At 62.2% G+C, this 56335-nt stretch carries 55 protein-coding genes (1 of these 55 cut by a window edge); 29 read left to right on the top strand and 26 right to left on the bottom strand.

Features of this window, described 5'->3' with window-relative positions; translation table 11 throughout:
• The 4 genes from AC1D1B_RS30270 to AC1D1B_RS30255 form a co-directional block, all read left to right on the top strand.
• Nucleotides 1-157 carry the 3' portion of an ABC transporter permease gene (locus AC1D1B_RS30270; protein WP_477337086.1) on the top strand. 896 nt of this gene lie to the left of the window's left edge, so only the last 157 of its 1053 coding nucleotides appear in the window; its start codon lies off the left edge, out of view; it ends in the stop codon at nt 155-157.
• 69 nt (nt 158-226) lie between these two features.
• Nucleotides 227-1210: a substrate-binding domain-containing protein gene (locus AC1D1B_RS30265; RefSeq protein WP_477337084.1), complete on the top strand. Its 984-nt coding sequence runs from the start codon at nt 227-229 to the stop codon at nt 1208-1210.
• Between the two features lie 357 nt (nt 1211-1567).
• Nucleotides 1568-2125, top strand: a complete 558-nt coding sequence (locus AC1D1B_RS30260) for an OsmC family protein (protein ID WP_023679231.1) — start codon at nt 1568-1570, stop codon at nt 2123-2125.
• 59 nt (nt 2126-2184) lie between these two features.
• A complete protein-coding gene (locus AC1D1B_RS30255; protein ID WP_477337082.1) occupies nt 2185-3414 on the top strand; it encodes an NAD(P)-binding domain-containing protein in 1230 nt (409 codons plus the stop codon).
• 99 nt (nt 3415-3513) lie between these two features.
• On the opposite strand, the gene AC1D1B_RS30250 is transcribed toward AC1D1B_RS30255, so the two are convergent.
• From AC1D1B_RS30250 to AC1D1B_RS30195, 12 genes are all read right to left on the bottom strand, one after another.
• Nucleotides 3514-3963: a CoA-binding protein gene (locus AC1D1B_RS30250; RefSeq protein ID WP_477337106.1), complete on the bottom strand. Its 450-nt coding sequence runs from the start codon at nt 3961-3963 to the stop codon at nt 3514-3516.
• A 5-nt stretch (nt 3964-3968) separates the two neighbouring features.
• Nucleotides 3969-4340: a 2Fe-2S iron-sulfur cluster-binding protein gene (locus AC1D1B_RS30245; RefSeq protein ID WP_477337080.1), complete on the bottom strand. Its 372-nt coding sequence runs from the start codon at nt 4338-4340 to the stop codon at nt 3969-3971.
• Nucleotides 4337-5692 carry a selenium-binding family protein gene (locus AC1D1B_RS30240; protein WP_477337078.1) on the bottom strand — a complete coding sequence of 452 codons (1356 nt, stop codon included), beginning with the start codon at nt 5690-5692 and terminating at the stop codon, nt 4337-4339. The genes AC1D1B_RS30245 and AC1D1B_RS30240 overlap by 4 nt, the downstream gene beginning before the upstream one ends.
• A 436-nt stretch (nt 5693-6128) precedes the next feature.
• Nucleotides 6129-6968: a hypothetical protein gene (locus AC1D1B_RS30235; protein ID WP_477337076.1), complete on the bottom strand. Its 840-nt coding sequence runs from the start codon at nt 6966-6968 to the stop codon at nt 6129-6131.
• Nucleotides 6969-7204: 236 nt separating this feature from the next.
• Nucleotides 7205-8017: an SDR family NAD(P)-dependent oxidoreductase gene (locus AC1D1B_RS30230; protein WP_477337074.1), complete on the bottom strand. Its 813-nt coding sequence runs from the start codon at nt 8015-8017 to the stop codon at nt 7205-7207.
• Nucleotides 8017-9033, bottom strand: coding sequence for a sugar phosphate isomerase/epimerase family protein (locus tag AC1D1B_RS30225; RefSeq protein WP_477337073.1), 1017 nt, complete (start codon nt 9031-9033; stop codon nt 8017-8019). The genes AC1D1B_RS30230 and AC1D1B_RS30225 overlap by 1 nt, the downstream gene beginning before the upstream one ends.
• Entirely contained in the window at nt 9030-9797 is a 768-nt protein-coding gene (locus AC1D1B_RS30220; protein WP_477337071.1) for an SDR family NAD(P)-dependent oxidoreductase, read from the bottom strand. Before AC1D1B_RS30220 ends, AC1D1B_RS30225 begins: the two co-directional genes overlap by 4 nt.
• Nucleotides 9798-9809: 12 nt before the next feature.
• Nucleotides 9810-10916: an ABC transporter ATP-binding protein gene (locus AC1D1B_RS30215; protein WP_477337069.1), complete on the bottom strand. Its 1107-nt coding sequence runs from the start codon at nt 10914-10916 to the stop codon at nt 9810-9812.
• 67 nt (nt 10917-10983) lie between these two features.
• Nucleotides 10984-11889 carry a carbohydrate ABC transporter permease gene (locus tag AC1D1B_RS30210; RefSeq protein ID WP_477337067.1) on the bottom strand — a complete coding sequence of 302 codons (906 nt, stop codon included), beginning with the start codon at nt 11887-11889 and terminating at the stop codon, nt 10984-10986.
• Nucleotides 11882-12817, bottom strand: coding sequence for a carbohydrate ABC transporter permease (locus AC1D1B_RS30205; RefSeq protein ID WP_477337065.1), 936 nt, complete (start codon nt 12815-12817; stop codon nt 11882-11884). Before AC1D1B_RS30205 ends, AC1D1B_RS30210 begins: the two co-directional genes overlap by 8 nt.
• A gap of 66 nt (nt 12818-12883) precedes the next feature.
• On the bottom strand, nt 12884-14152 hold the full coding sequence (locus AC1D1B_RS30200) for an ABC transporter substrate-binding protein (RefSeq protein ID WP_477337063.1): 1269 nt from the start codon (nt 14150-14152) through the stop codon (nt 12884-12886).
• A gap of 124 nt (nt 14153-14276) precedes the next feature.
• The gene (locus AC1D1B_RS30195; protein WP_477337108.1) at nt 14277-14510 is read right to left on the bottom strand and encodes a hypothetical protein; all 234 of its coding nucleotides are present in this window, start codon (nt 14508-14510) and stop codon (nt 14277-14279) included.
• Here AC1D1B_RS30195 and AC1D1B_RS30190 point away from each other — a divergent pair.
• A complete protein-coding gene (locus tag AC1D1B_RS30190; RefSeq protein WP_477337104.1) occupies nt 14407-15504 on the top strand; it encodes an ROK family protein in 1098 nt (365 codons plus the stop codon). The genes AC1D1B_RS30195 and AC1D1B_RS30190 overlap by 104 nt on opposite strands.
• Before the next feature lie 34 nt (nt 15505-15538).
• On the opposite strand, the gene AC1D1B_RS30185 is transcribed toward AC1D1B_RS30190, so the two are convergent.
• Nucleotides 15539-16579, bottom strand: a complete 1041-nt coding sequence (locus AC1D1B_RS30185; protein WP_477337102.1) for an aminopeptidase — start codon at nt 16577-16579, stop codon at nt 15539-15541.
• Between the two features lie 243 nt (nt 16580-16822).
• Here AC1D1B_RS30185 and AC1D1B_RS30180 point away from each other — a divergent pair, with 243 nt between their 5' ends.
• The 7 genes from AC1D1B_RS30180 to AC1D1B_RS30150 all read left to right on the top strand — a co-directional run bounded on the left by AC1D1B_RS30180 (nt 16823) and on the right by AC1D1B_RS30150 (nt 23533).
• Nucleotides 16823-17053 carry a hypothetical protein gene (locus tag AC1D1B_RS30180; RefSeq protein ID WP_477337061.1) on the top strand — a complete coding sequence of 77 codons (231 nt, stop codon included), beginning with the start codon at nt 16823-16825 and terminating at the stop codon, nt 17051-17053.
• A 306-nt stretch (nt 17054-17359) separates the two neighbouring features.
• Nucleotides 17360-18025 (top strand): hypothetical protein, encoded by a 666-nt coding sequence (locus AC1D1B_RS30175; RefSeq protein ID WP_477337059.1) that lies wholly within the window; start codon nt 17360-17362, stop codon nt 18023-18025.
• Nucleotides 18026-18032: 7 nt separating this feature from the next.
• On the top strand, nt 18033-20711 hold the full coding sequence (locus AC1D1B_RS30170; protein WP_477337057.1) for an OmpA family protein: 2679 nt from the start codon (nt 18033-18035) through the stop codon (nt 20709-20711).
• A gap of 11 nt (nt 20712-20722) precedes the next feature.
• Complete coding sequence (locus AC1D1B_RS30165) at nt 20723-21217, top strand: Rab family GTPase (protein ID WP_477337055.1); 495 nt, start codon at nt 20723-20725, stop codon at nt 21215-21217.
• A 3-nt stretch (nt 21218-21220) separates the two neighbouring features.
• Nucleotides 21221-22291: an adenylate/guanylate cyclase domain-containing protein gene (locus AC1D1B_RS30160; RefSeq protein WP_477337053.1), complete on the top strand. Its 1071-nt coding sequence runs from the start codon at nt 21221-21223 to the stop codon at nt 22289-22291.
• Between the two features lie 135 nt (nt 22292-22426).
• The gene (locus AC1D1B_RS30155; RefSeq protein WP_477337051.1) at nt 22427-23017 is read left to right on the top strand and encodes an ankyrin repeat domain-containing protein; all 591 of its coding nucleotides are present in this window, start codon (nt 22427-22429) and stop codon (nt 23015-23017) included.
• Nucleotides 23018-23029: 12 nt separating this feature from the next.
• Nucleotides 23030-23533: a YHS domain-containing (seleno)protein gene (locus AC1D1B_RS30150; protein ID WP_477337049.1), complete on the top strand. Its 504-nt coding sequence runs from the start codon at nt 23030-23032 to the stop codon at nt 23531-23533.
• Nucleotides 23534-23544: 11 nt separating this feature from the next.
• Here the strand turns inward: AC1D1B_RS30150 and AC1D1B_RS30145 are convergent, their stop codons facing one another.
• Both AC1D1B_RS30145 and AC1D1B_RS30140 read right to left on the bottom strand, forming a co-directional pair.
• Nucleotides 23545-25725, bottom strand: coding sequence for an adenylate/guanylate cyclase domain-containing protein (locus AC1D1B_RS30145; protein WP_477337047.1), 2181 nt, complete (start codon nt 25723-25725; stop codon nt 23545-23547).
• Between the two features lie 92 nt (nt 25726-25817).
• Nucleotides 25818-27995 carry a tetratricopeptide repeat protein gene (locus tag AC1D1B_RS30140; RefSeq protein WP_477337045.1) on the bottom strand — a complete coding sequence of 726 codons (2178 nt, stop codon included), beginning with the start codon at nt 27993-27995 and terminating at the stop codon, nt 25818-25820.
• Between the two features lie 180 nt (nt 27996-28175).
• Between AC1D1B_RS30140 and AC1D1B_RS30135 the strand changes: the two genes are divergently transcribed.
• Nucleotides 28176-28823, top strand: a complete 648-nt coding sequence (locus tag AC1D1B_RS30135; RefSeq protein WP_477337043.1) for a class I SAM-dependent methyltransferase — start codon at nt 28176-28178, stop codon at nt 28821-28823.
• Nucleotides 28824-28855: 32 nt separating this feature from the next.
• On the opposite strand, the gene AC1D1B_RS30130 is transcribed toward AC1D1B_RS30135, so the two are convergent.
• Entirely contained in the window at nt 28856-29830 is a 975-nt protein-coding gene (locus AC1D1B_RS30130; protein WP_477337041.1) for a nucleoside hydrolase, read from the bottom strand.
• 330 nt (nt 29831-30160) lie between these two features.
• On the opposite strand from AC1D1B_RS30130, the gene AC1D1B_RS30125 reads away from it, so the two are divergent.
• The 3 genes from AC1D1B_RS30125 (at nt 30161) to AC1D1B_RS30115 (ending at nt 32063) form a co-directional block, all read left to right on the top strand.
• Nucleotides 30161-30316 carry a DUF1127 domain-containing protein gene (locus tag AC1D1B_RS30125; RefSeq protein ID WP_181060164.1) on the top strand — a complete coding sequence of 52 codons (156 nt, stop codon included), beginning with the start codon at nt 30161-30163 and terminating at the stop codon, nt 30314-30316.
• Nucleotides 30317-30888: 572 nt separating this feature from the next.
• A complete protein-coding gene (locus tag AC1D1B_RS30120) occupies nt 30889-31593 on the top strand; it encodes a Crp/Fnr family transcriptional regulator (protein WP_477337039.1) in 705 nt (234 codons plus the stop codon).
• A gap of 281 nt (nt 31594-31874) precedes the next feature.
• Entirely contained in the window at nt 31875-32063 is a 189-nt protein-coding gene (locus tag AC1D1B_RS30115; protein WP_477337037.1) for a hypothetical protein, read from the top strand.
• Nucleotides 32064-32087: 24 nt separating this feature from the next.
• Here the strand turns inward: AC1D1B_RS30115 and AC1D1B_RS30110 are convergent, their stop codons facing one another.
• A complete protein-coding gene (locus AC1D1B_RS30110; protein WP_477337035.1) occupies nt 32088-32828 on the bottom strand; it encodes a sulfotransferase family protein in 741 nt (246 codons plus the stop codon).
• A 250-nt stretch (nt 32829-33078) separates the two neighbouring features.
• Between AC1D1B_RS30110 and AC1D1B_RS30105 the strand changes: the two genes are divergently transcribed.
• Nucleotides 33079-34275 (top strand): aminotransferase-like domain-containing protein, encoded by a 1197-nt coding sequence (locus AC1D1B_RS30105; protein ID WP_477337100.1) that lies wholly within the window; start codon nt 33079-33081, stop codon nt 34273-34275.
• Nucleotides 34276-34444: 169 nt separating this feature from the next.
• Here the strand turns inward: AC1D1B_RS30105 and yghU are convergent, their stop codons facing one another.
• Nucleotides 34445-35314, bottom strand: coding sequence for a glutathione-dependent disulfide-bond oxidoreductase (gene yghU, locus AC1D1B_RS30100; RefSeq protein ID WP_477337033.1), 870 nt, complete (start codon nt 35312-35314; stop codon nt 34445-34447).
• A 401-nt stretch (nt 35315-35715) separates the two neighbouring features.
• Here yghU and AC1D1B_RS30095 point away from each other — a divergent pair, with 401 nt between their 5' ends.
• Nucleotides 35716-36627 carry a S1C family serine protease gene (locus AC1D1B_RS30095; RefSeq protein ID WP_477337031.1) on the top strand — a complete coding sequence of 304 codons (912 nt, stop codon included), beginning with the start codon at nt 35716-35718 and terminating at the stop codon, nt 36625-36627.
• Nucleotides 36628-36694: 67 nt separating this feature from the next.
• On the opposite strand, the gene AC1D1B_RS30090 is transcribed toward AC1D1B_RS30095, so the two are convergent.
• Both AC1D1B_RS30090 and AC1D1B_RS30085 read right to left on the bottom strand, forming a co-directional pair.
• Nucleotides 36695-37666, bottom strand: coding sequence for an IS110 family RNA-guided transposase (locus tag AC1D1B_RS30090; protein WP_477337029.1), 972 nt, complete (start codon nt 37664-37666; stop codon nt 36695-36697).
• A 284-nt stretch (nt 37667-37950) separates the two neighbouring features.
• Nucleotides 37951-38562 carry a hypothetical protein gene (locus AC1D1B_RS30085; RefSeq protein ID WP_477337027.1) on the bottom strand — a complete coding sequence of 204 codons (612 nt, stop codon included), beginning with the start codon at nt 38560-38562 and terminating at the stop codon, nt 37951-37953.
• 168 nt (nt 38563-38730) lie between these two features.
• Here AC1D1B_RS30085 and AC1D1B_RS30080 point away from each other — a divergent pair, with 168 nt between their 5' ends.
• From AC1D1B_RS30080 to AC1D1B_RS30045, 8 genes are all read left to right on the top strand, one after another.
• Nucleotides 38731-39327 (top strand): YdeI/OmpD-associated family protein, encoded by a 597-nt coding sequence (locus AC1D1B_RS30080; RefSeq protein ID WP_477337025.1) that lies wholly within the window; start codon nt 38731-38733, stop codon nt 39325-39327.
• 302 nt (nt 39328-39629) lie between these two features.
• Entirely contained in the window at nt 39630-40334 is a 705-nt protein-coding gene (locus tag AC1D1B_RS30075; protein WP_477337023.1) for an SDR family NAD(P)-dependent oxidoreductase, read from the top strand.
• Nucleotides 40335-40521: 187 nt separating this feature from the next.
• Nucleotides 40522-41580 carry a GSU2403 family nucleotidyltransferase fold protein gene (locus AC1D1B_RS30070; protein ID WP_477337021.1) on the top strand — a complete coding sequence of 353 codons (1059 nt, stop codon included), beginning with the start codon at nt 40522-40524 and terminating at the stop codon, nt 41578-41580.
• A 259-nt stretch (nt 41581-41839) separates the two neighbouring features.
• A complete protein-coding gene (locus tag AC1D1B_RS30065) occupies nt 41840-43000 on the top strand; it encodes an ABC transporter substrate-binding protein (protein ID WP_477337098.1) in 1161 nt (386 codons plus the stop codon).
• Nucleotides 42997-43797, top strand: a complete 801-nt coding sequence (locus AC1D1B_RS30060) for an ABC transporter ATP-binding protein (protein ID WP_477337019.1) — start codon at nt 42997-42999, stop codon at nt 43795-43797. Before AC1D1B_RS30065 ends, AC1D1B_RS30060 begins: the two co-directional genes overlap by 4 nt.
• A complete protein-coding gene (locus AC1D1B_RS30055; RefSeq protein ID WP_477337018.1) occupies nt 43790-44494 on the top strand; it encodes an ABC transporter ATP-binding protein in 705 nt (234 codons plus the stop codon). Before AC1D1B_RS30060 ends, AC1D1B_RS30055 begins: the two co-directional genes overlap by 8 nt.
• 4 nt (nt 44495-44498) lie before the next feature.
• The gene (locus AC1D1B_RS30050; protein WP_477337016.1) at nt 44499-45386 is read left to right on the top strand and encodes a branched-chain amino acid ABC transporter permease; all 888 of its coding nucleotides are present in this window, start codon (nt 44499-44501) and stop codon (nt 45384-45386) included.
• A 1-nt stretch (nt 45387) separates the two neighbouring features.
• Complete coding sequence (locus AC1D1B_RS30045) at nt 45388-46368, top strand: branched-chain amino acid ABC transporter permease (protein ID WP_477337014.1); 981 nt, start codon at nt 45388-45390, stop codon at nt 46366-46368.
• Here the strand turns inward: AC1D1B_RS30045 and AC1D1B_RS30040 are convergent.
• From AC1D1B_RS30040 to AC1D1B_RS30025, 4 genes are read right to left on the bottom strand one after another with little or no spacing between them, the layout of a single operon-like run.
• Nucleotides 46362-47306 carry a Csu type fimbrial protein gene (locus AC1D1B_RS30040; RefSeq protein ID WP_477337096.1) on the bottom strand — a complete coding sequence of 315 codons (945 nt, stop codon included), beginning with the start codon at nt 47304-47306 and terminating at the stop codon, nt 46362-46364. The two genes, AC1D1B_RS30045 and AC1D1B_RS30040, sit on opposite strands and share 7 nt — an antisense overlap.
• A 14-nt stretch (nt 47307-47320) precedes the next feature.
• Nucleotides 47321-49738, bottom strand: coding sequence for a fimbria/pilus outer membrane usher protein (locus AC1D1B_RS30035; protein ID WP_477337012.1), 2418 nt, complete (start codon nt 49736-49738; stop codon nt 47321-47323).
• Entirely contained in the window at nt 49710-50432 is a 723-nt protein-coding gene (locus AC1D1B_RS30030) for a fimbrial biogenesis chaperone (protein ID WP_477337010.1), read from the bottom strand. Before AC1D1B_RS30030 ends, AC1D1B_RS30035 begins: the two co-directional genes overlap by 29 nt.
• 25 nt (nt 50433-50457) lie before the next feature.
• Nucleotides 50458-50949: a Csu type fimbrial protein gene (locus tag AC1D1B_RS30025; protein ID WP_477337008.1), complete on the bottom strand. Its 492-nt coding sequence runs from the start codon at nt 50947-50949 to the stop codon at nt 50458-50460.
• An 847-nt stretch (nt 50950-51796) separates the two neighbouring features.
• On the opposite strand from AC1D1B_RS30025, the gene AC1D1B_RS30020 reads away from it, so the two are divergent.
• From AC1D1B_RS30020 to AC1D1B_RS30010, 3 genes are all read left to right on the top strand, one after another.
• Complete coding sequence (locus AC1D1B_RS30020; RefSeq protein ID WP_477337006.1) at nt 51797-52186, top strand: DUF427 domain-containing protein; 390 nt, start codon at nt 51797-51799, stop codon at nt 52184-52186.
• A gap of 153 nt (nt 52187-52339) precedes the next feature.
• Nucleotides 52340-52897 (top strand): RNA polymerase sigma factor, encoded by a 558-nt coding sequence (locus AC1D1B_RS30015; RefSeq protein ID WP_477337004.1) that lies wholly within the window; start codon nt 52340-52342, stop codon nt 52895-52897.
• A gap of 142 nt (nt 52898-53039) precedes the next feature.
• Nucleotides 53040-55136, top strand: coding sequence for an EAL domain-containing protein (locus tag AC1D1B_RS30010; protein ID WP_477337002.1), 2097 nt, complete (start codon nt 53040-53042; stop codon nt 55134-55136).
• Between the two features lie 32 nt (nt 55137-55168).
• Here the strand turns inward: AC1D1B_RS30010 and AC1D1B_RS30005 are convergent, their stop codons facing one another.
• Nucleotides 55169-55669: a hypothetical protein gene (locus tag AC1D1B_RS30005; RefSeq protein WP_477337000.1), complete on the bottom strand. Its 501-nt coding sequence runs from the start codon at nt 55667-55669 to the stop codon at nt 55169-55171.
• Between the two features lie 191 nt (nt 55670-55860).
• Nucleotides 55861-56172 carry a DUF982 domain-containing protein gene (locus AC1D1B_RS30000; protein ID WP_477336998.1) on the bottom strand — a complete coding sequence of 104 codons (312 nt, stop codon included), beginning with the start codon at nt 56170-56172 and terminating at the stop codon, nt 55861-55863.
• Between the last annotated feature and the right edge of the window lie 163 nt (nt 56173-56335).

Here is a 56335-nt window from a genome sequence, read left to right as displayed (position 1 = left end):
CACCGTCGCCGGCACCATCATGCTGGGCGCACTCGCCAACATCCTGCAGCTCAACAACATCACCCCCGCCATGCAGCTGCTCGCGACCGCCGCGATCATCGTTCTGGCGGCTGTGCTTCAATCCCTCGTTCGCCGCCGCGAGGGTTTGGGTCGTTAGGAGGAAGACGGCAAAACAGGAACGTCAAACCAAGGTCTGGCCCCCCGGCCCGACGAGGAGGAGAGAGTAATGACAACGACTACAAGAGCATCGACCCTCAAGGCCGTGCTTCTGGCCGGCGCCGGCCTGTGCATTGCAGGCTCTGCCTATGCCGCCGACCCGATGGTGAAAGCCTGCGCCAAGGACGGCCAGTTCATCATCGGCTTTTCGCAGGCCAACAATGCCGAGCCCTACCGCCAGCACGTCAATGACGAACTGGAGGCGGCGGCCAAGGAAGTGCCTGGCTTCACGCTGCAGATCGCCGACGGCGCCGGCAACGTCAACACGCAGACCTCGCAGGTCGACAATTTCATCACCCAGAAGGTCGACATCCTTTTGATCTCGCCCTTCGAGGCGGCGCCGCTGACGCCGGCGGTGAAGCGCGCCATGGATGCCGGCATTCCGGTCATCGAGCTTGACCGCAAGACGGTCGGCGACCCCGGCAAGGACTACACCGCCTTCATCGGCGGCGACAATTTCAAGATCGCCGAGGAAGCCGGCAAATACACCGCCAAGACCCTGCTGCCCGATGGCGGCGAGGCAGCGGTGCTGGAAGGCCTGCCGAGCTCGACGCCGGCCGTGGAGCGGCTGAACGGCTTCAAGGAAGGCGTGAAGGGAAATTCGAAGATCCAGATCGTGGCCGAGCAGGCCGCCGACTGGGTGCCGGACAAAGCGCAAGTCGCCTTCGCCGCCATGCTGCAGGCGCACCCCGACATCAAGGTGCTGTACGCCTCCAACGACATGATGGCCGCCGGCGCGCTGCTCGCCGCCAAGGGGGCGGGCAAGGACGTCAAGATCATCGGCACCGACGGCCTGCCAGGCCCGGCCGGCGGTATCGAAGCGGTCGCCAAGGGCGACTGGGCCGCGACTTTCACCTATCCGACGGGTGCCAAGGAAGCGATCGAGATGTCGAAGAAGATCCTGCTCGACTGCGCCACTTCGGTGGAGCCGACGGTGACGGTGGAAACGACCGCGATCACGGCCGAGAATGCCAAGCAGATGATGGGGAAGTGAGGGGCGGAGAGCCCGCCACTGAGGTTGATGCGCAAGGCCCCGGAAGGGGCCTTGTTTGCTTTGGGGGCAACGCTGGCCATGCCGAAAAACGGCAGCTTTGCGCCTCATGTCGGCCATAGAGGCGAACTTTGCCTCCGCCCGGAAGCAGACACTGCAATTGACCAGGCTGAAGGTCGTGGTCGCGCCAGAGCCTGCAAAGGCGCAACTCGGTACACGAGGGCGAACATTCCGCTGCGGAAACAACTTGAAGAAACGCTTCGCGACCCATAGCATGCCGCGCCATGGTGAAATCTGATCGGGAGGTCAGTGAGATCGGTCGGGTTTTTGAGCCAGTGCAAGGTAGGGAGGACAATAATTATGGCTTCCGAAGTACAGGCAAACAACGGCGTTAACGTAGAGGCGCTGCTCGGCGCACGTGAAGCGCTTACCAACGCCCCGGAGGCGGCGCAGTTCAAGTGGCGCGCGGCCTGCGAATGGAAGGATGGCACCCACAGCCACTCGTCGGTCGAGAGCTTCTACGGTCTCGGCGAGGATCAGCATCGCAAGACCACCTTCACATTCGACGCAGACCATCCGGAGGTCTTCGCTTCCCAGGACAAGGGCGCCACGCCCGTCGAATACGTGCTGGTCGGACTAGCGAGTTGCCTGACCGCCGGCATCGCCGCGGTTGCCCAGAACCGGAACATCCAGTTGAAGTCGGTGAAGGCGACCATCGAAGGCGACATGGATCTCGCCGGGATACTCGGCATCGACAGCGACGTGCGCAACGGCTTCAGCGGCATCACGGTGAAATACAACATCGACGCCGACGCCAAGCGCGAGGACATCGAGGCTATCGTCGCTCAGTCGCAGAAGCGGTCGGCGGTCTATGACATTGTCACCAATCCGACGAACGTCACGGTCGTGGTGAATTGAAAGGCACTTCGGGCCGTAGACTCTCCTGATGAGAGGGTGCGATTAGTTCCGTCACCACAGTGATCGTCGGCGCCGGGCACGCGGGGCTCGCGATGAGCCGCTGCCTGGCGGAGCGCTCTATCGACCATGTGCTGCTGGAGCGCGGCGAGATCGCCAATACCTGGCGCACCGAGCGATGGGATTCACTGCGGCTGCTCACCCCGAACTGGCAGAGCCGGCTGCCGGGCTTCCGCTATGAAGGCGACGACCCCGACGGCTACCGGACGATGCCCGAGGTGATCGACTTCCTCGGCACCTATGCCAAGGTGATCTCGGCTCCGGTCAGAACCCACACGACCGTTACCTCGGTTCGCAGCGACGGGGCGGGATATCTTGTGCGCACGGACCGCGGCGAGTGGCGGTGTCGGACCGTCGTGCTGGCGTCGGGCGCGTGCAATGTCGCGCGCCTGCCCGATTTCGCCGTCCGCGTGCCGCCGTCGGTCGCCATGCTGACGGCGCAGTCCTACCGCAATCCGGGTCAGGTCGCCGACGGTGGCGTGCTGGTGGCGGGCGCGTCGGCCAGCGGCACTCAGATCGCACTGGAGCTGCAGCGTTCGGGGCGTCAAGTGACCCTGTCGGTGGGCGAGCACATAAGGGCGCCCCGCGTCTATCGCGGCAAGGACCTGGAATGGTGGATGGACGCTGCCGGCGTGCTCGACGAGCGCTACGACGAGGTAGACGACATCAGGCGGGCGCGACGGGTTCCCTCGCTGCAGCTTGCCGGCACGCCCGGCCGCACCACCCTCGACCTCAATGCGCTGGTCGACCTCGGCGTCAGGCTCGTCGGTCGTCTTGCCGGCATCACCGAAGACGGCAAGGCCCAGTTTGCGGGGTCGTTGCGCAACATGTGCGCGCTTTCCGATCTCAAGATGGCCCGGCTGCTCGACCTCATCGACGAATGGGCGCGCGCCAACGGCCTGGACGCTACGGTCGGGCCGCCGGATCGCCCGCCGCCGACCCGTGTCGAGGACAACCCGCCGCTCGGCCTCGATCTTGCCGGAGGCTCTATCAGGACGATCATCTGGGCCACCGGCTACCGGCCGGACTACTCCTGGCTGGAACTGCCGGTCCTCGACCGCAAGGGCCACGTCCGTCACGACGGCGGTGTAGTGGAACATCCGGGCCTATACCTGATGGGGACGCAGTTTCTGCGCCGCCGCAAGTCTGCTCTGATCGACGGCGCTGGCGACGACGCGCGTGATCTCAGCGATCATCTGGCATCGTACCTCAGGCAAAGTTCAACCGGCTAAAGCAATTCCAGGAAAAGTGTGAACCGGTTTTCCGTCCGGAATTGCGTCAAAGGAAACAGGTTGGTTGCCGTGACAACCCCGAATTCTGCGCCCCTGCAGTCATATTCCCAAATGCAGCTTTGGCTTCCAGAAGGGGCGGAACAGCTCAATCTTGGGACAGCGGTTCATCACCACTTTCAAGCCCGCTTCCTCCGCCAACTGGGCGGCAGCGTCATCGCGCACCCCAATCTGAGCCCACAGAACCTTGGCATTGATTGCGATGGCCTCCTGTGCAACTTCCAGCAAATCCTCGGAGCGGCGAAAAACCTCAACCATATCGACAGGCCGGTCGATGGCCGCCAGTGACGGATACACCTTAAGCCCTCGAATTTCATCCAGACCGGAACTGGGGTTGACCGGGATCATGTCATAGCCGGTTTCGTGCAGCACCCTGAGAACACCATAGGAAAACTTGGTCTTGTCGGGGCTCGCTCCCACCATCGCTATGGTTTTGACCGATTTCAGAATGTGTTGCAGATAAGCCTCCGAATAGGGCTCGTCATGATTCATATGGGTCATTTCTTTGCTTCCAACGGGGTCGCAATGTCGGCTTTCAACTCATGCGGAGCCAGGGGGTCGAGGAAGGGGTTGCGATAGAGCTTGTCGTGGCTTTCAACGCCGACCTCCAGCGTGCAGTCGCTCATCGGGCGGGCGACGCAGAGGATTATGTAGCCATTGTTGATCTGGCGGTTGTTCAGCGCCCGCTGCGCCTTTTGATCGACCTTGCCGCTGATTATTTTGGCTGCACAGGTTATGCAGCCGCCATACTTGCACCCATACGGCAGATCCACTCCCTGCTCGCGCAAGCTTTGCAACAGGGGCTTGCGGTGATCGACGTCAAAGGCCGCACCGCCTTGATTGGCGAGAGTGATGGTGAAGCTGGTCATACCCAGATGTCACTCGTGCAGTCACCGCCGGGATAACGGGTTTCGTGGCAGCGGCTTGGTCCATTTGGTTCCTTACCAAAATCAACAACGAATAGCGGATCGATTTCCATGCCGCCGTTTTCCGTATCGCAATTGACCATCAGCATGCATCCGCCATTGGTGCGGATTTCCGGATAGAACTGATTGTCCCAGGTCGAGAAGAGCGAGGTCGTCACATAGAGGCGCTTGCCGTCGAGGCTGAGTTGTATCATCTGCGGCCCGCCAGTCACTTTCACGCCGTTGACCTCGGGCGCACGGCCGAGAAGTCCGCCCATCCACACTTGTCCGGTAAGCTTGGCGTTGTGAGGGTCCGAGATGTCGTATTGACGAATGTCGCCATGCAACCAGTTGCACAGATAGAGGTATCTATCGTCCATGCTGAGCAGAATGACCGAGATCACGCCCGGTATTGGTATCGGCCATTCGGGATGTGGCTCATTGCCGACATCGACAATTTTTTCCCATTGCCAGTCACCCGCCGCGTCCTTCCACCAATGGATGATATTTGCAGAAAGGGCCGCGCCAACAAAGCCGTGACTGCTGTCGGGGTTATGATGGAATCGCACTTCCAGTGGGATCAAGCCATCTTCACCGAGATAGAATGTTTGCTTTGGCTCCTTCTTTTCAAAATCCCAGAAATGGATCTCTCGGCCATATTTCAGATGACCAACCTCTTCCAGGTCAAAGCCAGGCATGAAGGTATTGGGCGCGGCCCATTCCGAGCTGACCATTACGTTGTGTCGCGGCTGGTACCAGAAATCATAACCAAACTTGATACTGCCCATGGAGTTTTCCCAGCGGCCGACGACCTCGAACTCCTTGCTGAGTTGCAAATAGCCGCCGGGGGCATTGCCCTGGGCGTCACCAAGCATGGAAACGATGATGTCCGAGCCGAGGCAATGCACCGTGTGTGGCGCCGACAGGTTGGTCCTGGCTTTGATTTCAGCGCCGTCTATCACCTTGAACAGTATCGGGCTGCGCGGGTCGGTACCGCAATCGACAATATGCAGATTTGACGAGCGCACACCCGGCACGATCAGATATTTCCGCTCCATGCTCGCATCGCCATGGCACGACGAACAGGCATTCCAGCCCGAGTGATGAAGCTCATCGCCAATGCCCGGCATTTGCAAACGCGAAATCACCTGGCTGTAGGTCGAACTCTCCGGGTCGACATCGATGGTGCACAGATAGTCCGGCTTCTGAATGCCCGTGCCGGTGTAGATGGCAATCGTATAGAGCAGCTTTTCGCGAGGTGCCGTCATCGCCTCGGCTGGAGAAGCATAGCCCGGTCCACAGCAATGATTGGTCATGGGTACTTCCCTTTGAACAGATCACTGGCCAGCCCCAACGGGGTCGAGCTGGAATGTTAGTGCATGCTTGGCATTGGCGCCATGGCCGGGGTGGCTTGTGAAGTGCGCACGTGACGTACAACTTGGCGACAGAGCCCCCGTGGGACACCACGTATTGACCGCCCGAGGGTTATTGAGAACCCTTGCAGCGGCCCAATCATCATCGGAGCGTATGGCAGCGAACCGTAACCAGGTCAGCACGGCGCTTAAAGGTCCGCTTCTGGCCTTCCGAGCCTCGAAGCCGCCATTCCGCTTTCGGCCAAAATGCGACTTCAGCCCTCGGTTCCGACACGTCCGCTCATAGCGCGCTGGCGTCCTGTAGGCACGTGCTTGTTCTCTCGCCCGCCTTCAGGCACGCCACTTGTCTGTCCATCAGCCCCCCAGAACACAGGCTCATTCACGGCGTGGTCGTGAACCCGCACTGCTTCTGTTCCATCTCGATCTGCTTGGTGATGCGGATGGCGTTCTGGGCGTAGGCTTCCGTCACCGAGCCGCTGTTGACGGTCTTGTCCTTCAGCGGGCTGACGGCGGCGCAGAGGTGGAAGACATGCTCCGTGTCGGACTTCGCGGCGCCGTTTTCCGGCGCGATCCAGTACACGACATCCTGGCCGGCGGGGTGTGCCGCGTCCTTGGTCGCATCAGCCACCGTGGTGGAGTCGGTGGCGATCGCCTGCGCCTGGGCGGCGACCTCGGGTGAACAGGCCGTGGTCGGCTGCCCCGCCTTGATCTGGGTCGCGCACGCGTTCATGTCCTGCGTGTACTGCTCGACCGACGGGGGCTGGTAGCTGACCCCGATCAGCGTCGCAACCACGGCGAGCACCGCGCCGATGCCGCCGGCAACTTTCTTGCTCTTCGGGTCCATGTTCTTGTCGTTGAGGATCAAGAGAACCAGCGGCAGGAAGGCAATCAGCGTGATGATCGCGCCGAGCTGGTTCTGGACGAAGAACCTGAATGTCTCGGATGCGCGGGCCGGATCCTTCCTGTTGGCCGCCTTCCAAAGCAGGCTGCCGGCGATGGCGAAAATCGCGATCCCGACCAGAATGCCGATCAGCAGCGGCAGGTTTCCGTGGTCGAACTTGTGCTTGTAGAGCAAGACAATCCCAGCGATCTCGCCGCCAATGGCAATGATCCACGAGAGCGCTGCGAAAAGGCGCAGCCGCGAGGCGCCGGCCTTCTGGCCCTGCGATGCTTGCCAATCCTTGGTAACGTCTGCGGCCGGCTTGTTGTCGTCAGTCATGACCAGGTCCCCCGATGTCGACACTTTTGCAGGGCGGCGTCAAAGGCGCCCGGCGCAGCGTCATTGAACGAACGTCGCCTGCCTCAGCGCGAAAGCGCCACGGCAGACCGTACCCCCATCCATATTGCGCATGATTGGATTCGTCCATACCCACGGGGAGGGCCGATGCGGTGGTGGTTGCGTTCCATGCGCTCGATGGGGGTAAGTTCACTCGCCGGCGGTGGCACCGCCGCCCTTCATCCCGGAAAGATCGTAAAGCCGCCATCGACGCGGAGGACCTGGCCGTTGATGAAGCGCGCGCGCGGGCCGGCGAGGAAGGCCACCGCCTCGGCGATCTCTTCCGGCTCCGCATAGCGGTTCAGCGATTTCCTGCTCGAATCCATGCGCTCCGGATCGACCACGCGGGTCGCCTGGAAGCGTGCCGTCTTGGTGGCGCCGGGGCTGACCGCGTTGATGCGCACGCCGTCCTCCATCAGTTCCTTGGCGAGGCAGCGCGTGTAATGCACGACCGCGGCCTTCAAGGTGGAATAGACGACCTCGGGCGAGCAGCCGATATGTGCCGCCGCCGACGCGATGTTGATGACGGAGCCGCCGCCGCGCTGCTTCATCGGCGGCACGAAGGCCTGGCAGACCAGCATCGTGCCGATCAGATTGTTCTCGGTGAGCACGCGGATGTCGTCGAGTTCGATGTCGAGGGCGTTGTTCGGGTTCGGCTTGCCGCCCTTGGCGCCGATGTCGCCGCCGGCACAATTGACCAGCACATGCACGTCGCCGAGATCGGCCTCGATCTTGCGCTTCATCTCGGCCACCGCCTTCTGGTCGCCTATGTTGCCGGTCACCGACGTCACCTTCGTGCCATGCCGCTTCAGGCGCTCAACCACTTCGCCGAGATTGGCGAACTCGCCGTATTTGGCCGGCGCTGTTTCGTCCATGTCGTGGATCGCGACATTGGCGCCGAGTTCCGCCAGGCGCTCGGCCATCACGCGGCCGAGGCCACGGCCGGAGCCGGTGACGAAGGCGGTCAATCCATCGAGTTCACGTGTCGTCATCAGATCTTCTCCGCTAAACCAAGGTTGCGCATGTTGGCGGCGCTGCGCCGGATCATGTCGAGCTCATAGGAAACCAGGGACCCATCGTCTTCGCGCTCCCAGGGGGTACGGTAGTCGGCATCGTCGGGTAGCCGATTGCGCTGGGCTGCCGCCAGGCAGGCGGCAAATTCGCGCGCCGTCTTCTCGGGATAGCCGCGCCACCAGTCGTCGCTGAGGAAGCGGACATGCCGCGCCTCCAGGGCGCCCGGTTCGAGAACGGCGGTCATGCGATCGTGGTGCTGGCCAAGAATTGCAAACAGCTCGGCAAACGGCACAGCGCCATCGCCGATGGCACAACGGATCAGCCGGTAGCCCTCGCTCGTGAACTGCACGCGGTAGTCCTTGAGGTGGACATGGCGGACATGAGGTGCGATCCGCCGCGTAAAATCGAGCGGCGCTTCGCCGACCGGGAATGTGTTGCCGGTGTCGAAGGTGACGCCGACGCCTTGACCGCCAAGCGCGCAGAAATCGACGAGTTCCTGGCTGGTGAAATCCTGGTGGTTTTCGATCGCGAGGACATAGCCTTCGGCAGACGCACGGGCACCCCACTCCACCAATCGCTCCCGAATGATGCCGCCGAATTCGCTCCATTGGTCGCCGGCGGCGTTGCGGTCGCCACACAGAACCGGCGTCAGCGCCGTCCGAATGATCTTGGCCTTCAACAGGCGTGCGGCCCGAAATGCATCGTCAAGCGGTTCGCCCACCAGAAGGCCGCCGCTGACGATCGGCGTGATGCCAAGGCCGGCGAGCCGTTCGCGCAGCGCGATCACCGCGTCGTCGGAAAGCTCCGTCAGCCAAGGCACCCAGATTTCCAGCACAAGCGCGCCGAGTTCGGTCGCCAGCGCGATGAAACCTTCGAGCCCCGCAGGTTGGGGATTGGCGCGTGGCGTGCCGCGGCCCTGCAGGCCGAGATGATAGGTCAGGCCATAGGGGTTCAGGCCGACCTCAAGCATGAAGCGATCCTTTGGTTCTGTCATCGCAGGCCGGCATCCACGGTGATCGACTGCTTGGTGATCATCCGGCTGTCGTCGGCGGCGAGAAACAGCACCGTGCGCGCGATCTCATCGCCGAGCAGAACCCTAGGGATCATCTGGCGCTGCACGACCCGGTCGACCGCACCTTGAGTCTTGAACCAAAGCTGCCGTTGCCGGTCGGTGATGACGGCGCCCGGCTCGATGGCGTTGACACGGATGTTGTCGGGGCCGAACGCCTGCGCCAGCGCGAAGGTCAAGCCGATCACCGCGGCCTTGGCCGTCGCATAGGGTGCCATCTCCGCCGCGCCGAAACGCCAGGCGATCGAGGAAAAGTTGACGATCGAACCAAAGCCCAATTCCTTCATGTGCGGATGCACGGCCTGGGCGGCAAAGAAGTGGTGCCTGAGGTTCACGTCCTGGGCGTGGTCCCAGTGCGCCTGCGTGATGTCGGCGACCCGCTGGCGATTGTCGTCGGCGGCGTTGTTGACCAGCACCGCGACCGGTCCGAGGCGCTCGCGCACCGTGCCGATCGCAGCCTGGAGGGCAGGGATATCGGTCACGTCGCAGCGCAGGAACAGCGGCGCGTGCGGCGCTGTGGCGGCGAGCTCCCGGGCGAGCGCCTCGCCCGCCTCCTGCTGCAGATCGAGAAACGCCACGCGCGCGCCATTGGCGGCGAAGGCGCGGACCGTGTCGGCGCCGATGCCCGATGCGCCGCCGGTGATCAGCACGACACGCTCAGTCAGGCTCGGATAGGTGGCGAAGGACAATGCGGATCTCTCTCAGATCAGGCGTTGGGTCGTCGGGTCGAACAGGCACGCACGCGCCATGTCGATGCCGAGCGTCACCGTCTCACCCATCCGTGGCGTGCCGTCGGGGTCGAAGCGGCCGGTGATCTCCTTGCCGCCCAGGCGCAGAACGGCCATGGTCTCCGCACCTGTCGGCTCGACCAGTTCGACCACGGCATCGATTTGCGCAATGCCTGGCTTGCGACGCGCAAGATCGGGATCGAACCGGTAGATGTGCTCCGGCCGGATGCCGAGAATGAGCTGTCGCGGCGTATCGGATGGGAGCGCCTGGACGATCGGCAGGCTGGCCGTCTTGCCGTCGGCGGTCTGCAAGGCAACAGCGGGGTGGCCGCCTTGCTGGCTCAGTTCGGCCGGCAGAAAATTCATCGCCGGCGAACCCATAAAGCCGGCGACGAACATGTTGGCCGGACGGTTGTAGATCGTCGCCGGCTCATCGAATTGCTGAACCTCGCCCTGATGCATCACGGCGATGCGCGATGCCAGCGTCATCGCCTCGACCTGATCGTGGGTGACGTAAACCGTCGTCTTGCCGACGCGGTGATGCAGCTTCTTGATTTCGGTGCGCATGTCGACGCGCAGCTTGGCGTCGAGATTGGAGAGCGGCTCGTCGAACAGGAACAGTTTCGGATCGCGCACCAGCGCCCGGCCCATGGCGACGCGCTGGCGCTGGCCGCCTGAGAGCTGTCCGGGCTTGCGCCCAAGCAGCGGCTCGATCTGCAGGAAAGCGGCAACCCGCTTGACGGCCTCGTCCTGCTGCGGCTTCGGTACGCGGCGGCTTTCCATACCGAAGGTGATGTTCTCGCGCACCGTCATCGTCGGGTAAAGCGCGTAGGACTGGAACACCATGGCGATGTCGCGGTCCTTCGGCGCAACCGAATTGACCAGCCTTCCGTCGATGCGGATCTCGCCGGAGGTTACCGTTTCCAGCCCGGCGATCATCGCCAGCAGTGTGGACTTGCCGCAGCCGGACGGTCCGACCAGCGCGATGAACTCGCCGTTCTGCGCCTCGAGATCGATGCCCTTAAGCACCTCGACCGCGCCGAAGTTCTTGCGCAGGGCACGGATGGTCAATGTCGACATGCGATGCCCTTCTTCCGAGACGGGACGATCGGCGACATCAGACAGGCTCTGCTCATTTGATCGCGCCTCATTTGATCGCACCTTGGGTCAGGCCGCGGACGAAATACTTGCCGCCGAAGAGATAGATCAGCAGCGGCGGCAGCGCGCCGATCAGCACGGCGGCGCTCATGACATCGTAGGCGCGGACATTCGTGCCGCTTGCCGTCAGCGCGACCAGCGCGGCCGTGATCGGCTGCTGCTGCCCGGAGGTGAAGACGACACCGAACAGATATTCGTTCCAGATGCCGGTGAACTGCCAGATCACCGTGACGATCAGGATCGGCGAGGAGAGCGGCAGAATGATCTTGCGGAAGATGCGCCAGAAGCCCGCGCCGTCGATGCGCGCCGCCTTGATCAGATCGTCGGGGATGCTGACATAGTAGTTGCGGCAGAACAGGGTGGTGAACGAAATGCCCTGGATGACGTGGATGAGGACGAGCCCGTAGACCGAATTGCTGAGACCCAGATTGCCGAGGATGAACGCCCACGGCATCAACGAAATCTGGCCCGGAATGAAGACGCCGAGCAGCATGCAGGTGAACAGCGCTTCCGAACCCTTGAAGCGCCATTTCGACAGGATGTAGCCGTTCATTGCGCCGACCGCCGTCGAGATGATCGTCGCCGGGATCGTCATTTTCAGCGAGTTGTAGAAGTTGCGCTGCATGCCCTCGCAGGTACCGCCGATGCAATAGCTGCTCCAGGCTTGGCCCCAGGCTTCGAGGCGGAAGCTGCGTGGCAGCGAGATCAACCCGTTGCGCGCGATCTCTTGCTGGTCGCGGAATGAATTCAGCACCACGACCAGCAACGGGATCAGATAGATCGCCGCAAAGATAACCAGAAGCCCGTAGATGACCAAGCGGGTGAGGAAATGCCGGCGCGCCGCAACAGTGGCAGCGCGATGATCGAGCGACTGATCCAGTAAGACGTCAGCCATGGCCGGCTTCCTTGCGCCGGCGCCAGACAACCCAGAAGGAATAGGGCACCAGCACCACGGCAAGAGCGGCAAGCATCATGATGGCGGCGGCCGCACCTTCGCCGATCTGGCCGCGTTGGAACATCAGGTCATAGACGTAGATGGCGGGGAAGGTGGTCGAGATCCCCGGGCCGCCTTTGGTGAGGGCCGCCACAAGGTCGAAGGTCTTGATGGCGAACTGGATCTGGATGACAGCGACCGCCAGGAAGATCGGCGCAATCGTTGGCAGAAGCACTTTGCGATAGATGCGGAAGGTCGATGCGCCGTCGATCTGCGCGGCCTTGACGAGGTCCTGATCCACCGAGCGCAGACCGGCCAGGAAGAGCGCCATGGCAAAGCCCGAGGACTGCCAAACGCCGGTGATGATTACCGCGTAGATCGCATAGTGTCGGTCGCTGGCGAGTGCGAAGCTGAAGCTCGTCCAGCCGAAGCCGCGCACCAGCGCCTGGATGCCGTCGACCGGGTTGTAGAGCCAGCTCCAGACCGTGCCGGTGACGATGAAGGAGACCGCCAGCGGATAGAGGAAGATGGTGCGCCAGGCGGCTTCGCCGCGCACGCGCTGGTCGATCAGGATCGCCAGCAGCAGTCCCACGGCCATCGAGCCGACGATGTAGAAACCGCTGAAGAAGAAGAGGTTGGTGTAGGCGATGTTCCAGCGTCGGTTCGCCCACAGCGACGCGTAGTTGTCCAGGCCGACGAAGCCGTAGGTCGGCAGCAGCGAGGAGTTCGACAGCGAGATGTAGAGCGTCCAGCCGGTGAACACGAAGACGTAGATGAAGCTCGCCACCAGGGAAGGGCCGAGCACCAGCAAGGGCACCGCGGAGCCCAGCCGCTCCCGCCAAGGGCGGGCGGGCGCCGGGACCGACAGGATCAGGTCGTGATTTGACATTCAGAGCACAGGACTGGGATGGAGGATGGCCGGGTGCGGATAGAAATTGCGCCCGGCCGTTCCCGTCTACTTCTGTGCTTCTGCCGCGTCGGCCATCGCATTGGCGCCATCCTCGGCTGACATATCGGGCGTCGCCACGAACTCGGTGATGGAGTCCATGATCGCGCCGCGCATCTTCTGCGGGATGGTCATGTTGTGCGCCATCGAGCGCACCAGCGTGCCTTCCTTGATCGAAGCCTGCAAATCCTTCTGCGAGATCTGCTGGCACGGATTGAAGCCCTTCGACAGATCGATATCCAGGCGTGCGGGGATCGAGCCCTTGGCCTGGTTGAAGACCGTCTGGAAGTCGGCCGACAGGATCAGGCTGGCAAGCAGCTTCTGGCCGTCAATGTAATCCTGGTCCTTCTGCTTGAAGAACACGACCGAGTCAGAGTTGAGGATGAAGCCGGGTTTGCCCCAATCGGTCGGCGCCTGGGCGCAGACATAGTCGGTGCCTTCCTTGAAGCCGGCGGCGGTCAAAAGGCCGATCGTCCAGTCGCCCATGATGTGGAACGCCGCGTCGCCCTTGCCGACGAGCGCCGACATCGAATCCCAGTCGCGGCCGACCATGCCCGGATCCATGTACTTGCTCGTCATCAGGCGCATCTGCTCGAAGGCCTTGACCATCCCCGGGCTGCGCATGGATTCGACGTCGCCCTGGACGAAGGCCTTGCGATAGAGATCGATGTCCTGGCCATAGAGCACGACCTCGAACACCGTCGAATCCGTCCAGTCGGCGGTCGAATGCGAGATGCAGATCTTGCCTGAGGCGACGATCTTGTCGCAGGCCGCATTGAACTCGGCCCAGGTCTTGGGCATTTCCGCCACGCCGGCGGCCTGCATGACCTTCGGCGAGGCCCAGAGCCAGTTGATGCGGTGGATGTTCATGGGCGCGGCGACCCATTTGCCGGTCGGTTTCATCACCGGAAGCAATTCCGGCGCGACCACTTTCTCCCATCCCTCCGAGGCCGCCAGTTCGTCGAGATCGGCGGTCATGCCGGTCTCGTTCCACTCGGCGATTTCGGGGCCTTTAAGCTGCACGGCAGGCGGGGCATTGCCGGCGATCACGTCGGCACGCAGCTTGGCCAGCGTATTGGCTGTGTGACCGGCGATCGAGGTCTGTTCCCATTTGCCGCCCTTGGCGGTGAACATCTCGCCGAGCTTGGCGATCGCCTGGGCGTCCGATCCGGTCGACCATTGGTGCAAAAGGTTCGTCTTGGGCTCGGCGAAGGCTGCTCCGGCGACAAGAGTGCACGCAGCAGCAGCGACCGCGAAGGCGGTCATGGCGGATTTCATGGTTTCACTCCCACATATGGTTGCACGGTTCGTCTCGACCGCTTATGGCCGCGGGTTTGAAGCCGCCGCCGGCGAGATGCGTTAATCTCGAGTTCTTTCCAAGATGACATATTGGAACTATCAGTCAACGATGTTTATGTTGGTTCATGACAAAACCTTCGCTTAGAACCTGGCTGATCGACAGACCGTCCGCGTCGCCGGAGAGCATGATCGTGCGCTGCCTGAGCGAGCGCGGCGTGCTCTCCGCCTCGCAGATCGCACGTGTCACCGGTCTGGCGCGCTCGACGGTCTCAACCGCGCTCAACGGCTTGAGAAAATCGGGGATGGTGATCGAAGCCCCGGCCAGCAGCGATGGCATCAGAGGTATCGGCAGGCCAGCCGCGGCCGTTACGCTCAATCCGACAGCGGGCACTTGCGTCGGAATTCATTTGGCTCTTCAGCAGATACGGCTCATCGTCGCCGATGTCTCGCATTCCGTCATTGCCGAACAAACTATATCAATGGCTCTGGACTACCAGCCGCAACAGGCGGCCCAGATGGTCAAATCGGCAATTGCCCAATCTTACAAGGAAAACGGTCTGCCGATGGCGGGGCTCCTGGGGGTTGGGGTTTCCGTCTCCGGCCCTGTCAGCCGCGATGGAGTGGTGCTGCGCGCGAGCATGGTTCCAACATGGGCCGGCGTCAACATACGAGATGTGTTCGGACCCGTCCTGGAACAGCCGATCTTCGCCGACAACGAGAGCAACTGCTCGGCCATTGCGGAGCTGATGTGGGGCGCGGCCGTCGGCCAGGACGATTTTGTGCTGTTCAAGATCGATCTGGGTGTCGGCGGGGCCATTGTCCAGCAAGGCCGGCTGGTGACGGGCATCGCCGGCGGCGCTGGTGAATTCGGGCACATCAGCATCGATCCCGGCGGCGATCTTTGCCGCTGCGGCAATCGCGGATGCCTGGAGCTCTATGCGAGTTTTACCCGGCCGCTGGAACAGATTTCGCGTGTCGTGCGGCGGCAAGTCACCATGGACGATGTCATCACCATGGCCGAGCAGGGCGACGTCAGGGCGTTGCGGATGATCGAGGATACCGCCGAGATCGCCGGCCGGGGTCTCGGCCTGATCGGCTCGGTGCTCAATCCGCCGCTTATCATCATCGGCGGCCACATGGCTCTGGCAGGCGACATTCTGTTGACGCCGCTGATCGCGTCCTATGAACGCCACACGCTCATCAAGTCCCGCGATATCGCTCCGGCCCTGCGCACGCGCATCATCGTTGGCAAGCATACCGAGAACGACGCCTTGCTGGGCGCGGTCGGCCTGGTGCTGAGACACCAGACGAAGGAACTGTCGCTCGGCTGATCGTCAGGCAGGCCGGGTCCCGTGCTTGTTCAAGTCAATTGCACGTATCGGCAGCCCTAAGCGCTTCGGCGCGGGACGATTTGGGCAAATCCGCGATCCGTTGAACAGAAGCGTAAAACCTTGGATAATTGCCCGAACACAAGTCGAACAAGCGAAGAAAGGCCGGAACCTGTTCACCGTAGACAGAAGTCGCGGCGAGCTTTGCGTTGTTGATCGGGGAATTAAACCAGGCGTCATACCCCCGGTATCCGGCCCAGCGCCGGTCGCGCATCTGCCGGTAGCGCATCCGCAGCCTGTCGATCGTGGCGGCTTTCGCGGCCGCCATCTGCTCCGGGGGACGGGGACTTTCATAGACCTGCCTTAACTCGTCGCGCGTTTTCGACACCAGTCCGAGAAAATCGGCGCTGCGCTTGCGATCGGCTTCGTAGCGGCGCAATCCGGCCCGATCGCCGGCGGCGCGGAGCCATTTCCTGACGCCAGAGGTTTCGACGGCAACGGCGAACGCCTCGTTGAATGCGGAGTCGCCATTCACATACAGGCGCTGGTGCGCCAGTTCGTGAAAAACAAGGCTTGCCAGATAGGTGTCGTCCTGACGCAGCATGGTGCTCAGCAGCGGGTCACTGGACCAGCCCAGTGTGGAATAGGCGGTGACGCCCGAGACATAGACGTCGAGCCCCTGTTTATGAAGCTCGACAGCGTTCTCAGCCGCAGATTTCCTGGAGAAGTAACCCCGGTACGGGACGCAGCCAAAAACCGGAAAGCACCATGTTGCGGGCGCGAGCGAGAATTGCGGCGCGGCAAAAACCGCCCAGGTCACGGCGTCGCGATGGATGTCGACATAGCTGCGGTAGCTGCTGTTGTCGGGTAGCGCCAGTTCATCTGTCGCAAACCGTCTTATGGCGCTCGCCGATGTCAGCTTGGCGCGCAAGGCCTCGGGCGTCGAAGGATCATGGATGAGTTTCCCGACATTCCTGCGCGCGGCCATGATCTGCACATGGCCCTCCAGCGACTGCGCGTAGTAGGAAATGCTTGTGCAGCCGGCCACCCCGGACGCCACGATCACCGCGGCAAGCATCCGAAGAACGCGCTTCACGGTTTGCCCACCCTTGCCCATCTCCCCATGAATCGATGTCTCGATCCTCCGCTCTCAAACAGGCGCACGGATTTTCGTCAAGCTCTACAGGGGCAACGGGTCGGACTTTCGACTTGGCAGGGTTGGCAATGCGGCCATTCGCCTTCGATGGTCGGAAGTCCACCGGTATCGGCGGAGCCGCGAATCTGTGTTAAGCCGCCGCCAATCAACCAAAGGACGACAGCTGTGAGCGAACCGACCGTGGCCCAGGCGACCGAGAGCATTTATGCCTCGCTTCGGGCCGACAATGCCGACATCGACGCACATATCGCGACGCTCAAGGCGGCGCTGGCTCGAGAAGGGACAAAACAGGCGGTGTTCGATCCGACCAAGTTGGCGCAGAACAACCGCCAGGGCCGCAAGTTGATGCAGGCTTATTTTCGGCAACGCGGCGTGGGCGTGAGCTTTTCGAACTAGCAGAGCCGCGCGCGTCGACTAGCTCCTGGAAAAAGCCCAGACCGGAAACGCCCGCAGTGTTGCCGTATAATTGGTGACGCGCTTCTTGCCGAGCAATATTGAGCGCAATATTGCAGTTGCCGCCGCCGCCATTTGAAATGGCCTCGCCCAAACGTCCGTTGCTGACTCGGCGACGCTGCAGTCGGCTGCCTCACGAATCGGCTCAAGTCAAGAGATACCCGCTTGCGAGCCGGGTATTTTGCTGACATGCTCTGTTTTATATGGGGTTTTTCACCGTGGCAGGTGTTCAAATGGAAGGGCAAAAGCATGGCAAAGGAATCTACGAATACCGTTCCTTCAGAAAAGAAGGCGGACACAAATCTGATAGCTAACGCAGAAGGAAACGGGCTGAACTTCTTGGGGGTTCAGGCTCGCGAGAACGGGGCCCCCGGCGACGCTGTAGGTGTCGACAAGATACGTGACCTGCTGTTCGGCAACCAGATGCAGGACTATGACCGCCGCTTTTCCAAGCTCGAAGAACGCGTCTTGCAGCGCTTCAAGGATGTCGAATCCGAAGCCAAGCGCAATCTTGAGATGTACGAGTCAAACGCCAAGAAGCAGGTCGATTCGCTTGCGGGGCAATTGCGGAACGAAAAAGATTCGCGAGCCGACGCCGATAAGGAGATTGACCGGAATCTTCGCGAGCAAAACCAGGCGCTTGAAAAGCAGGTGCGCGCGTTGTCGGATCAATTGAGCGCGTTTGAGCGCGACGTCGCGGACCGGATAAATCGAAACGATCATTCGCTGCGTGAGGAAATCAAGCAGAAGAATGAAGGCGTTCAGATGCTGATCGAGAAGATGTTTGCCGATCTCAGCAACGTCAAGACCGACCGAAATCTTTTGGCTGGCCTGTTTGTCGAGGTAGCAAAATGTCTGAATCAGGATCCCGTCGGCAGCAAGAGCAATTCGGACCGTAGCTGGAAAGCGAGTTGATGGGACCTTGACGTCAACCGTCGACCCACTCAACCTACCGCAAAGAACAGCCTCGAACGATACAGAGATTGATCGCGAGGCTCTGGCTCGTCTTTTGATCGAAATTGCCCGGAACGTTGATCCGGACTACCGTGCGCGTTTCGACGGAGTTCCAACCGCCGATCCTCGCATGGAAACGCTTCGCCAGTTGCTGGTCAGCCGCGAAATCTCGGAGCTTTCACGAGTTACGCATCTGCTGGACGAACCGGAGCAGCTTGCGACAGCAGTGGGCGACGTTCTTCCCAGTGCGGCCGCACGAGCGTCTCATGCGCAACTCGGCGAGGCGCTTGCGCCAGCTGTCGAAAGGGCTGTGCAACGGTCGATCCAGAAGAGCCCGCGTACGCTTACGGATATATTATACCCGGTGTTTCTGCCGGCAATTCGCAAGTCGATCGGGGAAAAGATCGACCAGACCTTTCAGTCGCTGAATGAAACTTTAAGGCATATATTTACCTGGCATGGTCTCAAGTGGCGATTTGAGGCCTGGAGAACGGGTGCAAGCTTCTCAGAAGTTGTTCTGAAGCACTCTCTTGTCTATCGAATAGAACATGCCTTTCTCATTCATCGCAATTCCGGTCTTTTGATAGCGCATGTAACGGCCGATAATGCGACGAGCGAAGATCCTCAGCTTATTTCTTCGATGCTTAGTGCAATTCAAGATTTTGTGAAGGATTCATTTAACGAGAAAGAGCAGAGCGGCCTGGACACAATCCGTTTTGGCGAGCTTCGTCTCTGGTCAGAAGTTGGACCGTTTGCGACCCTGGTTTCGGTGATCCGGGGAAATCCGCCAGAGGGATTGCATGAAATACTTCGCGATGTATTGCTTCGCATCCATGAGGAATCCTCACAGGCTTTAGAGCAGTTTGACGGCGACGGTTCGCAGTTGGCCAGCGTAGAGGCGCAGTTGCAGACCTGCGTCGAGCTCAAGCAGGAGGAATCAAACGAGGGATTTCCGTGGCTGGTGGCGGCCGTTGCCCTGGTGCTTTTGAGTCTGGCAGGCGGTTGGTACTTTCTTTCTTGGCAATCCGCGCAGCGCTGGCAAGCTTATGTGTCGCGCTGGCAGGCTTACGTGTCGCGACTGGAGGCCCAGCCGGGCATCATCGTTGCCGAACAACAGGTACGCGATGGCCAATTCTATATTGCCGGCCTGAGAGACCCGCTTGCCGCCGACCCGCAGTCGCTGTTGTCTGGAACGGAGGTCGATCCCGCCCAGGTTCATTCGCGGTGGCAATTCTATCAGAGCCTTCAGCCGGAGTTCGTGCTGAAGCGGCTGACGGCATCGCTGGCTCCGCCGGATACAGTACGACTGTCGATCGCCAATGATCGCATCGTTGCCGAGGGTGAGGCTCCCGACACGTGGATAGATCGGGCGCGCGCAGCGGCCCAGCAGCTTTCGGCAGGCGGGCCGGTCTTCGATATCTCCGGGGTCCGTGATGTAAGCCCCGAAGTACGCGCGGCGGAGCGCTGGCAGGCTTACGTGTCGCGACTGGACGCCCAGCCGGGCATCATCGTTGCAGACCAAAAGATAAGCGGCGGCCAATTCTATATTGCCGGCCTGAGGGACCCGCTTGGCGCCGACCCGCAGTCGCTGTTGTCTGGAACTGAGGTCGATCCCGCCCGGGTTCATTCGCAGTGGCAATTCTATCAGAGCCTTGAGCCGGAGTTCGTGTTGAAGCGGCTGACGGCGTCGCTGTATCCGCCGGACACAGTGCGACTTTCGATCGTTAATGGTCGCCTCATTGCCGAGGGTGAGGCTCCCGACACCTGGATAGATCGGGCGCGCGCAGCGGCCCGACAGCTTTCGGCAGGCGGACCGGAATTCGATATCTCCAAGGTTCGTGATGTGAGCCCCGACGCACGCGCGGCGGAGCACTGGCAGTATTATGTGTCGCGACTTGAGGCCCAACCGGGAATCATTGTCGCCCAACAAACAGCGAGGGGCGGCCAATTCTACATTTCCGGCCTGAGAGACCCGCTTGCCGCCGACCCGCAAGCTCTGCTGTCCGGAACGGAGGTTGATCCTGCCCGCGTTCATGCACAGTGGCAATTCTATCAGAGCCTTGATCCGAAGTTCGTGGTCAAGCGGCTGACGGCGTCGCTGAACCCGCCGAAGTCGGTTCAGCTTTCGATCGTCCAGGGTCGCATCGTTGCCGTGGGTGAGGCTCCTGCCGGCTGGATCAACCGGGCGCAGGCGGCCGCCGAACAGCTTTCGGCGGACGGAGTGATTCTGGATGTCTCGCAGCTGAGTGAGCTGAACCTTGCAGAACTTAATTATTTGAGAGAAGCCATCCAGACGACCGATATCTTCTTCCCTTCCGGCAAAGTTGTGCCGGGACCAGAGCAGACGCCGGTTCTCGACAGGTTGGCGGATCAAATAAAGGAATTCGCCGAAAAAGCCCGCAAGTCAGGCGTATCAGCGCGGTTCATGTTGACCGGCCATTCGGACACCACGGGCCGTGAGACGGCCAACGCATCGATCAGCGCCGCCCGCGCCGAGACAGTTCGTGCGCTTCTCAACAAGCGTGGCGTCGCTCCGGAACTGCTACTGGTTCGGGGCGCGGGCACTTTTGAGCCACTGGTGCCTGAAAATAGTCAAACCGGGAACTCCACCAATCGCCGGGTTTCGATTACTGTAAACCTGGACTAGTGGGGCCTGAAATGTTGCAAAAAAAGATCTGCATGCTCGGCGGGTTCGCTGTCGGAAAGACGAGTCTGGTTCGCAGGTTTGTGCAAAGCATCTTCTCAGAAACCTACTTGACCACGGTGGGAGTGAAAATCGACAAGAAGAGCGTCGAACTGCCGGACAAGACCGTGGATCTGATTTTGTGGGATTTGGCCGGCGAAGACGATATCGGCTCATTCCGCGTCAGCTATGTTCGAGGGGCAACCGGGCTCGTGCTTGTCGTCGATGGAACCCGCGCCGCCACCCTTGCCGTGGCGCTCACGCTGCGCGAACGGGTCGAGGCAGAATTCGGCGCTATGCCGTTTATATTGCTGATCAACAAATCCGATCTGGCCGATCGGTGGGCAATATCGGATAGCGAGATTAACGAGCTGAGGCAGCGTGGATGGCAAATCTATCTGACAAGTGCGCTCACGGGTGAGCATGTTGATGATGCGTTTCATCAACTTGCTTTAATGGTCACAAAATAGACCATGCATGGATTGCCAAAAGAAGTCGGAAATTGGATTTTCAATTTCTTCTATGAAGGGCGCTCTGTCGCATATCTGAAAATCGACGCCCAGTTTTGCGTAGCTGCGAAGGGCGGTAATGTTGAACATCACGGACTCTCATCGCTTCGCATTGGCAAGCCTGTTGCCGAGCAGCTTGAGTTCATGGAAGGTTTTCTGCCTTGCCCGGAGCTTCCGTTTCATATCCCCATGGTCGAACTGCCCAGCGGGCGTGTCGCGGACCTTCATTTTTTTGCTGACAATGACTTCGTGTGGCTGCTCTTTCTCGACGCCGCCGCCGAACGCGACAACAGGCAGCGGCTTCAGCAGAAGGCTTATGAAATGACCCTCCTGCAAGAGAGGGAACGTCAACTCAACGAGAAATTACAATCGGCGAACGAGGCGTTGAGGAAGAGCCAGGAGGGATTGGCGCGTGAATACCAGCGCGCCGAAGCCCTGCTCCTCAACATTCTTCCGGCGTCGATCGCGGAGCGGTTAAAAGCGCACAAGAAAATTGCTGACAACCACGCAGAGGTGAGTGTGCTTTTTGCCGACATCGTCGGTTTTACGGAAAGAGCGCGCAGCGTCGGAGCCGTGACGACGCTTGCTATTCTAAATTACTTCTTCAAGGCGGCGGATCGGCTCTCGGAACGCTACGGCTGCGAAAAGATCAAGACAATCGGGGATTGTGTCATGGTGGTCGCTGGCCTGCCCACCGCGCGATCCGATCATGCAGGAGCCCTCGCGCGCTATGCAATTGAGCTGCGCAAGGCGGTTAAGCGCGAACGCTTCGCAGGAGAACCGATAAGACTGAGAATCGGAATTCATTCAGGACCAATCGTGGCGGGCGTCATAGGCAAGAGGCGGTTCGCCTATGACCTGTGGGGCGAGACCGTTAATCTCGCATCACGTATTCAAACGTCCGCGGAGCCCGATGAAATCCGTATTTCGGACGCAACGCACCAACTGCTTGGACCAAAGTTTGCTTTCTACCCACTCGGGGAAACGGAATTGCGTGGTACGGGTCGTGTGCGAATGTGGCGGCTCCCGCCCTGATTTGCCGCTTGGCGGTGACGACCCTGGAGCACACTGCGTCTCAAGCTAGCCCGACCGCGCCGTCCGCCAGCATCTGCCCCGATAGGCCCAACGCAGCTTGTATGATTCCAGGCTAATATATGCTACCCCTGCGTTATGCGCGGACTGCTGGCACTTGGAATGCTGGTATTGGCGGCTACAACTGCAGCCGCAGGTGAGCCGTTATTCGACTCCATCGCCGCCGGCGACAAGGGTGCAGTGGAGCAAGCCCTGGCAGGCGGTGCCGACGTCGACAGCCGGGCACGCGACCAGGCAACCCTCCTCATCGCTGCAGCGCTCGACAACCAGCCCGAAATCGCCGAATTCCTGCTGGGCAAGGGCGCCGACGTCATGGCGCGCAACTCGGGCGGCTTCACCCCGCTTCATGCGGCGGCCTTCTCGGGCAGCCTGCCGATCGCCAAGCTGCTATTGGAAAAAGGCGCGGTGCTCGACGATGCCGCCAACAAGGCGGGTGCAACGCCGTTGCTGGTGGCCGGCGAGGAAAACCACGTTGAACTGGCCGAATTCCTTATCGCGAAAGGTGCCGATGTGAACCATCCCGAGGGTCATGGCTACATGCCGACAACGCGCGCATTCTGGAAGGGCAACACGGATATCTTACGACTGTTCAAACGCCATGGCGCTACCTGCCAAGCCAAAATCCTTGGCGAGGCGAACGCGGCGAAGTGCGCCGAGATCCACGATTAACGGAGGATGCAGATGAGCACGATGATCAAGTCACGACTGGTTCGGAATTTGGGAGCGGCTGCCCTGGTCGCGGTAGCTGCGGTCGCCGGCGCGGGATCGGCCTGGGCCGACGATTCGGTAAACACCGGCTATTTCGGCGGTGTGGCGATCATGGGCTACGACACGGTCGCTTACTTCACTGACGGCAAGGCCGTGAAGGGCTCCGAAGAATTCACTTATGAATGGCTGGGGACACCTTGGCATTTCGCCAGCAAGAAACACCAGGAAATGTTCATGAGCGAACCGGTCAAGTACGCTCCTCAATATGGCGGCTACTGTGCCGGTGAAGTCGTGGGCGGAGGGGTCACGGTCAATGTCGATCCCGAGGCATTCAAGATTATCGACGGCAAGCTCTACCTGATCTACGACGTCGGCAATGCGGACAGTTTCGCCGCGCATGCAGCTGAAGAAATACCGAAAGCCGATGCCAACTGGCCGAAGGTCGCGGCCAATTTGGAGCTCGACAAGTATCACTGACGCGCGTGCGTCTATTGAACCACCGTGAAGTGAAACACCTTGCTTGTATTGGCATAGGAGTAGCCTTTGCCGGCTGCGTCGTTGCGTCTGTAGACGGGACCGCAGTCGGGGCGCCCGAACAGGTTCTCGCTCTGCTCGCACAAGAGATCGCCATCGACGTAGACGGTCTCGGTGACCAGCCGCGTCGTCGAGCGGAAAGCCGCCTTGCCGTCGCTCCCGATCTGAAGGAAGGCTGGTTGGAGACCGGGTTCGATCTGGCCTTGCAGTGTATGGCCAATGACGAGGGACGCGATCTCAGCGCCCTTCAACCGGTCGCGTTCGTCCGGGGTAAAGCCGAAGCGCCATTGGGGTAGGCCTGCCTGGCGCAGCGCATTGACGAGGATCGCCAGATCCTGCGGGTTCCGGAAATGTGCATGAGTCATCTCCCACCCAGCCAAGGAGTCCACGTAGCTGGACCCTGCTACGAGGCGGAGCCCATCGGCGATTGCGGCTTTCGCATCCGGTAGACGGCCGCCGCGGACATACGCCGCAGCGAGCGTAAACCGAAAGTTGCCAACCGTGGACGCATCGTCGCGTGTGTGCTCGAGAGTCTCGATCGCTTTCTCGACATTCCCCTGGAGAAGAAAAACCAGCCCAGCAGTTTCCCGATTGATGGCGGAGAGGTCGGGGTCGAGCCTGAGCGCCGTCTCGACCGCGGTGGCTGCGTCTGCATGATTGCCGGCGTATAACTGAACATATCCAAGGGCTGCTTGCGCCTCTGCATCGCCCGGACCGATTGAAACAGCCTTCTTGGCAGAGGCAATCGCATCTTCGTAGCGGCGATTCACGACCTGCATGATACCGAGAATTGCATAGGGCGATGAAAGGTCCGGGTCGAGTTCCAAAGCTCGGCTCGCCTTCTCATAGGCTCTCTTTCGTGCTGGCGCGCTCTGGATGATGTCGTTGAAGGCCTCGCGCCAGATATAGACTGTCGTGCGCGCGTCGGCCGCAAAGGCTTCTGCGAAAGTGGAGTCGAGCCCCTCTGCCTTGTCGTAGAGCGTGAGCGCCTCCCGCAGCCCGGCCTGCAGGACGCTGCGTGACGCCGTCTCGGCTTGTAGATAGTAATCGTAGGCCTCGAGATTATTCGTCGGCGGGCGTGCCATGCGTTCGCTCTCCGCTGCGGAAGCCTGGATGCCGAGCGCTTTGGCGATCTCCCCGCTCATCTCTTCCTGGACGGCAAACACGCCGGCCATGCCACGGTCGAACCGGTTGGCCCACAGATTGTCACCCGTTGCCGTATCGATGAGCTGGACGTTGAGGCGGATCTGCTCGCCGGTGCGGCGGACGCTCCCCTCGACGACGAAGCGGACGCCAAGGTCGCGGGCGACGTCCGCCAGCGCCGCAGGCTTGTTCTTGTAGGCGAACACCGAGTTGCGCGCGATGACGTCCAGACCGGAAAGCTTGGTGAGGTCGGTGATCAGATCCTCGGTGATGCCGTCAGCGAAATAGTCCTGGCCTGGATCGTCGCCGAGGTTTGCAAACGGCAGCACGGCAACTGATGGCCGCGATGGCATCGAGAACTTCTGCCATGCGAAAAAGCCGGCAATCGCGGCAATCGCCAGGGCGGCGGCGCCTGCCAGGATCATAACGCGCAGGCCCGGCCGGTGTGGCGCGGCCACGACCTTGCCCGAGGCTGCGGGATCCAGCAGCAGCCGATACGCGCGAACCGGATCGGCGATGTTCTTGAGGCGCTGCTCGCCAAGGCTGGCAAAGCCGACATCAACCTTGTGGACGGCATGATCGAATGCGGTTCCGGAGATGCAGACTCCGCCTGGCTCGGCCATAGCCTCGAGGCGCGCAGCGATGTTGACGCCATCGCCGTAGATGTCATTTTCCTCGACGATGACATCGCCAAGATTGACGCCGATGCGAAACCTGATGTGGCGGGGGTCGGAGGTGCCCTGGTCTCGGACAGCCATCCGGCGCTGAATCGCGGCAGCGCACTGGACGGCATCGACGACGCTGGCGAACTCGACGAGCGCGCCGTCGCCCATGAGCTTGATAATGCGACCGTGGAATTCCTTGATCGCAGGGTCGACCAGTTCTCGACGGCAACCCTTGAGTCGATCGAGCGTGCCGACTTCGTCTTCGCCCATCAGGCGGCTGTAGCCGACCACGTCGGCGGACAGGATTGCGGTGAGCCGTCGCTCCATACGTGCCTGCGCCTTTCCCGATCGAAGCGGCTTCGCAGGCAAGGTAGTCTAGTCCTGTCCGTGACGCGAGCGCGCGATAGACGCGGGCCTCTCTACTGAACGACCGCGAAGTGGAACACCTTGCTTGAGTTGACGAAGGTATAGCCGTTGCCGGCATCGTCGCTGCGTTTGTAGACGGGTCCGCAGTCGGGGCGCCCGAACATGTTCTCGCTCTGCTCGCACAATAGGTCGCCATCGACATGGATGGTCTCGGTGACCAGCCGCGTCGTGGAGCGGAAAGCCGCCTTGCCGTCACTCCCGATCTGAAGGAAGGCTGGTTGGAGACCGGGTTCCAGCTGGCCCTGCAGCGTATGACCCAGCACCAGCGACGCGATCTCCTCGCCCTTCAAGCGGTTGTGCTCGTCGCCGGTGAAGCCGAATGGCCATTCGGGCAAGCCCGCCTGCTGCAGCGCGTCGATGATGAGAGCCAAATCGCGCGGGTTACGATATTGGGCACCGTTGAGCCGATATGCTGACAATGAATCGGACCCAGCTGTCGACGTGGAACGTAGTCCCTCGGCGACCGCCACTCTTGCGTCGGGCAAACGGCCGGCGCGGGCGTAGGCTGCAGCGAGGTCAATCCTGAAATCTCCAACTGACGGCGCCTCGTCGCGGGCGCGTTCGAGCGCCTCAATCGCCTTGTCGGTGTTGCCTTGAATGAGAAACACCAGACCGGCAATTTGCCGGTTGATGGGGGAAAGGTTGGGATCGAGCCTGAGCGCCGTCTCGACGGCAACGGCTGCCTCGGCATGATTGCCGGCGAACAATTGCACGTATCCCAGAGCTATTTGCGTCTCAGCATCTCCGGGGCCGAGCGCGACGGCTCGCTTGGCCGAAGCGATGGCTTCCTCGTAGCGGCGATCCACGACCTGCATGATACCAAGAATTGCATAGGGCGACGAAAGGTCGGGGTCGAGTTGCAAAGCACGGCTTGCCTTCTCATAAGCGCGCTTGCGTGCAGGCGCGCTCTGTACAATGTCATTGAAGGACTCGCGCCAGATATAGGCGGTCATGGCGGCGTCGGCCGCGAAGGCTTCAGCGAAAGCGGGGTCGAGCTCCTCCGCCTTGTCGTAGAGTGCAAGCGACTCCCGCAGTTCCTCGCGCCCGCCGGTGCGCGCCGCCTGCTCGGCTCTGAGATAGAAGTCGTAGGCCTCGAGGTTTTCGGTCGGGGGGCGCGCCATACGCTCGCTTTCCACCGTCGAGGGCTGTAGGCCGAGCGCCTTGGCGATCTCCCTGCTCATCTCGTCCTGGACGCCAAACACGCCTGCGATGCCGCGGTCGAACCGGTCGGCCCACAGATTGTCGCCAGTTGTCACATCGATGAGCTGGGCATTGAGGCGTATCTGCTCGCCGGTGCGGCGCACGCTCCCCTCGACGACGAAGCGGACGCCAAGGTCGCGCGCGACATCGGCCAGCGCCGCAGGCTTGTTCTTGTAGGCAAACACCGAGTTGCGCGCGATGACGTCGAGACCGGAAAGCTTGGTGAGGTCGGTGATCAGATCTTCGGTGATGCCGTCGGCGAAATAGTCCTGGCCTGGATCACCGCCGAGGTTTGCAAACGGCAGCACGGCAACCGATGGCCGCGATGGCACCGAGAACGTCTGCCAGGCAAAAATGCCGGCGAGCACGGCAACTGCCAGGGCCGCGACACTCGCCAGGATCACGACGCGTAGGCCCGGCCGGTGTGGTGCGGCCACGACCTTGCCCGAGGCTGCGGGATCGAGCAGAAGCCGATACGCGCGAACCGGATCGGCGATGTTCTTGAGGCGCTGCTCGCCAAGACTGGCAAAGCCGACGTCCACCTTGTGGACCGCATGATCGAATGCGGTTCCGGAGATACATACACCCCCCGGCTCGGCCATCGACTCCAGGCGCGCGGCGATGTTCACGCCATCGCCATAGATGTCATTTTCCTCGACGATGACATCGCCAAGATTGACGCCGATGCGAAACCGGATGTGGCGGGCATCAGCGGTGCCTTTATTGCGATCAGCCATCCGGCGCTGAATCGCGGCAGCGCACTGGACGGCATCGACGACGCTGGCGAATTCGACCAGCGCCCCGTCGCCCATCAGCTTGATAATGCGGCCGTGGAATTCCTTGATCGCAGGGTCGACCAATTCGCGACGGCAACCCTTCAATCGTTCGAGCGTACCGACCTCGTCCTCGCCCATGAGCGTGCTGTATCCGACCACGTCGGCAGCAAGGATTGCGGTGAGCCGTCGCTCCATGTGCGGGTGTCCCGCCTCCTTGGTCAAAGCTTCGCCGACGAGCGTATTCTAGTACTTCTTTGATTGCGAGCGTGCTCGGCCCCTTGGGGCAGCGGTCAATGCAACCACGTACCCCCTGGCCGCTTACTTTGCGTTCAGCTCCGCCGTGTAAGGCTTCGCACTCCCAGGGGCCGTACGCCAATGCTAGACAATTACGAGATCGACCGGTTTGGCGTTATCCACCAGATCGACGTCACGCCGATCAAGTACGACAAGCAATACATGTCCTACTACGAGGACCTGAGCGACCGCACCATCAAGCTCGGCTATCAGCGGCTTGGCTGGGTGCTGGGGATCACCGGTGAGATACCGCGGTCGGTGCTCGAGATTGGATATGGTACCGGCACATTTATCGAAGCCGCCAAGATTACCGGAGTTGCCGACTGCGCCGGCTGCGACATCACCAGGTTTCCGCTGCCCAAGGGCGTCCGTTTTGTCGATTGGGATGAGGCGCTTGCCGGCGCGTGGGATCTCGTCGCCATGTTCGACGTGCTTGAGCACATCCCTGACCTGAGTTTTCTCGCCCGCCTTCAGGCCCGCCATCTGGCCATCGCCGTTCCCTATTGCCGCTGGCGTGAGCTCGGCGCCGATGGCGACGCGTGGTTTGAGACGTGGCGCATGCGCCTGCCCAACGAGCACCTGCACCATTTCGACCGGGACTCGCTGGTGGCGCTGCTCGCCGACAATGGCTTCGAATGCGTGACGCTGAATGGCTTCGAGGACGGGATCAGGCTGCGGCCGGGCGAGGCGGGTCCGAACATTCTGTCCGGCTTTTTCAGGAAGCTATAGGCTGGGTTCTTCTACAGCTGCGGTCAGCTGTGTCACGCCTTCTGGTTGGCGAGCCGCTCCAGTGCATCCACGATCAAATCGCAGAACTTCGGATGGTCGAGCTTCATTGCCACGGTGTGGCGGAAGTCGACCTGCTCGCTCGCCGTGCCGCCGAAATGGTGCATGCCGCCCATCTTCTCGAAATTGCAGACCGTCATGCCCTTGGTCCACCGTCCCGCGAGCTCGACGCGAATGTCGGCTTTTTCGGTGGTGATGATGGCGGGATCGATCAGGGCCGCGACACAGCACGCGTCATGGATGGCGGGATACTCGATCTGCAGCAGGCCGCCATGCGTGGTCGCGATGAACTCCCAGATGTCGAGGATGAACTTGGCCATCGGGCCGCCGACGGCGCGCACCCGGTCCTGAAGTTCTTTGGTGGCGAGCGCCTGGTGCGTCAGGTCGAGCCCCACCATGGTGACATCCCATTTGGCACGGAACACCACGTCGGCGGCTTCCGGATCGCCATAGACGTTGAACTCCGCCGCCGGCGTGATGTTTCCCCTGGTATAACTTCCCCCCATCGCGACGACCCGTTTCACCCGCTCGACGATGCGGGGATCCTTGCGCACGGCTAGCGCGATGTTGGTGTAGGGGCCGACGGGCACCAGCGTGACCGTCTTCGGCTCATGCGCCATGACGGTGTCGATGATGAAGTCGACGGCATGGCGCTTGTCGAGCTCGAAGGAGGCCGGCGGCAGCTCGGGGCCGTCGAGCCCGGTCTCGCCGTGGATCTCGATGGCCAGCACCTGGTCGATGAGCAGCGGGCCGGGAGAGCCCTTCGCCACCGGCACCTTGATGCCATAGGCGGTGCATACCGAAAGCGCGTTGCGCGTGGTGTTCTCGACATTGTGGTTGCCCGAAACCGTGGTGATGCCGAGGAGATCGATGTTCGGATTGCCTGCCGCCAGCAGGATGGCGATCGCGTCATCATGCCCAGGGTCGCAGTCCAGGATGATCTTTTCCAAGGCGATACCTCCTCCGTCGGCCGACTTGCCGCGACTACAGACTGCCGCCGCTTGCGCCGTCAAGGTTCTCGCTCTCGGCAACCGTAGTGCCAACCCCTGTAGTCGCGCCATCGCAACGGCCGACGGAACGCCCGCCCAAAGATTGCAGTTGCAGCGGCCTTGCCCCGCAGCCGGCAGTGCCCATCTCCGCCGGCAATTGATTTGCATACAAATGTTTCTGGGCGGGCACGCTACGTGAACTGCTTCACCGTTGCCGCGCAATCGATCGGTTACAGAAGCAGTGCAAGAGCGTGCCCTAGGCAGCGCTCTGCTGCTGCATAGGGGTTACCGATGTTTGAAAGTCTCACCAGAATTCGCGCCGCCTTCGCGCGCGCCAGCAAGCACAGGAAGACCGTGCGCGCACTGAATGCGTTGCCGACGGAGATCCAGAAGGACATTGGCTGGACGGAGTCGAAGGCGATCGATGAGATACGCCTGCCGTTCTAGGCGCAGCAGTGGTTGCGGCGCCGAAATCGCACACGCTGCATCGCGGCCATGGCAAAGGGAAGACGGGCTCGCCGCGCCCCATTACACATTTCCAGCGCCGCTAATATAATCGCTCGCTATGGATTGTTCGAAAGCGTACAGTGGCGAAATCGTCGGCCACTGAAAACGGGCGCCGGCGCTTGGGAGCGACCATCGCACTCCTGCCCCGACAGGAGGCATTGGAGACATGGCAGAGCAACCAAGACAGTCCGGTCTGAGCGCCAAGGCCCTCGCGGCTTGGCGCGGGAAACCGGGACCGCCGAGCAGCAGATACAAGAGATCACTTCGCTGATCGGCAACGATCGCGCGTCCCTCCTGAGGGAAGCGCGTATGGTTGCGGCTGAGCGCTCAAAGCGCTGATCCAGAAAAAGCTGCTGGATGGATTTATGGGGCGTCGCCCCCTGATTTGTCGGTTTTGTACGAAGTCCAATGGCTGAATCCGAGTCAGCTATCGTCCAATGACCGTTTGCATTTAGGCAGGGCGCCGACGGCTGGGAGATTACATGTGCTCTTGCCCTTGACGGGAGCGAGCGATGGACCAGTCGGTCAGCAAGGAGAAAAGCGGCCTTTTGCGCCGCATGAACCCGGCTGACTTCGCATTGCTTGCACCACATTTGTACCATCGTGTGCTCGACCTCAAAGCCCCGCTCGAAATGGCGGGAGAGCCGATCAAGTCGGTCTACTTCCTGGAGAGCGGCCTCGCCTCGGTGGTGGCCAGGAACCGGCCCGGAATGGATACCGAGGTCGGCATCATCGGCCATGAAGGTATGTCGGGCTCAGCTTTGGTGATGGGCGCCGACTGGGCGCCCCATGATTGCTATATGCAGATGCCGGGCGAGGCGGTCTGCATCGATCTCGAGCCGTTCAAGGCTGCGTTGCAGAAAAGCACGATGCTTCGCGCCTTCCTGCTGCGCTTTGCCCACTATCTGCACAGCCAGGCCAAATCCACGGCGTTGAGCAATGCCCGCGCCAAGCTGGAGGATCGGCTGGCAAGATGGCTGTTGATGTGTGACGACAGGATAGCCGGCGACCAGATCCTGATCACCCACGAATTCCTGTCCGTCATGCTCGGCGTCAGGCGCCCGGGCGTCACCATCGGCCTGCAGATCCTGGAAGGGCGCGGCCTGATCCGGTCCAGGCGCGGCGAGATCGTCATTCGCGACAGGGACGGTCTGATCGCCGTCGCCGACGGTTTCTACGGCCAGGCGGAGGCTGAATACGAGCGCCTGCTGGGCTAAACCCGGCACGGGGCTGAAATGGCCGACGCGAATGCCGGTGAAGCATGTTGCCTGAGCCGCGTCGGCCATGCGGCTACTTGGGGGTAGGCCGCCCGGCATATCTAGCATCGGCAAAACTGCGGGCAACGAACCGTCACGGTTTGGTAAAAAACGTACAATCGAATTGTATTGAACCCTGGTTCGGCCGGAGTATGAATCCGATGGCGTCGGCCATTGTACGGGGCGCTGGCGCTTGAGAGTTCGACAAGCTCCCGCCCCTGATATGAACGGGGAAAACCGAAATGGCAGAAGTGCTTTTCGATGTATCCGCCTTCGATTGCGAAATCCTGCGCGCCGCCTTCATCAAATCGGTCATGGAAGGCAATGTTCCGGAAGAGCGGTGGCACGCGCTCGCCGCCTCCCTGGTGCGCGACCTGACCGGCCACGAAGACGTCGAGCCGGATCTCTTGGACTGGCTCATCCGCAAATAGCTGGACCCCGAGGGCGTCCGAACGCTACGCCAGCCACCACCACAGCGCCGCCAGCACAACCACGACCGCCGCGATCGACAGCCCCAGCATGATGTAGCTGCCCTTGATGATGTCGCGGATGATCTTCTTGATGCTTTCGCGGTCGTTGAGGTTGGGGAAGGGTTCGTTGGGCAGCGCGACGCCGAGGAAGTCGCAGAGCGGCGCCCAGCCGTCCGTTACTTTGAACACCAGCAGCTTTTCCGGCGGCACCGCCGCCTTCACCTCCTCGGTATAGGCGTTGTAGCGTGCGATCGCCTTGGCGCGGTCGTCCATCACGCCGGCCAGCGTGCGGCCCCAGACCAGTTTGCTCGACATGTCGCCGAATTTCCGGCCGAACGGCGTCAGCCACTCCAGGATCTTGAACTGCCAGACATTCTTGGTGAAATAGATCGTGTCGATGGTGCTTTCGTACCAGGCTTCGGCGCCGCGCGGGTGCAACGTCAACAGCACCTTGGCGTCGGGATAGGCAGCCATCAATTCCTGCCACACGCAGCAGCCGGGATTGTCGACGGTCGCAGTGTAATTGGCGAACACCCGGTTCCAGTCGTGCTGGCTGCCGGGCGGACTGTTCGCCACCTTGCGCCAGAAATCGAGATGGCCCTTGTTGGCTTTGTTGATGATGACTTCCTGCATGTGGTAGCTGGGAAAGCCGAGCCTGTTCAGCGCGGCGAAGGTCGACCACGTGCCGGTGCGGCCGAAGCCGGCCCCGATGAGCTTGAGCGTCATTCTGCATCCCCCTTAGACCGGTTTCTTTTTGTTCGGCCAGCCAGGAATGAGGTTGCATCCGCGCCTTTGGACGCGCAACAATTTTCCACGCGCAGCGAGAAAAATGTCGTTGCTTTTTCGCCTGGGCCACGCGGAATGGCGTTCTGGCTATTCCAGCGGCGAAAAGAGACTGATAATAGGTCAGGTAGATTGACCTAAATTGCGCTGGACAACCCGGCAACATCCACGGGGAGGTGGGCTCTTGAGTTTGATGGACCTGTTGGCGTCGCGCGCCTCGCGCATGAAGGCGTCGGAAATCCGCGAGCTGCTGAAACTGCTCGACCAACCCGACATCATCTCGTTTGCTGGCGGCATTCCCGATCCGGCTTTGTTTCCATCGCAAGCCATCGCCGATGCCTACGCCTCGGTGCTCGGCGGCCCGGAAGCGGGCACAGCATTGCAATACCAGGTCTCGGAAGGCTATCTGCCGCTGCGGCGCTGGCTGGCCGGCCAGATGGGCAAGCTCGGCATCGCCTGCGATGAGCACAACATCTTCATCACCTCCGGTTCGCAGCAGGCGCTGGATTATCTCGGCAAACTGTTTCTGTCGCCCGGCGATACGGCGCTCGTCACGTGGCCGACCTATCTCGGCGCGCTGCAGGCCTTCAATGCCTATGAGCCGCGCTACGACCGGTTGACACCGGATGGCGGCAACATGACGCCGGCCGCCTACCAGGCCGCCGCGACTGCCGCTGGCGGCAAGGTGAAATTCGCTTATCTCGTTCCGGATTTTGCCAACCCGACCGGCGAGACGCTGAACCGCGCCCAACGCGAGGCGGTGCTCGACCTTGCCGGCGAGCTCGACATCGCCGTCATCGAGGACGCCGCCTATCGCGCGCTGCGCTATGACGGCGAGGGCGAGCCGCCGATCCTGGCGCTCGACTGCGAACGCTCGGGTGGCATCGAAAACGCCCGCACGCTTTACTGCGGCTCGTTCTCAAAGATTCTGTCGCCGGGCATGCGCGTCGGCTGGGTCTGCGCGCCGCGCCGCGTCGTCGAGCGCCTGGTGCTGATGAAGCAGGCGTCGGACCTGCACAGCCCGTCGATCAACCAGCTGGTCATGCACCGCGTCTCCGAGGCGGTGTACGACGGCCAGGTGGAAAAGCTGATCGGTGCCTACCGCGGTCGCCGCGATGCTCTGCTTGCCGCGCTGGAGGCCGAAATGCCCGACGGTGTGAGCTGGAGCCGCCCCGAAGGCGGCATGTTCGTCTGGCTGACGCTGCCTGAGGGGAGTGACGCCACGGCGCTGCTCGCCCGCTCGGTCAAGGAAGCCCGCGTGGCGTTTGTGCCTGGCAATGCTTTCCATGCCGACGGTTCGGGACGCAACACGATGCGGATGAGCTTTACGCTGGCCGATGAGCGCGCGGTAGGTGAGGGCGTGCCGAGGCTGGCGAAGTTGATGAGCTAATCTCCCCCCTTGAGGGGGAGATGGCCGGCAGGCCAGAGGGGGTCGCTGCGCGTAGAGCGCTAACCTCCATCCGCCCGCAGGAGGTCGAGCCCAGTCGAGCCGACCCCCTCTGTCGCCTTCGGCGACATCTCCCCCTCAAGGGGGGAGATTACAGTTCCGGCGCCTCGCTTCACTCCGCCGCCACCAACTTATCCTGCGTCTTCGTCTCGAAATCGCCGGCGTCGTGGCGTTCGTGCAGTTGCATCGCCGGGTCGCCGAAGGCGCGGTTGACCATGCGGCCGCGCTGCACCGTCGGGCGGGCGTCGATCGCCTTGGCCCAGCGCTGCACATGTTTGTAGTCCTGCACCGAGAGGAACTCGGCGGAATCATTGTACATGCGGCCGAGCGCCAGTCCGCCATACCAGGGCCACACCGCCATGTCGGCGATCGAATAGCCGGCGCCGCCGAGATATTCTGATACCGCCAGCCGCCGGTCGAGCACGTCGAGCTGGCGCTTGGTCTCCATGGAAAAGCGGTCGATGGCGTATTCGAACTTTTCCGGCGCATAGGCGTAGAAATGGCCGAAGCCGCCGCCGAGATAGGGCGCCGATCCCATCTGCCAGAACAGCCACGACAAGGTTTCGGCACGCGCCGGCTGTTCAGTCGGCAGGAACTCGCCGAACTTTTCGGCCAGGTACAAAAGGATCGAACCGGATTCGAAGACGCGAACCGGCGTCTTGCCACCGCGGTCCAGCAGCGCCGGGATCTTGGAATTGGGATTGACGTCGACGAAGCCCGAGCCGAACTGGTCGCCATCGTTGATGCGGATCAGCCAGGCATCGTATTCAGCGCCCTTGTGGCCGAGCGCCAGCAGCTCCTCCAGCATGACGGTCACCTTGACGCCATTCGGCGTCGCCAGCGAATAGAGCTGCAGCGGATGCTTGCCGACCGGCAGCACCTTGTCATGCGTCGGGCCGGCGATCGGCCGGTTGATGCTGGCGAACGTGCCGCCATTGGCTTTCTTCCAACTCCAGACTTTCGGCGGGGTGTATTCGGTCATGCGAGGAATTCCTTGGATTTGGCGGGGGTGAAAACGGCTTGCGCTACGGGCGCGAGACTGATGGCGGAAACGTCGACTCGAAGCTAAGTACTGACAGAGATAGGTGCAATTCAGAAAGGTTCAACTTCCGTTGAACTATTATCAATGTCAGCGCTGTTTTTCCTTCTCCCCGTTCACGGGGAGAAGGTGCCCGAAGGGCGGATGAGGCGCAGCGCTGACCTCTGAAATGATGTCTCGAGATGATTGTCTCGGCGCCCGGCTCTTCGCCTGGCTCAGGGCGTTCGAAGCTCGAAAAGCCAAGCAATTGGCTTTTCGTCTGCTGCGCAGATCGCTTCTCACCCTTGCGTCCTGTGCAACGCGGCATACCTATAGAGATATCGCCGGCCCGCCAGGATGAAAGCATGCCCATAGATCCCCTTTTCCCGCTCTTGCGTTCGGTCGTCGCCGTGCGCGCCACGGTGCCGGACGACGCCTTTACGGCGACTGCCTTGGGCACGCGCCGCGAGGGCAGCGGCGTCGTTATCCGCGGCGACGGGCTGGTGCTCACCATCGGCTATCTCATCACCGAGGCGGAAGAAGTCTGGCTGACCGACCAGGACGGCCGCGTCGTTCCCGCGCACGCGCTGGCCTATGACCAGGAGACCGGCTTCGGCCTGGTGCAGGCGCTGGCCCCGCTCGGCCTGCCGGCGGTGGCGCTCGGCGATGCCGAAAAGGCCAAGGTCGGCGACCCCGTTGTGTTTGCCGACGGCACCGGCCGCTCGGTCAAGGCGCACATCGTCACCAAGCAGGAATTCGCCGGCTATTGGGAATATCTGCTCGATGAGGCGATCTTCATTGCACCGGCGCATCCGTCCTGGGGCGGCGCGGCGTTGATTGGGCAGGACGGCAGCCTGCTCGGCATCGGCTCGCTGCTTTTGCAGATGAGCCGAAACGGCGAGGTCGCCGACATCAACATGGTCGTGCCGATCAATCTTCTGACGCCGATCCTCGACGATCTGTTGACCCGCGGCCAGGTGGCGAAGCCGCCACGTCCGTGGCTCGGTGCCTTCTCGGCCGAGAGCAACGGTGCGGTCGTGGTGATGAGCGTCGCCGAAGGCGGTCCCGCCGCCAAGGCCGGCCTGCGCCAGGGCGACATCATCTCCGACGTGCGCGACGGTGAGGTCGACGGTCTCGCCGATTTCTACCGCAAGCTATGGCAGAACCCGGCAGGGTCGGAGATCCCGCTAAGGGTTGTGCGCGACGGCCGCGAAACCTGGCTCAGGGTCAAGTCGGCCGACCGCAACAGCTTTTTGAAGAAGCCGCATTTGCAGTAGGCTTTCCCTTCTCCCCTTGTGGGAGAAGGTGTCGCCGAAGGCGACGGATGAGCATCTGTGTTAGCTGTCAAGGGGCGTTAGGGCTCCAGACGCGGTCCTGGGCAATGAGCGCATTGGCTGTGATGAGGAGCTTTCGCATGACGGCGACGAGGATGACCTTTGCGGGCTTGCCGGCGTTGCGCAGCCTTGTGGCGAATGCAGCGAGATCCTTGTTGTAGCGACTTGCGGACAAGGCGGCCATGTAGAGAGCGTTTCTGACGCCCTTGCGGCCTCCTCGGATTGCGCGTCGTCCCAGACGCGGACCGCTGTCGTGGGCGACGGGGGCGAGACCTGTCAGCATGGCGGCTTGCTTAGCGTTGAGCGTACCGATCTCGGCAAGGCCAGCCAGGAGCGTGGCAGCAGTGGTCGGGCCAATGCCCGGGATCGAGATCAGGATCACGTAGCGGCGGGCAAGTGCGGGGTCAGCCGAGACCAAACGAACGGTCTCAGTCAGGAGACGCACGAGATGCCGATCGATTGCTCGGAGCCTGCGCTTGAGTTCGGCACGCAGGAAAGGGTTTTGGAGCGTTGCCAGGCGGTTGACGAGGGCGGTGCGTTCGGCGCTGGCGGCATTACGCGCGCCGACCATCTCCTGCAACGCTTCCATCGCAAGCGAAGCCGGCACCGTCTCGGCCGGGTCGAGAGCTGCCCCCATCATCGCTAGCAACCTGGCGTCGATCCTGTCGGTCTTGGCAAGCTGGCCGCAGGCTTCGGCGAACAGCCGGGCACGCAGCGGGTTGACAACGGCCACATGGAAACCGGCATCGTGCAGCGAGCGCTGCGCGGCACGATGGTATTTGGACGTTGCCTCCATGACCACCCGCGTCACCGCGAGCTCGCCGAGCAGGCGCTTCAACCGACGCAGTCCGGCGCCATCATTGGCGACGCGAAAGCTCCGGCCAGCCGGATGGACGTACACATCCAGCCACTCTTTACACACATCGATGCCGGCATAGACTGGCGACGTCGCATTCGGTTCGGACAATACCTTGCCTTGCATGCGGGACTTGCTCCCCATCATCTGTTCAGGACCAGTGCGAGAACGAATGGACCTTGCTCATCCGCGGTTCAAACCAAGGGGCGTACGGTCCCATCCGTCCACTCCCCGGCGGACGGCCATCTGTCGGGGAGTGCAACTATCTTGCACAAATAGCCGCCAGACCAACATGCAAGGGGTGTTCCAGCGGAGTGAGACGTCGGCGTTCCCTGGAACACCCCTCATCCGTCTTGCCGCTTCGCGGCAATCCACCTTCTCCCACAGGGGAAGAAGGGAAGCCTGTCACCTCAATCCCCGCAAGCGCTCAAGGCAATCCCCGCGTCCCACTCCGCGAAGGGAATGACCCGACCCTCCACCGACACGATGCTGTTCACCTTGGTGCCATCGTCCTGCGTCTTCATGCTTTTGCCCTTGCCGGTCAGCACGTCGTAGTCGCAGCTGCTTTCGACGATGTCGGTCTGGAATTTGTAGTAGTCATAGGCAACGCCGGCGACGACGAAGGCATCGTTGCGCCAGGCGATGGTCAGCGTCTTGTCGGTCCGCTCGCCGGCGCCGATCAGCCCCGGCAAATAGAGCTTGATCGAGCCGTTCGGCAGCGCGCTCAGCTCCGGCTCGATGCCGGAGCCCTCATAGTGCGGCTGGTCGTAGTCGTTCCATTCGCCGTAGATCAGATCGTGCACGATGCCGGCCGGCTTGAGGAAATTGTGCTTTTTGTCCCTGAGGAAGAAATGCATGTCCATGGTATCGTCGGGCTCGGTCTCTACGATCATCGCCAGATCGGCGGCGCCGTCGCCATTGAAGTCGCCGGTCAGCGCGGTGATGATCTTCTGGGTTTCGATCGGCTCGGCCAGCGCCGAGGCCGGCAGCAGAAGGATGAGGCCGAGTAACATCGATCGCATGGCATTCCCCCGAATTGCAGTCTGCCTTGCCCGGCTCGACCAGCAGGAAACTGCCATGGGCGTCGGCTGGGGCGCAAGCCAGCTCGCAATAGGTTTGGGTTATCGACGCTGCTGACAGAAACTGGCATCGACAGCCGATATAGCCAGCCCGGCAACAACGAGGTGATGATGGCGCCGTTCAAGGTCGATCCCGACAAGGTTCGCGAATTCCCCGATCCCGAAAGTTTTTATGCCTGGCTGCGCGAAAACCATGCCGGCGAAAGCGAAGTCTGGATCAAGGTGCACAAGGTCGGCTCGGGCCTCGCCTCGATCACACCCAAGCAGGCCATCGACGTGGTGCTGTGCTTCGGCTGGATCGACGCCATACGCAAGTCGCTCGACGACAAGAGCTTTCTGCAGCGCTACACGCCGCGCGGCAGGAAAAGCATCTGGAGCAAGATCAACATCGACAATGTCGCCCGCCTCGTCGAGGAAGGCCGCATGACCGAACATGGGTTGCGGCAGGTCGAGGCGGCCAAGGCCGACGGCCGCTGGGACCGCGCCTATGCCAGTGGCAAGGACATGAAGATCCCCGACGATCTGCAGGCCGCCATCGATGCCGAGCCGAAGGCGAAAGAGATGCTGGCAAAGCTTTCCGCCCAGAACCGCTTCGCGCTGGCGTTTCGCACCCACAACATGAAGACCGAGGCGGGACGCAGGAAGAAGATCGAGGCCTTCGTCGAGATGCTGAAGCGTGGCGAGACGATCTATCCGCAGAAGCGGTGAGGGGGGGCGCTTCCATCGTAAAGCTAGCGCCTGCCGGCCATCTCCCCCGCAAGGAGGGAGATTGGCAGTTCCGTCGGCGGCGCTTCTGCAGCAACGTTGGTGATCGGCGAAAGCATTGGCGACATCTGATCTCCCCCCTTGCGGGGGAGATGTCCGGCAGGACAGAGGGGGTGTGAAGGAACGCGGCGCCCGTCATTCATGCAACGCTTCGCATGACGATTGCGCTCTCCGCGCCCTAATCATTCGATCCCACCCATGCGATCTTTCTGTGCACGATTGATGCGGAACCACAGGAGCAGGCGATGAACCCCAAACCCCATTCCGGCAAGGTCGCACTCGTCACCGGCGGCAATCGCGGCATTGGCCTGGAGACCGGCCGTCAGCTGGCGGCGCTCGGCTTCACCGTGTTGCTCGGCACGCGAGATCCGGCCAAGGGCGAGGCGGCGGCGAGACAGTTGGGTGGCAACATCGAAGCGATTGCGCTGGATGTCGCGTCACCCGATGCCGCGGTCCTTGCCGCGGCCGAGATCGAGCGCCGCTTCGGCCGGCTCGACGTGCTCGTCAACAATGCCGCCATTCACTACGACCCGCGTGCGCGGGCGCTCAAGCCCGACTGGGCGGTGATCCGCGAGGCGTTCGAGACCAATGTCTTGGGCGCCTGGCGCGTCGCGGTCGCCTGCGCGCCGCTGCTTGCCGCCTCCGGCCACGGCAGGCTGGTCAACGTCTCCTCCGAGGGCGGCTCGCTCGCCTCGATGGGCGCCGGCGCTCCAGCCTATTCAACGACCAAGGCCACGCTCAACGCGCTGACCTGCATCTTGGCGGCCGAGTTGCGCGGCGCCGGCGTGCTGGTCAACGCCATCTGTCCGGGCTGGGTGGCGACCGACATGGGCGGCCCAGGCGGACGCCCGGTGGCGCAAGGTGCCGCCGGCATCGTCTGGGCCGCCACCTTGCCGGACGACGGCCCGACCGGCGGCTTCTTCCGCGACGGCAAAAGGCTGCCTTGGTGAGGCATTCAGGAAATTCGCTTGTGAGGTTTTAGCATGCCCTGTTGACGAACCTAACATGTTATTTTTACGACATTTTCCACTCAATTTGCGATTTGTTCGCGTGATAGTGGAAAAGATAATCCAAGATATTGTTATTTAACAGTTTTCCACTATGGTATTTGAATTGACACTTAAGAGTGGAAAACCAATGCTGAGAGAGTTGACCGGCGAGCAACGGCGCCAACTCATAGACACGCAGCAGGTCTACGAGACCTGGCTGCATGCCGATGCCGAGCGCCAAAGGCGCTTTGCAGGCAGCATGCGCTGGGTCGAGCGCAACGGTGGTGAATACCTTTTGCGGAAAGTCAGGCAGATCGAGACCTCACTTGGACCGAAAGGCAATCAGACGGAGAAGGCGTTCGCCGCGTTTTCCGAGGGCAGGGGGCAGAACAAGGATCTGCTGGCTGGTCTGTCCGATCGCCTGAACGGCCTGGCCAAAGTCAATGTGGCAATGGGTTTGGGCAGGGTGCCGGCCATCGCCGCACGGATATTGCGGCGGTGCGCCGAAACAGACCTGCTGGGCAAGCAGTTGCTGGTCGTCGGCACGAACGCGCTCTTCGCTTACGAGGCTCTGGCGGGTGTCCAGGTCACAAGCGGTCTCACGGCAACCGGCGACATCGACCTGCTCTTCGATTCCCGCCGTCGCATCAGCTTCGTGACCGGCGAGAGGGTAAGCCAGTCCGGTCTGATAGGCGTGTTGCGTAAAGTGGACAGGTCTTTCAAGCCGCTCCAGCCCCGGGCCTTCAGGGCAACGAACCGTGATGGCTATCTGGTCGACCTGATCCGCCCACAGGCAAGACACGTTCTCAAGGAGAAGGCCCCTACCTCGATTACGCCGCTTGCCGATGACCTCGACAGCGCACCCATGGAGGGGCTGCAATGGCTCGTCAACGCACCGAAGGTGGAGGCCGTGGCGATCGATGAGCGTGGCTATCCCGTACGCATACCGACGGTTGACCCTCGGATGTTCGCTCTGCACAAGGCTTGGCTGGCCATGCGGCCTGATCGATCTGCGGTCAAGGCGGTGAGAGATCGCGAGCAGGCGGAAGTGGCTGCACGCATTGCCACGGACTATCTTGCCCTGCCACTGGACAGCGAACATCTCAAGGGGCTTCCGGCGGCGCTGCTCGACGCTGCGGCCGCGACACTCTCGCTGGCTCGCCCGAGCGGCCTTTCCGAAGACTCTCCGATTGAGCCCGACTGGTAGAGGCCGCGCACCTTGCGCCATGCTACGAAAATAGCATTCTCGCCGCGCGAAATGTGATGCTAGGCTCCCGATGCACCCAAGGCGGAGGGGTTGCCAAGAAGAGGAGTGGCGGGCGCGACGGCCCGAATTTTCAGCGAAAACCGGACGGAACTGTTGAACCATTGCAAGGCCGCCGCGTTTCCCGGCGTCGGCCACAAGGGAGGAACCACCTGTGAAAGCATCCTATCTCGTATCAGCCGCGCTGCTTGCGGCGACTGCGATGCCGGCGGCGGCCGGCGAAATTTCCGACGGCAAGGTCAAGATCGGCATTCTCAACGACCAGTCGGGTGTCTATGCCGATTTCGGCGGCAAATGGTCGGTCGAGGCCGCCAAGATGGCTGTCGAGGATTTTGGCGGCAAGGTGCAAGGGGCGCCGATCGAGATCGTCAACGCCGATCATCAGAACAAGCCCGACATCGCCTCCAACATCGCACGCCAGTGGTATGACACCGAACAGGTCGATGCGATCATGGAACTGACGACATCCTCGGTGGCGCTCGCCGTCCAGGGGCTGTCCAAGGAAAAGAAGAAGATCGACATCGTCACCGGCGCCGCATCCGCCGACCTGACCGGTAAGCAGTGCTCGCCCTATGGCTTCCACTGGGTCTACGATACCCATTCCCAGGCGGTCGGCACCGGCGGTGCGCTGGTCCAGCAGGGCGGCGACAGCTGGTATTTCATTACCGTCGACTATGCCTTCGGCTATTCGTTGAAGGAGCAGACCGCAAAGCTGGTTGAATCAGGCGGCGGCAAGGTGCTCGGCGAAGTGCGCTATCCCCTCGGCTCGACGGACTATTCCTCCTTCCTGCTGCAGGCGCAGTCCTCCGGCGCCAAGGTCATCGGCCTTGCCAATGCCGGTCTCGACACGTCCAATACCATCAAGCAGGCGGCCGAGTTCGGCATCGTCGCCGGCGGCCAGCGGCTGGCAGCGCTTCTGTTCACGCTTGCCGAAGTGCACGGCCTCGGCCTGCAGGCCGCCCAGGGTGTGGTGCTGACCGAAGGTTTTTACTGGGACCGCGACGACAAGAGCCGCGACTTCGCCGACCGCTTCTTCAAGCGCACCAACCGCATGCCCAACATGGTCCAGGCCGGCACCTATTCGGCGGTGCTGCAATATCTGAAGGCCATCGACAAGGCCGGCACCGACGAGACCGAAGCTGTCGCCAAGCAGCTGCATGAATTGCCGGTCGACGACGTCTTCACCGCCAACGGCAAGGTGCAGCCCGACGGCGCGATGGTGCACGACATGTATCTCTACCAGGTCAAGAAGCCCGAAGAGAGCAAGAAGGACTGGGACTACTACACCTATCTGGCGACCATTCCGGGCGACAAGGCCTTCATCAAGGCCGAAGACAGCGGCTGCCCGCTCGTCACCAAGTGACGACGGTAGAAGCTGTAGCCGCCCAGTCGGACGGCACAAAGGACACGCCGCGGGTGGTGCTCTCCGCCCGCGGCCTGCGGCGTGATTTTGCCGGTTTCGTCGCCGTCAACAATGTCGACCTCGACGTCCATCACGGCCAGATCCATGCGCTGATCGGGCCGAACGGCGCCGGCAAGACCACGATCTTCAACCTGTTGACCAAATTCCTGCAGCCGACCAGCGGCAGGATCGAATTGTTGGGCAACGACATCACCCGCACCGGGCCGGCCAAAGTGGCGCGCATGGGTCTCGTCCGCTCGTTCCAGATCTCGGCGATCTTTCCGCATCTGAGCGTCCTAGACAATGTCCGCGTTGCCCTGCAGCGTCCCAGTGGGCTCGGCTTCCAGTTCTGGCGCTCACTCTCGGCGCTCGACGAGCTGACGCCACGGGCACGCGAACTTCTCGACATCGTCGGCCTCGACGATGTCGCGCATCGTCTGGCCGGCGATCTCTCCTATGGCCGCAAGCGCGTGCTCGAGATCGCCACCACGCTGGCGCTCGATCCGAAAGTGCTGCTGCTCGACGAGCCGATGGCCGGCATGGGGCACGAGGATGTCGGCACGATTTCCGGCATCATCCGCTCGCTGGCCAAGGACCGCGCCGTGCTGATGGTCGAACACAACCTCACCGTCGTTGCCGACCTCTGCGACTGGATCACCGTGATGCAGCGCGGCCAGGTGCTCGCCGCCGGCGACTACGCGACGGTCAGCCAGGACGAGCGCGTCCGCATCGCCTATATGGGGACCGAGCATGAGTGAGCCGCTGCTTGCCGTGCGCGATCTCCATGCCTGGTATGGCGAGGGCCATGCGCTGCATGGCGTGAACATCGATGTCTTCCGCGGCGAGACCGTGACACTGCTCGGCCGCAACGGCGTCGGCAAGACCACAACGTTGCGCGCCATTATGGGGCTGGTGCGCAAGCGCAGCGGCAGCGTCACCTTCGACGGAAGCGACCTGATGCGCCTGCCGCTGCATCGTGTTGCCCATAAGGGCCTGGGCTTCGTGCCGGAGGAGCGCGGCATCTTCGCCACGCTCACCGTCGATGAGAACCTGATCCTGCCGCCGGTGGTGGCCAAGGGCGGCATGAGTGTCGAGGAAATCTTCGATCTCTTCCCCAACCTCAAGGAGCGCCGCAACAGCCCCGGCACGAAACTCTCCGGTGGCGAACAGCAGATGCTGGCCATCGCCCGCATCCTGCGCACGGGCGTGCAGATGCTGCTGCTCGACGAACCGACCGAGGGCCTCGCGCCGGTCATCGTCCAGCGTATCGGCGAACTGCTGGCGACCTTGAAGAGGCGCGGCATGACCATCCTGCTCGTCGAGCAGAATTTTCGCTTCGCCGCCCGCATCGCCGACCGCTTCTATCTGATGGAGCATGGCAAGGTGGTGGAGGGTTTTGCCGTAAGCGAGCTTTCTGCTCACACCGAACAGCTGCACGAGGTGCTTGGGGTATGACGCCATGACGATGATCTTCGGCATCCCCGTTCAGGCCTTGCTCGGCCAGATGCTGGTCGGGCTGATCAACGGCTCCTTCTACGCAATGCTGAGCCTCGGTCTGGCCGTCATCTTCGGCCTGCTGCGCATCATCAATTTCGCCCATGGCGCGCTCTATATGCTCGGCGCCTTCATCGGCTATCTGATGCTCGTCCATCTCGGCATCGGCTACTGGCCGGCATTGGTCCTGGTGCCGCTCGTCGTCGGCGTGTTCGGCATGGCGGTGGAGCGCGTAGCGTTGTCGCGGCTCTACCGGCTCGATCCGCTCTACGGCCTGCTTTTCACCTTCGGCCTGGCGCTGGTCATCGAGGGCGTGTTCCGCTTCTATTACGGCGTCTCAGGCAACCCTTACGCCGTGCCGTCTCAACTCGCCGGCGGCACTAATCTCGGCTTCATGTTCCTGCCCAACTATCGCGGCTGGGTGGTGGTGGCTTCGCTCATCGTCTGTATCGGCACGTGGCTGCTGATCGAAAAGACCAGGCTCGGTTCCTACCTACGCGCGGCGACCGAAAATCCCGAACTGGTGCAGGCCTTCGGCGTCAACGTACCGTTGCTCCTGACGCTCACCTACGGGCTGGGCGCGGCTCTTGCGGGGCTCGCGGGCATCCTCGCAGCGCCCGTCTATCAGGTCAGCCCGCTGATGGGCTCGGATCTGATCATCGTCGTCTTCGCCGTCGTCGTGGTCGGCGGCATGGGCTCGATCCTCGGCGCCATCGTCACCGGCTACATGCTCGGCCTCGCCGAAGGCCTGACCAAGGTGTTTTACCCCGAGGCATCGAACCTCGTCGTCTTCGTCATCATGGCGATCGTGCTGCTCTTGCGCCCCGCCGGCCTGTTTGGAAGGGATGCCTGAGATGAGCGAGGCGACCCTTCACGAACAGCGTGCCGCCGCTTCCGTGCGGCTTGAGCGGGTACTGATAGCATTGGCCGTACTGGCGCTCATCGCCGCGCCCTTCTTCGTCTACCCGATCTTCCTGATGAAGATGCTGTGCTTCGCGCTGTTTGCCTGCGCCTTCAACCTGCTGCTCGGCTACACCGGTCTGTTGTCCTTCGGCCACGCCACTTTCTACGGCGCCGCCGCCTATTTCTGCGCCTACGCCGTCAAGGCATGGGGCTGGCCACCGGAAGCCGGCATCCTGCTCGGTACCGCCGGTGCGGCTGTGCTCGGGCTGGTCATGGGCTTCCTCGCCATCCGCCGGCAAGGCATCTATTTCTCGATGATCACGCTGGCGCTGGCGCAGATGTTTTATTTCTTCTGCGTCCAGGCGCCGTTCACCGAAGGCGAGGACGGCATTCAGGGCGTGCCGCGCGGCACGCTGTTCGGCATCGTCGATCTCAACGTCCCCCTCAACATGTACTTTTTCGTGCTCGCCGTTTTCCTCATCGGTATTTTCGCCGTCTGGCGCATCGTCAACTCGCCCTTCGGCATGATCCTGCGTTCGATCCGCGAGAACGAAAACCGCGCCATCTCGCTCGGCTATTCGGTCGGCCGCTACAAGCTCGCCGCCTTCGTCATGTCGGCCGCGCTCGCTGGACTCGCCGGCGCCACCAAGGCGATCGTCTTCCAGTTCGCCACGCTCACCGACGTCACCTGGCAGATGTCGGGCGAGGTGATCCTGATGACGCTGCTCGGCGGCATCGGCACCATGGTCGGTCCTGTCGTCGGCGCCGGCCTCGTCGTCGGGCTGGAAAACACGCTTGCCACCTCGGGCTTCCCGGTGACCATCGCCACCGGCCTGATCTTCATGATCTGCGTGCTGGTCTTCCGCCGCGGCATCGTCGGCGAACTTTACGCACGGTTTCTGGCGCCCGCTGACGGTGGCCGCGATCAATAAGTGATGGTTACCACCACCGTGTCGGTATAGACGCCGGCCGAGGGCGTGGTCTGCGGCGGCACGCGGCCGTAGACGGTGAGCGGCTGCGCCGCGCCGGTCCCGGTGCCGGCGACCGTGCTTCCCGGCGTTCCCGCATCGCCCCAGGGCTGCGTGCGCGCATTGTCCTTGTAGAGGCCGTAGGTGACCCGCTCGGCGCCCTTCGACATCTTGCGGTTGGTCGGCGTGCCGCCCGTCGTCCCGCCATTCAGCGAGACCGTATAGGCGGTCGACGGCGTGCAGGTAACCGAAACCTGGCCGGTGGCATCGACATTGGCGTCGAGCACGCCCTTGGGGCCGAAATCGATGTTCTGGGTGGCGACCAGGCAATTGGCCGGCACCGTGGCATTGACGGTGAACGTCGGAGACGGCGCCGTAAAGCCGAACCCGGTGTTGCAGCTGTTGCCGAGTAGGTCGTTCTGGTAGCGAAACTCGAGCTGGCTGCCGGAAAACGTCGACAGATAGGTGCCGGGCGGAACCGTCGACTGACCGCCGGTCACCCGGCCATAGATCGTTGCGGTGCCTGATGCGTTGCCGATCAGAACGGGCAGCGCGATGACCGGTGGGCGCGATGCATAGGGCCAGGCATAGGAACCCCACACGACGCTCATTCCGGCGTCCGAATAGAGCTGGTAGTTGAGGCTGTTGGCGCCGCTCGCCATCTGCCTGGCTGCCGCCGACGTCGCACCCCCGCTGCCGGCGCCGATATGCGGACAGACCAGGATGCGCACCAGCCCGCCAGTGCAATTGATGTTCAAGGTCGCCGTCGCGGTGGCAGCGGTGGCCGACAGCGTGTCGATGAGGCCGAAATTGATGTTGGTGACGCTAAAGCTGCAGCTCTGCGCGCGGGCCAGCGATGGCAACATCGCCACCAGCATGGCAACGATTGCGGCGCGCAGCATTTGGCCTGGCATTGTCATTGGCACACCACGTCCTTGATCGTCACTTGCCGGCCGCGCACCGCCTCGAAGGGGAAATTTGCCCGGCACGAACTGCCGTCGCCGCGATCGACCAGCACTGAATTCTGCCGGGCGAGGCGCTTGATGTAGGCCTGCCCGTCATAGCCGACGACGAAGTCTTCCGCGGCGCCGTCGAGGCGTCCCGACAGTCCGGCTTCGAGCGGCGTTCCGCTCGCATCGACCAGGGTCACCAGGGCGGCCTGCGCCGCCTCCGATACGCCGAACTTCAGCACCACGCCGTTGCGGTCGGCCGGGACGACGGTCTCCTTGGTGGTCGGAACATCGGCATCGACGGGCAGATTCTTCGGGTCGATGGAGACCGTGTTCAGCTCATAGGAATTGAGACCGGTGACCAAGATGCGGCCTTTGCTGTCGGTCTTTCCGACCGGCCTGTTCTGATGCAGCACCTCGACGTCAGGCGTGCCGACATCGACGACGGCAAAGGCATCGTCGATGCGGTTGGTGGCGAACACGCCGCCGCCGGCGACCGCGATGGCACCGTCCATCTGTCCGGTCACGCGAAAATCCTTGTCGAACTGCTGGGCGGCGGCCGCCAGGCGCGCAAACAGCGCCCGATAGCTGACCGATGCCGAGCGGTTGGGCGTTTCACCTTCCGACGTGCGCAGCCGCCAGCCGATGCTGCCGACCTCCGCCTGTTCGGACTTGGCCAGGTCGGCAACGACATTGAGGCCGTCAGGCCCTTGCTCGACGCCTGTCGAGGCTGTGATGTCGTCGTTGAACGGGATCGAAAGCCCGGCGAACACGCCGTAGCTGCTGTCGTCGTCGAGATCGGCAAAGGCCGTGGCATAGAACGTGCTACGCTTGAAGATCGCCTGGCTGTAGGAGAGCCCGACGATCTGACTGGTATCGCCCTCGGCGCTCTTCAAATGGGTATAGGAGAGGTTGAGGCTGGAGAAATCGATCGGCATCGGCACGCTGAGCGTCACCTGGTCGATCGCGCGCGGCACGCCGGCGCTGAAATGGGCGAAGTCTTCGGGGTCGAGAACCGGCTGCGCCGTCACCGAGGCGATGTCTTCATAGCCGCCGAAAGCCCGCTGCATGTGCGCGTTGACCGCCCAGCCGTCATAGCCGAATTCGACGCTGGCATCGACCAGCGAGCCGGTGCGCCCGTCATGATGGCTGCCCGCCACCGCCGCCGACGCCGCACCATAGGGGCCCAGCGGAAAGGCGGCGCCAATGCCGCCATTGATCAGATCAGCACCTCCCTCGGCATGGGCTTCCAGCGTCAGCTGGTCGGTCAGGCCATAGCGCGCCGTGGCGGCGCCCATGACGCGACCGTCATAGTCGTCGGAGGCGATGCCGAAATTGCGCCGTGCCATGCCCGCCTCGACGGAAAAATCGAGCAATCCCTGGCGCAGCAGCATGCTGGAGGCATAGAACGGCAAGGTGGCGGTGGTCTCGCGGCCGAGGCTGTCGCGCAGCACCACCTGCGCCTGCCCGGCGCCGGTGAACACCGGCAGATTGGTGACCTGGAACGGCCCGGGCTGGATGTCGCCGGAATAGGTGCGCACGTTTTGCGTATAGACTTCGAGTGTCGACGGCACCGCCGCCGTGCCGCCGAAGGACGGCAGCGGCAATGTCACCAGATCCGAACGCAGGCTGAAATTGCGCTGCGCCTGGATGCCGCCGAGATAGACGGGCCGCGTCCACGACAGGCCACCGGAGACGAAGTCGCCGGCCCGGTAGGTCATCAGCCGGTCGGGATCTGAATAGCTCCAGGTCGTGTTGAGCCGCGTGAAGCCGCCGAACCTGCCGTCGGAATAGCCGGCGATGAACGACTGGCCGAGCGTTCCATAAGGGCTGAAAACACGCGTGTCGAAGCCGCCCGAGATGCCCTGGAACAGTTCGTTGTCGCCGTCGAACAGTGTGTTGGAGCTGGCAAAAAGCGAGTAGTTGAGCACCGCGCCGTAGCCCGATTGCGGCGCCGGCCGGTCCTGCAGGCGCAAGCCGAGATCGACGATGCGCGCCTCGCGGCTGTCATTGGCGGCGGTGACGTAGAGGCGCTGCGCCGCCTCGTCGATCTGGAACGACACGTCCGCCAGCTGGTCGAGCCTGACCAGGCCGCCAGCGTCGGCGGCACCCTCCGGCGGCTTCAGCCCGACTTCCTTCAGCTCTTGCGGCGTCGCCGCCAGGCCGCCATCCGGCATTTCGGTGAAATTGCCGATCAGTTTCGTAGAGGCGTCGTTGATGAAAACCTCCAGATAGAGGCTGCGGCCGGCAGGCAGAACGGGATCAGGCTTTTCGGGGTTCGTCACGGCCGGCAGCTCTTGCGAATTCACTGCCGGGCAAGGTGTGAAAGTCGCGAGCGCGACGATAATCGCGGTGCTAGCGGCCCTTGACGGCAACTTTGGCATCGAAGGGTCCAAGATCGCTCTGTGCCTTCAAAAGCACGGAGCCCGCGGACAGTGATTTGCTGCTGCCGATCGGCCACTGCATGGTCGCGCCGCCCAGCACATAGCCGACAAGCCCGTTTCGGTTGCCGAGCTTCTTGCCGCCCTGGGTCAGCGTCAGGTTGGACAGGCGAAAGCGGCTCTCGCCGCTGTTGCTGGCGGTCAGCATCAGGCTGCCGCCATTGCGCGAAAGGCTCCACGCGATCGCCGGCGCGGCTGCGTCGGCGTTGCGGAAAAACACCGGCACCGAATAGCGCAGCGCCAGCGCAACCGTGCCGGCCCTCTTGCGCGAGGGGTCCGGCAGTTCGTCGACGATGACGCGGTAGCTCTCTTCGGCCCGCACCGGCGCCTTGCTGACCCGCACGACGCGAACCACGTATTGGGCGTTGGGTCCGAGCTTGGTCGATGGCGGGCTGGCGACCACGTCCGTGGTTGGCGTCAGCGTCTCGATGCCGCCGGACTGGCTCCATGCGAAGACCCTGATCTGCACATTGATCGGCCGCTTGGTGTCATCGTTGCTGAGGTTGAGGACCGCCGCGCTGTCGGGCGCGATCAGCTCGAGACCTGTCGGCGCCACTCTGAGCGAAGCGGCGTGTGAGAGACCGGCGCACAGCAACAGAACAGCCGTGGCGCCTATGCATGAAAGCATGGATCGCATGTCGTCCTCGTATTGGCGTCGTTGGTCAGTAGGTTACGGTGATCGCAACGGTGTCGGTGTAGACGCCTGCCGCCGGCGTCGTTTGCGTTGGAACACGGCCATAGACCGTGATGTTCTGCACGCTGCCATTGCCGGTTCCCGAAACCGTTTCGGTGGGAATCGTTGTTCCCCAGAGCTGCGTGCGGGTGCTTTCCCTGTAGATCGTGTAGTTGATTGTCGCCGACGCCGGTCCGGTCATCTTGCGGACCGCGGTGGTCGCGCCCGCGCCAAGCCCGACACCCAGACCCACATCGTAGGTCTTGCCGGTCGTGCATTGCACGCCAATGGTGCTTGTCTGGTCGACATTCGCATCGATGACGCCGTGCGTGCCGAAATCAAGATCGCTTGCCGTCTGGACCTTGCATTCGTCGATAATGGTGATGCGCACCGTCATGTTGCCGGACGCGGTGGCGGCGATCGCGGGCAGGGTTGAAAACAACGATGCTCCCGCCAGCAGCGCGCATTTCAGCATTCTCATGCGTATGTCCCTCCGTCGGGCAGACCATTCCGCGCACACAGTCTTGACCCGGATTTCACCCCTGCAGCTCCTCCCGCTGCATACTCCGCAATGACATCAACGATATCGGTAATGTCAAAGCGAGCTGCGCAATGATTATTCCAGCTTAGATTCGGATTCCAATAGATGAATAACTTCAATGGGTATCAGATGATTTTGGTTAAGATTTGGTTAATAGGGATAAAATCGACATTTTCTGAAGGTCAAAATTCGTCTATCGATAATTTATTTTAGTTGTTTTGCTGAAAATGCGAAGATCCAAGGCGGATTATCTTTATTTGATAGAATCTGATTTGGCGTCTCGTATTATCGATTATTTCGCGGCGTATTGGCGACGCCAAGCGGCCGTTGCCGCGCCGCTGGGGTCCGCATAGCCCAAAACGCTGTTCCGGCCTGCCCAAGCCCGGCGATCGTGTTGCCAGGGCCGCATTCCCCAAAACCGTGTTCCGCCCAGCCCAAGCATCGCCGTCCCGGCTGCGATAATCCACCGCCGTCGGATCGCGGGGGCCACATGCGAATCATTGTTGCCACGCTCGCCCCGGTTTCCTTGGGCAGCGCATCGGCCGGGCGGGAGATGCGCATGTTGTCCCTTGGAGCCATGATCGCACACCGGTAGCGGCGCGGACCGACTGCCAGACGTCAAGAAAGGGAAGAACGATGAAGAAAGACCTATGAAAGCCGAACCTCGAAAAGCGCCAGAAGCTGTCCTCCGTGACGGCAGGTGTCGCGCCGTCGGCCGGCGAGCTCTGAGCTGAAGTCTTGCCTTCAACGGCAAGACAATCGAACCATCAGGATAAGGAGAATGGCCATGGATCAGCACGCGAACCCGTCACCGGGCTTCAGGCGCAATCCGGGCAAGGTGATCACCGTCGAGCCCTTCAACGGACGCGTCGTCGTGTTTGCCAACGGCACCATCATCGCGTCATCGGCGAAAGCCAAAATGGTGATCGAGCCGCCCCATCCCTTTAGCTTCTACATCCCGTTCGAGGACATCGACTTCCGCAAGCTCAGGAAGACGGAGCTGTCGACGCTGTGCCCCTACAAGGGCGATGCCAGTTACTGGAACGTGCTGCCGGCGGGCGAGGCGGGCAAGGACGCGATGTGGGCCTATGAGCAGCCATTCGACGAGATGGCTGGGATTCGCGACCACGGCGCCTTCTATCCCGACCGGGTCACCATCGACGCCGCGCCGCACTGAGCGCGCGTCATGACTGTCGCCCAAAAGTGCGCCGCGTTTTTGGAGCCAACGACATTGCATGAACAGAGGAATTTTCAGGCTAGCCAAAGCTGCCGTCACCCGAGGGCGCAGCGGTTTTGCGGCAACGGCATGCCGAAACGAAGACAAAAGGTCATGGACGAAAAGCAGAGAGCCATCCTCGACGAAATCCCGCGTCTGCGCCGCTATGCGCGCTCGCTGCTACGCGACCGCGATTCCGCCGACGATCTCGTCCAGGACTGCCTGGAACGGGCGCTGCTGCGGCTGGACAACTGGCAGACGGGAGAGAGCCCGCGAAAATGGCTGTTCACGATCATGCATCATCTGTTCATCGACCAGATGCGCAAGGTGAACCGGCGTGGCGAGGCCTCGATGCTGCCGCTGGAAGCCGGCGAGGTGCAGGCCTCGCCCGCCGATCAGTTGGAGAACGTCGCCGCGCGTGAGATCATCGACGCGCTGCAGGCGATCAGCCCCGACCGCCGCGCCGCCCTGACGATGGTCGCCATCGAAGGTTTTTCCTATGCCGAGACCGCCGAAATGCTCGGCGTGCCGGCCGGCACGCTGATGTCGCGCATTGCCCGCGGCCGTGAGGAACTGCGCGGCCTGCTCGAGGACAATGCGCGCCGCCGCGCGATAAGGATCGTCGAGCCCAACCCGGGCCGGGCGACTCCAATCAGGGCGCCCATGGCGTGATGAACCCCGATCGCTCGATGACGCAACACCGCATGATACGATCCCATTGCAGGCTTTGCGCCCGGTACGGGCACGCATCCGGTAACGGTTTCTTGTCTGCTTTCGTGCACAATGGCAGCGATGGGGTGGACGAAACCAGGGCATGGCTGAAGAGAAAAGACGCAACGGCGAGTTCTGGGCGCTGGCGCTCGAATGCGCCCATCTCGGCGTATGGGACTGGGATATTTTGAGCGGCGACTGCTTCTATTCGCCGACCTGGTCGCACATGCTCGGCTATGACGATGGCGAGCTTGCCGACACCAGCGATCTCTGGCTGAAGCTGACGCATCCCGACGACCGCGAGCGGGCGCTGGCCAGCGGCGAGCGCCACATTTCCGGCCTGACCGCATCGATCGAGACCGAGCTGCGCCTGAAGCACAAGGACGGCCACTGGATCTGGGTGCTGGACCGCGGCGGCATTGTCGAGCGCGACGAGACAGGCAAGCCGGTCAGGCTGATGGGCGTCCAGACCGACATCAGCCGGCAGAAAGAAGCCGAAGCCGAACTGGAGCGGGTCAATGTGCGTTTTCGCCTGGCTTTGGCGGCCAGCGGCACCGGCATCTGGCATCACGATATCGACGCCAACAAGAGCTATTGGGACGCCCGCACCAGGGAGATCTTCGGCCTCGTCGCCGACATCGACGAGGTGACCGCCGATCTCTGGCACACCTATCTGCACCCTGACGACAAAGTCGCCACCGAGCGCGCCCATCTGGCGCCGCTTGCGTCAGACGGCGTCGTTGCCTCGCAATACCGCATCATCCGGCGAGACGGCGAAATCCGTCATGTCGAATCGCTGGTGCGCTTCATCGCAGCCCCGGACTCCGCGGGCCAGATTCTCGGCACCGTGCGCGACATCACCGAGGACAAGAAGCGCGAACGCGAACTCGCCTATGCCGCTCACCACGATGCGCTGACCGGCCTGTTCAACCGCGCCGCCTTCGACCGGCTGCTGGCCGAACACATCACCACGGAGCGGCTTCTGCCGCTGGCGGTGTTCTATGTCGATCTCGACTACTTCAAGGCGCTCAACGACTTTGCCGGCCACGCCGCCGGCGACCTCGCGCTGAAGGGCGTCGCTGCCGGCATACTGGGCTGCCTGCCGGCATCGGCGCGCGCCGCGCGCCTCGGCGGCGACGAGTTCGCGCTGCTGGTTCCCAATTGCCAGCCGGCCGCGGCCGAGGCGCTGGCCGGCGCCATTCTTGCGGCGGTCCGCGACGCTGACCTCGGCCTGCCGGCGACGTCGCGCAAGCTCGCGGCCAGCATCGGCATCGCCTTCGTCGATGACACCACCACGACGGTGGCCGATGCGCTGGCCTGCGCCGACGACGCCTGCTATGCGGCCAAGGCGGCCGGGCGCAACCGCTTCGCGGTGTTTTCGGCCGACGCGGCATCGGGTTCCGGCGGCCTCAACGCGGCACGTGTCGCCGCCGATACCGTCGACGCGATGGATGATGGGCGGCTGAAACTGTTCGGCCAGGAGATTCATCTGCTTGGCAAACCCTGGCGGGAGAGCCGTCATGTCGAAGTGCTGGCGCGGATTGTCGGGCGCAATGGCAAGCTGATCCCGCCGGGCGAGTTCATTCCGGTCGCCGAGCGCTTCGGCATTGCCTCGCGACTCGACCGCTGGATCATCAGGACCGCGCTGTCGCGGCATGGCCCGGCCATGAAATCGGGCGCCATCGCGCTCGGCTTCAACCTGTCGGCGCAGACGCTGAGCGACCCGCTGCTGTGGGATTTCGTCGACGCCGTCATCGCCGAGACCGGGGCGCCGCATTCCGGCATCGGCTTCGAGATCACGGAGACCGCCGCCGTCACCAATTTCGATGCCGCCGAACAGTTCGTGCGCAAGGCACGCGAACGGCAATGCCGCGTCAGTCTCGACGATTTTGGCGCCGGCATGAGCTCGTTCGAATATCTGCGGCGCTTTCCCGTCGATCAGATCAAGATCGACGGTTCTTTCATCGAAAACATCGCCCAGAACAGTTTTGACCGCGAGATCGTCTCGGCGATATCAGGCATTGCCAGAAGCCTCGGCTGCTCCGTGGTGGCCGAGAAGATCGAGCAGCAAGCCGCGCTCGAAATCCTTGAAGGCATGGGCGTCGCCTACGGCCAGGGGTTCCTGCTGCACCGGCCGGAGCCGCTGGAGGCGATTGTGGCAAGGGCGAGCGCCGAGGCGCCGCACAAGCGGTTCGGCTGAAGGGCCGAACCGCGTCGGGAAGTGCGGTCAGCTCAACCGGCGTCTGCCTTTTCCTGCTTGCGCAGTGCTGCCTCCTTCTTGCGGCGCAGCACCTCGTCGGTACCGACAAGGTCCTTCGAACCGCCCGAAATGGAGGTCGAGACGACGGCCGGAGGATCGCTGGCGGGAAAGCTGTCCTCAAGGCCCGATTGCAGCTGCTCCTCTAGCGTGTCCGGGTTCTCGGAGCGACCCTCCGCGCGGCGCTCGCCAATGGCCTCGACATCGCTCTTGCTGTCGGGGTGATCGCGGGCCTCCTTCATCGTCGTCACAACCAGCTCGATGGCAAACTCCTTCATTGCCTCGGCTTGCGGTTCATCGACGTCGGAGCCTTCGATCAGGCGTATCAGCGACTTCTCGACATCGCCCAGTTCCTTGGTCCCCTGGCAACGCGCCAGCCGCTTGGCCAGGGAACTGACGAGCAGCGGGGCGAAGGTCGAATAGGCTTGCCGGCGCGTCTCGTCGACTTGCTCGGGATGAAGCTTTTGCAGGGACATGGTTGCTTGACTCCACTCAGGACCGTCCTGCCAGCGGCGGCTGCCGATGGCCCTTAGGAAACTGAGGGGAGGGCAAGTGGTTCCATGCGGTGGCCGATGGCGTCGCAGTGTTCAGCTCCAGAACAGGCGCCGAACCACGAGCCGAGAAAGGATATCCGCATTCGGAGATGTCGACGGCCGAGGGCAACCGGTCAGCCGGCTTTTGGCTGGCCCTTGGCTCCGTCCAGCGACGCCAGTTCGTCGAGCATGGAAAGAGCAGCGCTTGGCTTCGAAGGCTTCAGCAAGCCCTGTTGGGCGGCCGCATTCTTGAAAGCGGCAAAGGCGATGTCGGGGCGGCAAGTGCCGTTCAACGCGTCATCCACCAGCCTGACGGCCGCCTTGTAGGCCTCCGCTTCCTTGTTTTTCCATGTCCCGCCCAGCGCCTTCCTGGCGTCGGCGATCGACGACACCGTCATCGAACTGCAATCCACGAATTTGATCGTCAGGGGCAGAAATCTGCTCATCGGAAACTCACCATCCAAACCATTCCCGCGTCCGCCACAAAAGCCCGACGAAAGGCGCGACCAGAAAGGCAGCGGCGCCCAGGACCAGAATGTTTGTTGATACCGATTTCATGGATAACCTCCGCAAAACGCGATCGCCATAACGAGGAAATCGCAGAGTAGT

This window comes from Mesorhizobium sp. P2_C5_2 (assembly GCF_056404535.1).
This window is presented reverse-complemented; position numbering and strand designations above follow the sequence as displayed.

Coding starts and splice junctions, on each gene's coding strand:
- AC1D1B_RS30085 (WP_477337027.1), bottom strand. CDS start 38,562: ATGCGATCGATGTTACTCGGCCTCATCCTTCTGCTGCCGGCCTCGGCG.
- AC1D1B_RS30065 (WP_477337098.1), top strand. CDS start 41,840: ATGCCGGCGGCGGCCGGCGAAATTTCCGACGGCAAGGTCAAGATCGGC.
- AC1D1B_RS30160 (WP_477337053.1), top strand. CDS start 21,221: ATGCATGGATTGCCAAAAGAAGTCGGAAATTGGATTTTCAATTTCTTC.
- AC1D1B_RS30175 (WP_477337059.1), top strand. CDS start 17,360: ATGGCAAAGGAATCTACGAATACCGTTCCTTCAGAAAAGAAGGCGGAC.
- AC1D1B_RS30000 (WP_477336998.1), bottom strand. CDS start 56,172: ATGAGCAGATTTCTGCCCCTGACGATCAAATTCGTGGATTGCAGTTCG.
- AC1D1B_RS30125 (WP_181060164.1), top strand. CDS start 30,161: ATGTTTGAAAGTCTCACCAGAATTCGCGCCGCCTTCGCGCGCGCCAGC.
- AC1D1B_RS30010 (WP_477337002.1), top strand. CDS start 53,040: ATGGCTGAAGAGAAAAGACGCAACGGCGAGTTCTGGGCGCTGGCGCTC.
- yghU (WP_477337033.1), bottom strand. CDS start 35,314: ATGACCGAATACACCCCGCCGAAAGTCTGGAGTTGGAAGAAAGCCAAT.
- AC1D1B_RS30050 (WP_477337016.1), top strand. CDS start 44,499: ATGACGATGATCTTCGGCATCCCCGTTCAGGCCTTGCTCGGCCAGATG.
- AC1D1B_RS30230 (WP_477337074.1), bottom strand. CDS start 8,017: ATGACGACACGTGAACTCGATGGATTGACCGCCTTCGTCACCGGCTCC.
- AC1D1B_RS30020 (WP_477337006.1), top strand. CDS start 51,797: ATGGATCAGCACGCGAACCCGTCACCGGGCTTCAGGCGCAATCCGGGC.
- AC1D1B_RS30035 (WP_477337012.1), bottom strand. CDS start 49,738: ATGCCAAAGTTGCCGTCAAGGGCCGCTAGCACCGCGATTATCGTCGCG.
- AC1D1B_RS30240 (WP_477337078.1), bottom strand. CDS start 5,692: ATGACCAATCATTGCTGTGGACCGGGCTATGCTTCTCCAGCCGAGGCG.
- AC1D1B_RS30025 (WP_477337008.1), bottom strand. CDS start 50,949: ATGAGAATGCTGAAATGCGCGCTGCTGGCGGGAGCATCGTTGTTTTCA.
- AC1D1B_RS30115 (WP_477337037.1), top strand. CDS start 31,875: ATGGCAGAAGTGCTTTTCGATGTATCCGCCTTCGATTGCGAAATCCTG.
- AC1D1B_RS30040 (WP_477337096.1), bottom strand. CDS start 47,306: ATGCTGCGCGCCGCAATCGTTGCCATGCTGGTGGCGATGTTGCCATCG.
- AC1D1B_RS30195 (WP_477337108.1), bottom strand. CDS start 14,510: ATGCCATCGCTGCTGGCCGGGGCTTCGATCACCATCCCCGATTTTCTC.
- AC1D1B_RS30245 (WP_477337080.1), bottom strand. CDS start 4,340: ATGACCAGCTTCACCATCACTCTCGCCAATCAAGGCGGTGCGGCCTTT.
- AC1D1B_RS30145 (WP_477337047.1), bottom strand. CDS start 25,725: ATGGAGCGACGGCTCACCGCAATCCTGTCCGCCGACGTGGTCGGCTAC.
- AC1D1B_RS30150 (WP_477337049.1), top strand. CDS start 23,030: ATGAGCACGATGATCAAGTCACGACTGGTTCGGAATTTGGGAGCGGCT.
- AC1D1B_RS30165 (WP_477337055.1), top strand. CDS start 20,723: ATGTTGCAAAAAAAGATCTGCATGCTCGGCGGGTTCGCTGTCGGAAAG.
- AC1D1B_RS30135 (WP_477337043.1), top strand. CDS start 28,176: ATGCTAGACAATTACGAGATCGACCGGTTTGGCGTTATCCACCAGATC.
- AC1D1B_RS30225 (WP_477337073.1), bottom strand. CDS start 9,033: ATGACAGAACCAAAGGATCGCTTCATGCTTGAGGTCGGCCTGAACCCC.
- AC1D1B_RS30200 (WP_477337063.1), bottom strand. CDS start 14,152: ATGAAATCCGCCATGACCGCCTTCGCGGTCGCTGCTGCTGCGTGCACT.
- AC1D1B_RS30205 (WP_477337065.1), bottom strand. CDS start 12,817: ATGTCAAATCACGACCTGATCCTGTCGGTCCCGGCGCCCGCCCGCCCT.
- AC1D1B_RS30045 (WP_477337014.1), top strand. CDS start 45,388: ATGAGCGAGGCGACCCTTCACGAACAGCGTGCCGCCGCTTCCGTGCGG.
- AC1D1B_RS30055 (WP_477337018.1), top strand. CDS start 43,790: ATGAGTGAGCCGCTGCTTGCCGTGCGCGATCTCCATGCCTGGTATGGC.
- AC1D1B_RS30250 (WP_477337106.1), bottom strand. CDS start 3,963: ATGAATCATGACGAGCCCTATTCGGAGGCTTATCTGCAACACATTCTG.
- AC1D1B_RS30095 (WP_477337031.1), top strand. CDS start 35,716: ATGCCCATAGATCCCCTTTTCCCGCTCTTGCGTTCGGTCGTCGCCGTG.
- AC1D1B_RS30005 (WP_477337000.1), bottom strand. CDS start 55,669: ATGTCCCTGCAAAAGCTTCATCCCGAGCAAGTCGACGAGACGCGCCGG.
- AC1D1B_RS30210 (WP_477337067.1), bottom strand. CDS start 11,889: ATGGCTGACGTCTTACTGGATCAGTCGCTCGATCATCGCGCTGCCACT.
- AC1D1B_RS30185 (WP_477337102.1), bottom strand. CDS start 16,579: ATGCTTGCCGCGGTGATCGTGGCGTCCGGGGTGGCCGGCTGCACAAGC.
- AC1D1B_RS30030 (WP_477337010.1), bottom strand. CDS start 50,432: ATGCGATCCATGCTTTCATGCATAGGCGCCACGGCTGTTCTGTTGCTG.
- AC1D1B_RS30105 (WP_477337100.1), top strand. CDS start 33,079: ATGGACCTGTTGGCGTCGCGCGCCTCGCGCATGAAGGCGTCGGAAATC.
- AC1D1B_RS30235 (WP_477337076.1), bottom strand. CDS start 6,968: ATGACTGACGACAACAAGCCGGCCGCAGACGTTACCAAGGATTGGCAA.
- AC1D1B_RS30075 (WP_477337023.1), top strand. CDS start 39,630: ATGAACCCCAAACCCCATTCCGGCAAGGTCGCACTCGTCACCGGCGGC.
- AC1D1B_RS30140 (WP_477337045.1), bottom strand. CDS start 27,995: ATGGAGCGACGGCTCACCGCAATCCTTGCTGCCGACGTGGTCGGATAC.
- AC1D1B_RS30260 (WP_023679231.1), top strand. CDS start 1,568: ATGGCTTCCGAAGTACAGGCAAACAACGGCGTTAACGTAGAGGCGCTG.
- AC1D1B_RS30215 (WP_477337069.1), bottom strand. CDS start 10,916: ATGTCGACATTGACCATCCGTGCCCTGCGCAAGAACTTCGGCGCGGTC.
- AC1D1B_RS30265 (WP_477337084.1), top strand. CDS start 227: ATGACAACGACTACAAGAGCATCGACCCTCAAGGCCGTGCTTCTGGCC.
- AC1D1B_RS30155 (WP_477337051.1), top strand. CDS start 22,427: ATGCGCGGACTGCTGGCACTTGGAATGCTGGTATTGGCGGCTACAACT.
- AC1D1B_RS30070 (WP_477337021.1), top strand. CDS start 40,522: ATGCTGAGAGAGTTGACCGGCGAGCAACGGCGCCAACTCATAGACACG.
- AC1D1B_RS30090 (WP_477337029.1), bottom strand. CDS start 37,666: ATGCAAGGCAAGGTATTGTCCGAACCGAATGCGACGTCGCCAGTCTAT.
- AC1D1B_RS30110 (WP_477337035.1), bottom strand. CDS start 32,828: ATGACGCTCAAGCTCATCGGGGCCGGCTTCGGCCGCACCGGCACGTGG.
- AC1D1B_RS30120 (WP_477337039.1), top strand. CDS start 30,889: ATGGACCAGTCGGTCAGCAAGGAGAAAAGCGGCCTTTTGCGCCGCATG.
- AC1D1B_RS30015 (WP_477337004.1), top strand. CDS start 52,340: ATGGACGAAAAGCAGAGAGCCATCCTCGACGAAATCCCGCGTCTGCGC.
- AC1D1B_RS30080 (WP_477337025.1), top strand. CDS start 38,731: ATGGCGCCGTTCAAGGTCGATCCCGACAAGGTTCGCGAATTCCCCGAT.